Here is a 53,934-nt window from a genome sequence, read left to right as displayed (position 1 = left end):
CGAAGCTGCCTGGCTGCTGATTGCACACATCAGACTCCTGACCCGCAGACTTGCCGCTGCAGATAGGGGGCGATGATTTATGAGTCAGACTCTCAGGATGACGGCACTGACAGCGCGCCCCGCAGCGACGGTCACGCGGTCCTTCACTCGCGCCATCAAATCTCGCCGATCACCTCGCGGCGGCGCTGCTCGGATTCTTCGGCGTAGCGCCGCATTGCGTGCGCCTCGGTGAGCAGGCCGATCGGCCGCCGGTCGCCGTCGCCTTCGACCACCGCGAGCGATTCGGCTTCGGCCGCGTCGAACACCGCGATCGCCTCCTGGACGTTCATGCCGGGATGCAGCACCACGTCGGCGTAGCGCAGGATAGCCGCAAGGCCCTTGTCCTCCTCGAGGTCCGGCGCGTGGGCTTCGGCGACCAGCGCGAGCCCGGCATAGCGTCCCTCGCCGTCGACCGCGACCACCTGGGTCTTCGAGCCCGGCGGGAATTCCTCGCGGAACGCCTCGATCGGCATCGCCGCGTTCACGGTCGTCATGTCCTGCCGCATCATCTTGCCGACCGTGAGATCGCGGATCCAGCCGATATCGGCGGCGCTGCGGATGGTCTCGCCGCGCAGATGCAGCCGCCAGGTCGCGAACGAATAGCCGAACAGCTCGCGGGTGATCGTGGTCGAGATGATCACCGCGACCAGCACCGCGGTGGTGAGCCAGAGATTGCCGGTGGATTCCAGCGCGATGAACGACATCGTCAAGGGACCGCCGATCACCGAGGCGGACAGCGCGCTCATGCCGATCACCGCATAGGCGTTGGGATCGAGATCCAGCCCCGGCCACACGATGTCGACGCCGGCGGCGAACAGCCGGCCGCCGAGCGCGCCCATGAACAGCGTGGCGAAGAACAATCCGCCGCGGAAGCCGGATCCGAGCGACACGATCGAGGCGAGCGCCTTCAGTGCGAACACGGCGGCGATGAAGGTGAGCGGCATCGCCACGATGCCGGCGAAGCGCAGCGCGCCATGGCCCGACGACATCACCTGCGGCGTCAGCAGCGCCATCGCGCCGACCGCAAGCCCGCCGAGCGCCGGCCGCAGCGGCTGCCAGAGCCGGGTTTTGGTGAGCACCGCCTCGCACAGCGTCACCCCGCGCATGATCGCGATCCCGGTCAGCGCCGCGACCATGCCGAGCAGCGCGGCGATCGCAAGATCCCGCCCGAGCACGTCGCCGACGGTTCCGACGCCGACGCCGAGCGGCAGCGGCTCGAAGGCATGGGCGACGAAATAGCCGGTCACCGCCGCCACCCCGACCGGGGTCAGGCTCGCCGGCGTATAGCCGCCGATCACAAGTTCGAAAGCGTAGAAGGCGCCGGCGAGCGGCGCGCTGAAGGCCCCGGCGATCGCCGCCGCCGCGCCGCAGCCGACCATGATTCGCTGATCGTTGCGGCGGAGGTGGAAACCGCGGCCGAGCGAGGCGGCGAGGCCGCTGGACAGCTGGGTGTAGCCGGCCTCGAGCCCGACCGAGCCGCCGACGCCGCTCGACCAGATCGTCTGCAGCGCCACGATCACGCTGCCGCGGAACGACATCCGGCCGCCATAGAGCGCGTTGGCCTCGATCGGGTCGATCTCACGGGCCGGCCGGACCCGCAGCAGCAGCAGGAACGCTATGCCCAGCAGCAGGCCGCCAGCCGTGGGAACCAGCAGCGCACGCACCGGATCGATGCTGGGCTGGCTCGACAGCCGCTCGCCCAGCGGCAGATTGAACAGCACCGAATGCAGCACCGTGACGAGGCTGCTCATCACCGCCACCACGAGGCCGCCGATGGCGCCGATCAGCACCGCCAGCACCACAAGGCTCGTCTCGTGCGCACGCACGAATGCGCGCAACCGGCGCGGCGCCTCGAGATAGCTTGTGGTCGTGGTCATCGGCAGGGTCCGTCACTGGCCGAGGGGCTTGCGGCTCCCTTTACGGGCCTCGCGGGCAGGAGGCAATCGGGGCAGGAACATGGCAGGGGACGGCGGATAAGCTGCTCATTGCTCTTCACAATCCCGTCACGCTGCCTGTAGTATGTGAGTGCATGCTGCTTCGCAGCTAATGGGAGATCAGGAGCGTTATTTGAACGCACATGTCTCGCAAGGCGGTTGGCCGGTGCTGGTCTTGAATGCGGACTTCCGGCCGCTGAGTTATTACCCGCTGTCGCTCTGGTCCTGGCAGGACGCGATCAAGGCGGTGTTCCTCGATCGTGTCAACATCGTCGAATATTACGACCGGGCGGTACGAAGTCCTTCCTTCGAAATCCAGTTGCCCAGCGTCGTATCCCTGAAGTCCTTCGTCAAACCGACCACCCACCCCGCCTTCACCCGGTTCAATGTTTTCCTGCGCGACCGATTCAGCTGCCAATATTGCCTGTCGGGCGACGACCTCACCTTCGATCACATCATTCCGCGCAGCAAGGGTGGCCAGACCACCTGGGAGAACGTCGTTGCCGCCTGCTCGCCCTGCAATCTGCGCAAGGGCAATCTGACGCCGCAGCAGGCCAAGATGTTTCCGAAGCAGACACCCTACGCCCCGACGGTGCATCAGCTCCACCGCAACGGCCGGCTGTTCCCGCCGAACTATCTGCACGAGAGCTGGCTCGATTATCTCTACTGGGATACTGAGCTCGATCCGTAGGGCGCGATAGCGAGCGTCGTCCCCCGCACGGAATGCAAGCTGGTACTGCTGTTGTTTGGAGTCAGGCGGGTCGCTTCGTCAGGGCCGCCTCACCCTCTTCGCGTCCGGGCACGCTGACATGGACTTCATGTCCCAGCCTGATCGCCAGCGCCGCGGCGGCAGTTGCCGCCTCGAATGCAGCTTCCTTGGTGGCGTATCCGGCATTGAGATTGCCATCGTGCAGGACGCCCCATTCCTCGCCGGCCGCGATCACCGCGTATTGAGCCAAACCCATCATGTCCTCCTTGCGCAAGACGGTGCTGCGTCACGTGCCGTTGCGCCGATATGTCTTGCGGACGACCGGCCAACGGCCGGTTCGGAGCGAGGTTCCTACGCGCAACCGGCCCGGCTCCGGCACCGATTAGGAACGAAGCTGCGTCGGCGGCGTCGACTTGAGTGGTGATGAACAGGACGCCAATCATGGTCCGAGAAGGCCCGGCCGAACCAGCGCCAGCAAACACAATTGAGACGCCCCAGGAAAGGCAGGCACGTTTCTACGGCATGATGTTCACGGCGGCGATCATCGCGCTCGTGATCATCGTCGTCGCCTACATGCTGGTGCGATAGACGCGGACCGGCGCGAGCCGGACCGCAAGGGTGCCAGCCACGATCTCCGTTTCGAGAATCGTGCCGACGGTCGCCATGCGTATCGCGTCACTGCCGGTTGCGCAGAAATATCCATCCGCCACCGCTTCGTTCCGCGGTCCCGCGCGTTCATGGAACATGCCCGATCGCAAAGCGAAATCGTCCTCTGCGTCTGCACGCCTGTGGCCGCTGCTGGCCGTGAACTTCTTCATGGCAGACATGCAGTCCGGGATTGGACCGTTCGTCGGGGTCTTCCTTCAGTTGCATGGCTGGACCAGCGGCCTGATCGGGACTGCCCTAACGCTCGGCAATGTCGCCGGCATGTTGATCACGACGCCGATCGGCGGCTGCATCGATACGACGAACCACAAGCGGGCATGGGTGATCGTGCCAGGCGTCGCGGTCGTGGTGGCATCGGCCGTCATCCTGATGTCGCAAAGCTTCTGGGCCGTCGCGCTGTCCCAGGTTGCGACCTCGATCGCGGGCGCGGCGATCGTGCCGGCGGTCACCGGCATCACGCTCGGCATCGTCAGACAGCGCGGCTTCAACCGGCAGAACGGCCGCAACCAGGCATTCAACCACGCCGGCAACATGGTCGGCGCCGCGGCATCGGGCTATCTCGGCTGGCAATACGGCTATGTGGCGGTGTTCGTGCTCGCCGCCCTGTTCGGCGCGATTACGATTGCTTGCGTCCTGATGATCCCGCCCGGCAGCATCGATCACCACGCGGCACGCGGCAAGGAAGAAGACCCGGACAGCCAGCCCAGCGGCTTCTCCGTGCTGGTCAAGCACAAGCCGCTGCTGGTGCTCGCCGTCGCACTGGCCGCGTTCCACCTCGGCAACGCGTCGATCGTACCTCTCTACGGCCTTGCCGCCGTCGCAGGCAATCATGCCAACGGTCCGAGTTTCGTCGCGACCACGATCGTGGTGGCGCAGGCAGTGATGGTCCTCGCGTCGATCGCGGGGATGCGCGCAGCCGAGCGCCGCAACTACTGGTCGGTCCTGCTGCTGTCGTTCCTGGCGTTACCCGTGCGCGGCGTGCTGGCGTTCTTCCTCTCCGGCTGGTGGGGCGTCCTGCCGGTACAGATCCTCGACGGCATCGGCGCCGGCCTGCAAAGCGTGGCCGTGCCGGGAATGGTCGCGCGATCACTGAACGGAACCGGCCGCGTCAATCTTGGGCAAGGCGCGGTCATCACCGTCCAGGGCATCGGCGCCTCGCTCAGCCCCGCGCTCGGCGGCTGGATCGCACAATGGGTCGGCTATGGTCCGGTCTTCCTGGTGCTCGGCGGATTGGGGCTTGTGTCGATCGCACTCTGGATCGTCTTCCGGTCGACCGTGCAGGAATTCTGACGTCTTCCGTGATCGCATTAGCGTGATCATCCGCGGTGTTCGGAGGTATATTATTGCATCCTAATAGTTCGTATCCTATCTAATTCCCATGCCTCCGTCGCAATCCCATATCCACGCCGAGATCGGCCGCCTGATCACCAGGCTCGGGCGGATCTGGCGCCGCGAGTCGGATCAGGCGCTGTCCGATCACGGCCTGTCCTACGCGACGGCGATCCCGCTGCTGGTGCTGTCGCGGCAGGGGGAGAACGTCCGCCAGGGCGTGCTGGCCGACGAATTGGGGATCGAGGGGCCTTCGCTGGTTCGGCTGATCGATCTGCTCGAATCCGAAGGCCTGGTCGAGCGCCGCGAGGACCCGACCGACCGGCGCGCCAAGACGCTGCATCTCACCGTTTCAGGCGAAGCCAAGGTCGAAGAGACCAACCGGGTGCTACGCCGCGTGCGCGCAAGCCTGCTGAAGGATATCGGCAGCGAGGAACTTGCGGTAACCTTCGAGACGCTCCAGCGCATCGAGCAGCGCGCGAGCCGCCTGCAGCACGCCAAGAGTGTTCAAGGCAAGACTGCTGCAGACAAGACTGCTGCAGAGGCGAGATAGTCATGCGCGCGGAAGAGCCGTTCCTGGTCCGCCACGCGGACCTCATCTTCGCGTTGAAGACGTTCGCCGCGTCGATGCTGGCACTCGTCATCGCATTGGCGATCGATCTGCCGCGTCCCTATTGGGCGATGGCGACGGTCTATATCACGTCACAGCCGCTGGCCGGTGCGACCAGCTCGAAGGCGTTCTTCCGCGTGATCGGCACCCTGGTCGGCGCCAGCATGACGGTCGCCCTGGTGCCGAACCTGATCAACGCGCCGGAACTGCTGTGCCTTGCGATCGCGCTGTGGGTCGGCCTCTGCCTTTACCTGGCGCTGCTCGACGGCACGCCGCGCAGCTATATCTTCATGCTGGGGGGATACACCGTCGCGCTGATCGGCTTTCCATCGGTGGCCGATCCGGGCAGCATCTTCGATGTCGCGCTGGCGCGGGTCGAGGAGATCTCGCTCGGGATCATCTGTGCCAGCCTGGTGTCGACTGTGGTGTTTCCGCGCAGCGTCGCGCCGGCGGTCGGCGGCCGCGTCAGGAGCTGGCTGGCGGATGCGCGCCGCCTGTCCCGCGACGTGCTGCTTGATCGCGGCACCAGCGAGACGCGCCGGGCCCAACGCCTCCACCTTGCGACCGACATCGTCGAGATCGATACGCTGGCGACCCATCTCGCCTACGACCGGCTGGCCGACGCCGGCACCGTACGTGGCCTCGGTGAGGTCCGCCTGCGCATGCTGATGCTGCTGCCGATCGTCACGTCGATCGAAGACCGGCTGGCCGCGCTCGGCGAAGCGGCGCTGCAAAGGCAACCGGAGTTGCGGCGCCTGATCGGCGACCTCGCCGCATGGATCGTGGACGAGGATCGCTCGCGGCAATCCGGCGAGCAGATCCGCGCCGCGATCGCCGAGCGGCAATCGGCACTCGACGGCCTCGCGCCGCGGGAGCGCATCATCACCATCAGCCGGCTGCTGCGGCTGCGCGAGCTTGTCGACATCTCGGCCGACTGCCGCGCGGTGGGCGATGCGATTGCGGCGGGCCAGGATATCTCCACCGTCCCGCTGGCGTTCCACCCGGAGGCGGGCGCCGCGCCGGTCCGTCATCGCGACCACGGCATGGCGCTGTGGTCGGCCGCGGGGGCGGCGGTAGCGATCCTGATCTGCTGCGGCCTGTGGATTGCGACCGGCTGGCCCGACGGCGCCTCGGCGCCGATGATGGCGGCGGTCGCCTGCTCCTTCTTCGCGGCGCAGGACGAGCCGGCGCGCAGCATCCGGGCCTTCGGCCTGTTTTCGCTGGTCGCGATCGTCGTGGTCGCGATCTATCAGTTCGCGCTGGTGCCCGGCATCTCCCACATCGAGGTTCTGATCGCCGCGCTGGCGCCGACCTTCCTGTTGTACGGTTTCCTGATCGCGCGGCCGAAAACCGCGCCGATCGGCATGGCGCTCGCCGCCAACACCGCGACGCTGCTCGCGCTGCAATCGACCTACAACGCGGATTTCGCCAGCTTTGCCAACACGTCGGTCGCCTTCTTCCTCGGCGTCGTCATCGCCGAGATCGTGACGCGTGTCGCGCGCGGCGTCGGCGCCGAATGGATCGCCAAGCGGCTGATGATGTCGAGCTGGCAGACGCTGGCGGTCGCGGCCGAGCGGCGCGGCCGCGGCGATCGCGCGCAATTTGCCGGCCTGATGCTGCATCGGCTCGGACTGTTGGTGCAGCGCATCGCCTTCATCTCCGAGAGCGACCGCCGTGATGCCGACAGCCTGGTCCAGCTGCGCATCGGACTCAATATCATCGACCTCAGGCGGGCCCGCTACGGCCTTGCGGCGTCGACCGTGCGGGCCATCGACGACATGCTGGACGACCTCGCGGCGTCGTTTCGCGCTCATGCGGACCAGGCGATGCCGGCCGAACTGCTGTCACGCATCGACGCGACGGTGACCGCGGTGGTCAAGGACCCCGATGAGCGCGCGCGGGACGATGCATTGCTCGGCCTCGTCGGCATCCGCCGCGGCCTGTTTCCGGATGCGCCTGCGTATCGATCGCAGCCCGAGGAGAGTTTTGCTGCATGAGGTATGAGCTCGACATCTATGGTGTCCTGGTCCCGGCGCTGCTGCTGTGGCTCATCGTTGCCTACGCGCTGAGCGCGGTGGCGAGCCGGATCATGCAGCGCCTCGGGCTCTACCGGCTGGTCTGGCATCGCGCGCTGTTCAATTTCGCCCTGTACGTATGCCTGCTCGGCGTCGTCGTTTATTTCTCGGAGTTTCTGCCATGAAGGGGAATTTCGCCTGGCTCGGCCGGGTCGCGCTGACCGCGATCGCGCTCGTCGCTGCGCTGGCCGTCGGTCGCGCGCTCTGGGTCTACTATATGGAATCGCCGTGGACCCGCGACGGCAGGGTCCGCGCCGACGTGGTTCAGGTTGCTCCCGACGTATCCGGCTTCGTCACCGACGTGCTGGTCAAGGACAATCAGCAAGTGCATCGCGGCGACATCCTGTTCCGGATCGATCGCGCGCGCTTTGCCCTGGCGTTGCAACAGGCCGATGCTGCGGTCGCCGGCCATCGCGCCACGCTGGATCAGGCTGAATCGGATCTCAAACGCTACAGCTCGCTGACCACCGATGCGGTGTCGCAGCAGAAGCAGGAGCAGGTGCTGGCCACGCAGTTGCAGGCCAAGGCCGCTTACGACCAGGCGGTCGCCGATCGCGCCGTGGCGCAGCTCAATCTGGATCGCAGCGAGGTGCATGCATCTGTCAACGGCACCATCACCAATATGGACCTGCGGCCCGGCGCCTACGTTACCGCAGGCAAGGGCGTGATGGCGCTGGTCGATACCGATACGCTGCATGTCGAGGGCTATTTCGAGGAGACCAAGCTCGCGCGCATTCGCATCGGCGACAAGGCGCAGGTGCGGCTGATGGGCGAGCCGGTCCGGCTCACCGGACACGTCGAGAGCATTGCGGCCGGTATCGCGGACCGCGACCGCACCGACGGCGCGAACCTGCTCGCAAACGTCAATCCGACCTTCAGCTGGGTCCGGCTCGCACAGCGCGTCCCGGTGCGCATTGCGCTCGATCACCTGCCCGATCGCATCGCATTGGTCGCCGGCCGTTCGGCAACGGTCGAGATCATTGACTAGAGCAAGATGAAATTAGGTCGAACTACGACGCGCGACGGCTGTGCTCCCTCGCCCCGCTCTTCGCGGGGAGAGGGTTGGGGTGAGGGGCCATCTCCGCGTATTCGGTGATCACTGCGTTTGCGGAGGCTTCCCCTCACCCGGAACGCATCTAACGATGCGTTCCGACCTCTCTCCCCGCACGCGGGGCGAGGTGAAACGGAGCTCGTCCCTCGACTCGAAGCAAACTCATCATGCTCTAGCCGAGCCAGACGCGGGCAGCGGCATCAAGCCGGCCGCCCTTGTTGCGGACTGCGCCGGCAAGCGCGCCTATTGCACGCCGTAACGCTTGAAGTCGTCGCTGATGCTGCCTTGAATTGCCTTGGCCGCGGCGATGTCGGCATTGCCGGCGGCCTTGTCGCCCTGCTTCAGCTTCGCCAGCCCGCGTCCATAGAGTGCGCTTGCCAGCTTCGGATCGATGCGAAGCGCAGAGCTATAGTCGTCGATTGCCGCGCCAAGCTCGCCGGTCTTGAGATAGATCAGGCCGCGCGAGTCGTAGGTCGCGGCATTGGCCGGCCCCGATTGCAGCGCCTTGTTGCAGTCTTCCAGCGCCTCCTGCAGCTTGCCGAGGATGGCCCGGCTCCAGCAGCGTCCATTCCACACGCCGTCGAGGTTCGGCTCGAGGCGAATGGCCTGATCGTAGTCCTGCACCGCGCGGGCATAGTCGTTCTTCTTCAGATAGACGCCGGCGCGGTTGGCAAAGGCTTCGCCGTAGTTCGGGTTGAGCTTGATGGCCTGATCGAACGCATCGGTCGCGCGATCGTACTGGTGCTTCCTGAAATAGGCTACGCCGCGGTTGTTGAACGGCTTGGTGTAGGTTGGATTGAGCTCGATGGATCGATCAAAATCCCGGATCGCGCGGTCATAGTCTCCCTTGCCGGTGTAGGCATTGCCACGGTTGTTGTAGGCGATCGCAAGGCCGGCCGGCGTCATGTCCTGACCCGCATCGATCAGCGCCGAGCACGCACCGATGCGCGCGTCGGCCGCCGTGTGGTCGAGGCCGCTGCACAGCTCGATATTCCGCAGGTAGTTGTTCCTCTGCGTCGGGCTCTGCGCGCCAACCGACGGTGTGAGCAGCAGCAGGATGAAAAGCGCCGCCAGGCCGCCACTCCCACCGAAACCTGCGCGAGGATTCATGTCGGGCTCCGGTTTTGACGACGCCATCGTCGCCGATATCCGTGAGTAGCCGCTCAAGACTGACGCCCTGCTCGCCTAGCACCCTCGACAAATGTTCGGATTGAACCTGTGGTAGGTGTTCTGCTCGGGTTGCGGCGCCGCCCGTGTCGCGGGCTTCCTGAGCAGCTTGCTCTTGCCCTCTTCCACGAGCGTCGCAAACCTCACCGTACCGTCATCGGAAATTTCGATGCGCGGCGTGGTGCCTCGAATTCCCATCGTCGCGGCGGGAGTGTCGATCTTCATGTCGCCGGTCTTCGCGATGTTGCCGGCAACGAAGGTGAACGTTCCATTGGCCAGTTTGAACAAGGTCGAATTCGACTTGCCGTTCGGGTCGTACACGAACTCGGTCATCGCCATCTTGGCGTTGCTCGACAGATTGAACGAGGTGCCATCGGTGAAGTTGATTCCGACCCGCCCATCGGCCCCGGTCTGCACCACGTCGCCCAAATAGACGCGGTCGCCAACCTTCGCCTGCGGCGGTTGATCGGACAGGGCAGCCTGCACGACGACCGCACTCGGATGCTCGATCGTGACCGAGCCGGTGGCGGTCACCACTGTCCCGATGAAGCTCGCCGAGGAATTTTGAACCGCGGGTTGGGCCCGCTCGGTTTGCGCCAGCATCGGACCAGGCGCCAGGGTCGCGAGCGCCAAAACGAAGCTTGCAAGTAATTGAGCAATCAAATGGTTACGCACGATCCCCTCCGTTGAGAAGACCTTGTCGTGTCGCGGCGCGATGGTGATTTGGACCGCCGGGCCGGGACCGCAGGACCTCTACTGCCGACCGAGTTGCTGCAAAACAGGCCTAAGGGCCTGGTGTCGTTCGATTAAAAATTAATAAGTGGACAATTTACTTGGTAAATATACACTAAATTTAGTGGGGGTGCACTTGCGATAATTGGTAGCAGTTCTGCCGTTTCCGCGATGGCTCTCCGCTGCATTGGAAGCCGATTTTCACTACCGAATTTAGTTTCAATCAGGACGTTTCGGCGGGCGAGCCTATGGCTGCGGGTGCGGGGTCTTTTCACCTCGTAGAGACCGCAAGCCAGACCAAGAAAACGACGGCAGCACCTACCGCCTGAGCCGTTCAGCAGGCGAAAAGCCAATGTTAGTCGCGTCCGGCGTAGCGTTCGGGGGCGCGAGCTCGGCCGTATTAGGCCGGCTGCCCCGGGTGATTGGCGTTGTTGATACGGTGATCGGTTGCGGCACCATTGTGCGTGCGCGCGACGTCGCCCTCTCCGTCGTGGCCGGCGATCCGGTTTGCCAGGGTGACGTCATCGAGGTCGCAGCCGACGGGCGGGTCGAAATCCGCTTGATCGACGGTGCAATGCTCCACCTGCCGGCAGGCACCCGGCTGGCATTGGGCGATCTGACCGAGAACTCGGTCGGCGGCTTGCGGCCGGGACTGTTCGCGACAGCCAGAAGCATCTTCCGCCTCATCGGCAGGCGGCTGGCGGGGTCAGACGTGCTGACCGCGGACACGCCGGTTGGCACCGTCAGGGCCAGCGGCCTCGGCCTGCTGTCGTTCGCCGCGCTGACCTTCTCGCTGCTGAAGGACTCCCAGGACGCCCGGGCCGCGGAGCCCAACGTCACCATCCTGGACGACGACAACATCACCTACAAGGACATGCACCACGGCGTGTTCGAGCTGGTGACGAAAGAGGCGAACCCCCGGCATATCGTCGTCGACGACCCCGGCGTCACGGTCGTCCTGACCGCAAGAGGGTCGTCGGTCAGCGTAAGCCAGGTCTCGAACAGCCCTGCTCACATGGAGGATCTGCGGAACGCACAACAGGAGACGCTTGCCGGTTACGCGAAAGGAGTGTGGTCAAAAGGGTCCGGCATGCCGGCTTACGAAGGCTCGCCGCTGCTGCAGCCAATCAATTTTATCGAGCCTGACCCGTCATTAACGCCGAACCAGCTCGGACCGGTACCGATCACCCTTCCCGGGTACGTCATCACGTACACGCCGCCACCGGCGCCGCTCGTTCTGAGCTTCGGAGCGCCGTCGCCGCTGACGTTGAACGAGAGACATCTGACGGCGACGACGCTGGACGACAATATCGCCGGCTCGTCGCCGAACGAGGCCCTGACGACGACGACGGGCGACTTCGCGATAACCTTCGCCAACCCACAGGACGCGGTCGGCGCGACGGTCAACTACAGGCTGGTGATCACCGGCGGTGACGGCGCAGCGTCGGGGGTGATCGACTCGCACACTGGCCTCGCTGACGTGCTGGTTCTGAACGGCGACACCATTGAAGGCCGCGTCGGCAGCACCAGCGGGACGCTGGCGTTCACGATCGCGCTCGATCCGGCGACGGCGCACGTGACATTCACCGAGTACCGGGCGGCGGCCCAGCCGCCTGGCGCCAGCACCGGCGACAGCGACGTCATACCGCTGGCGAGCGGGGTCATCATCCTGGTTGCGACGGTGATGAAGGGCGACCAGTTCGGATATGTGACCCTCGATCTCGGCAGCAGGTTGGTGGTCGTCGAAGACGACCCGAGCATCAGCACGAGCGGAACAGCGCCCGCGCTGACGCTGAGCGAGGCGCATCTGACGGCAACGGTGCTGGACGACAACATCGCCGGCTCCGCGCCGAACGCGGCGCTGACGACGACGTCGGCCGACTTCTCGACGGCATTCAAGCCAGTTCAAGGCGCGGATGGAGCAACGGTCACCTATGCACTGGCGATCGCCGGCAGCGATGGCGCGGCCTCGAGCTTGATCGACTCGCACACGGGCCTCGCCGACGTGCTGGTCCTGGACGGCAACACGGTCGAAGGCCGTGTCGGCGCAACCGACGGCACCTTGGCATTCACCATCACGGTTGATCCGGCGACCGGGCTTGTCACCTTCACCGAGTATCGGCCGGTGAGGCAGCCGTTCGGAACCAGTCCGGACAACGGCGAAGCGGTGGCGCTGACCACTGGAATCGTCGGCTTGATTGCAACCATCACGGACAGGGATGGAGACTCCCAGAGCGCGGCTATCGATCTGGGCGGCAGGCTCAGCATCAGCGACGATGGCCCGACGATCAACGCCAATGGCACCGTGCCATCGCTGACGCTGAGCGAGAGCCACCTCACCGCAACAGCGCTCGACGACAACATCGCCGGCTCGGCACCCGATGCGGCGCTGACGACGACAGCAGCCTACTTCTCGACGGCATTCAGCTCCATCCAAGGCGCGGATGGTGCGACGATCATCTACGCGCTGGCGATCACGGGTGGCAACGGCGCCGCGTCGGGCCTGACCGACGCGCATACCGGCCTTGCCGACGTCTTGGTTCAAAATGGCAACACCATCGAAGGGCATGTCGGCTCGACCACCGGCACGCTGGCCTTCAGTATTGCGATTGATCCGCTCACAGGGCTGGTGACCTTCACCGAGTATCGCGCGGTGAAGCAACTGCCCGACACGAGCGCCGATGAAGGCATTACGTTGAGTTCCGGAGTTGTCCGCCTGTATGCCGAAATCGTGGATAGAGATGGAGACTACCAGATCGCCAGCCTCGATCTTGGCAGGCAGCTCACGATCACAGGCGACAGCCCGAGCATCAGGACCAACGGCACAACCCCCTCGCTCTCCCTGAGCGAGACGCACCTGACGGCCACCGTGTTCGACGATAACATTGCGGGCTCGATGCCGAACGCAGCGTTGACGACGACCTCGGCGGACTTCTCGACGGCGTTCAGCTCGGTTCAGGGCGCCAATGGCGCGACGATCGGCTATGCGCTGACGATCGCCGGCGGCAACGGCACGGCTTCGGGCCTGACCGACTCGCATACCGGCCTGGCCGACGTGCTGGTTCTGAACGGCAACACCGTCGAAGGACGCGTCGGGGGAATCGGCGGCACGTTGGCCTTCACGATCACGATCGATCCGGTTACTGGGCGCGTGACGTTCGCAGAGTTGCGCGCGGTGACGCAACCGCTCGCCACCAGCCCCGACAACGGCGAAGGCATCACGTTGAGTCCCGGACTCCTGAGCCTGGTCGCCACCATCACCGACAATGACGGCAACGTCCAGAGTGCGAGCCTGGACCTCGGCAAGCAACTGACCATCACCGACGACGGCCCGAGCATCAAGACAAGCGGCACCACGCCATCACTGTCGTTGAGCGAAACGCATCTGACCGCAACGGTGTTCGACGACAATATCGCAGGCTCGCAGCCGAACGCGGCACTGACGACGACGTCAGCCGACTTCTCGACCGCGTTCACCTCGGTTCAAGGTGCGGACGGCGCGACCATCGCCTACACGCTAACGATTGCCGGCGGCAACGGCACGGCGTCTGGCCTGATCGATTCGCATACCGGCCTCGCCGACCTGCTGGTTCTGAACGGCAATACGATCGAGGCCCATGTCGGCGCAACCGGCGGCACGCTGGCGTTCACCATCACGATCGATCCGGCCACGGGACTTTTGACCTTCACCGAGTATCGGGCCGTGAAGCAGCCGCTCGGCACCAGCCCGGACAGCGGCGAAGGCGTGGCGTTTGCAACCGGCATCATAGGCCTGACGGCAACGATCACGGACAGGGACGGCGACTTCCAGAGCGCGAGCCTCGACCTCGGCCGGCAATTGACCATCACGGATGACGGCCCGAGCATCAAGGCAAACGGGACCACGCCATCGCTGTCGCTGAGCGAGACGCATCTGACGGCAACGGTGTTCGACGACAACATCGCGGGTTCGGCCCCCGATGCGTCGCAGACGGTAAAGTCTGCCGATTTCTCGACGGCGTTCACCTCGGTTCAGGGCGCGGATGGTGCGACCATCGCCTACACGCTGACGATCGCCGGCGGCAATGGCACGGCGTCGGGCCTGGTCGATTCGCACAGCGGCCTTGCCGACCTGCTGGTTCTGAACGGCAACACGATCGAGGGCCATGTCGGCGCGACCAACGGCACCCTGGCATTCACCATCACGGTTGATCCGGCCACGGGGCTTATCACCTTCACCGAGTATCGGGCGGTGAAGCAGCCGCTTGGCACCAGCCCGGACAACGGCGAAGGCGTGACGCTCGGGGCTGGCCTAGTCAGTCTGGTCGCAACCATCACGGACAAGGACGGCGACGTCCAGAGCGCGAGCCTCGATCTCGGTAAGCAGCTCACGATCACCGACGACGGACCGAGCATCACCGCGAATGGCACGACGCCGTCGCTGTCGCTGAGCGAGACGCATCTGACGGCGACGGTGTTCGACGACAACATCGCCGGTTCGGCGCCGGATGCATCGCAGACGACGACATCGACCGACTTCTCGACGACATTCACGTCGGTTCAAGGCGCCGATGGCGCGACCATCAGCTACGCGCTGACGATCACCGGCGGCAACAATACCGCGTCGGGCCTGATCGATTCACATACCGGCCTCGCCGACGTGCTGGTTCTGAACGGCAACACCATCGAAGGCCATGTCGGCGCGAGCAATGGGACGCTGGCATTCACCATCGCCGTCGACCCGGCGACCGGGCTCGTGACCTTCACCGAATATCGCGCGGTGACGCAACCCCTCGGGACCAATCTCGATACCGGCGAAGGCGTTACGCTGGGCGCCGGCATCGTCAACCTGGTTGCAACCATCACCGACAAGGACGGCGACTTCCAGAGCGCGAGCCTTGACCTCGGCAAGCAATTGACGATCACCGATGACGGTCCGACGATTGGCGGGTTCCCGGAGACCTCGATCACCGGTCAGGACAATCAGATCGCGACCGGCACCTACCACATCAATTTCGGCGCGGATGGCGACGCCGGGATGCAGGTTGCGATCCACGACGGCGCGGTCGGCAGCACGGGATTCGACCTGGCCACGTCCAGCCTCGGCGGCGGCATCACCTCCGTGCATGTCACCGGAAATGGCGACGACTACACCTTCTTCTATTCGACCCACGCGGTGAGCGGCGGCGTCGAAATGGACGCCTATCTTGCGGATTCAGGCGGTACGCCGACCGATCCCTACTTCACGCTGCTGATCAATCCAGGCGGAACCTTTACCTTCGATCTCGAGAGCGTCGACGTGCTGAAGCAGGTCACCGTGACCGGCTCCACTTTCGGCGCCTCGGGCGGCGGCACGCCGTCCCTCACGGCTCCGGATGGAGAGCTCGTCATCACCGGATCCGACAACAGCGGCAATCCGATCGATGTCAAGGCGTCGAACAACGGCATCGCGGTTGGCGATACCGGGCTCAGCATGGATCCCAACGAGCAGTTGAACCTTAAGTTCTCCAACGAGCAGCCGCAGATCAGCTTCATGCTGACCCAGTGGCAGGGCAACGGCACGGCAGGCGTGATCTTCAAGGTTCTGGACGGCGGCACCGACGTGCACGACTTCAGCATCGACGTTGCAAAGCCACATACCGGCAATCCCACGGTGGTCGTGCAGCAAACATCGGATGCGTCGCTGATCAACACGTCCACTTTCGACAGCACGACGTCGACCTACACGCTCTACGTTGGCAAGGAGTTCAACCAGGTCGGGATCGATTACAATCAAGCGGCCAGCGGCAACGCCACCTTCACGGTCAACAACATCACCTATAACGAGAAGACGACCATCCCGAGCACCGATCTGCTATTCGACGTGCTTGCCGCCGACAAGGACGGCGATACGGCAACGACCAGCCTTCAGGTCGACATTCAGGGCGTTACAAACGGAGCGCCCGCGCCGATATTCGCGCCCAGTCCGGAAATTGCGGCAATGGCCGGCAGCGTCATTTCAGATCCTGTCACGCATGTGCAACATGATCTGATCCTGTAAGGGCCCTGAAGCCTGGTGAAAGTCCTGGCCCGCGTCAGATATTGGCGCGGGCCAGGATGATCTCTCGTATCAGTGCCAGCCTTCGCCGGCCTTCAACGCCGCCGAGAGGCTGCGCACCGGGCGCGTCACCAGCGGATCGAGGTCGAAGCGCTTCTCGAGCATCCTGAGGATCGACGTGGTGTCGAAGTCCTCATGCGCGACGCCCGACTTGTTGAAACGCTTGGCGATCAGCAGCGCCGGAATGCGGGTGCCCGGGCCCCACTGGTCCGCAGCACGGGCCTCGGCACCATGACGGTTGAACGGCGGCGGCGGAACGTGGTCCCACTGTCCACCGAACTCGTCATAGGTGATGACGATCAGCGTGTCCTTGCCATCGGGCCCTTCGACGATCGCCTTGACGAGATCGACGAGATGCTGGCTGCCTTCGGACTCGCTGGTATAGCCCGGATGCTCGTTCTCCTCGCCGATCGGCTTGATGAAGCTGACCTGCTTCAGCCGGCCGTTCTTGGCCGCCTGGATGAACTCCGCCTCGTCCTTCAGGTGATCCCGGCGGGCCTGCGTTCCCGGCGCGTAATTGGCGAAGTAGTTGAGCGCCTGATGGTGGAACTGGAAGTCCACATCGGGGCAGTTCGGGAACACTGCATTGGAGTTATGGTTCGGGTCGGTGCAGGTCGTGCCGTTGCCGTTGGTCCAGCCGGAAGCACCGACATCGCCATTGGCGTTCGACCAGCCGCCCGAATACCAGGCCCAGTCAACGTGCTTGGCCGACAGCCGGTCGCCGATGTTCGGCGTGTGCAGCGGCGGCAGGCGCTTGATGTCCGGGGTGCCCGGTGAATAGGGCTGATAGGTCGGCTGCGTGGTGTTGACCGCATAGTCGCCGCAGGCGAGGCCAGCCGGCAGGCCGGTCTGGTTGCACTTCGCCGTCAGCTGCGCGTCCTTCACCGTGGAGAGCGGCGTGTAGAGCGGCGTGCTGGTCGGCATGCCGTTCGCATCGACGATCGAGTGGAAGTCATTGGCGCTGCCGTCGTTCAAGGCACCGACGAACTGCGGCGCCGCGGCAGCGATAAAGAACTGGTGGTTGAGGAACGATCCACCGAACGCGCCCTGGAAGAAGCTGTCGGCGACGACGTAGTTCGGGGCACCGTGGCTATGCAGATAGGCGTAGATCGGCAGCTTCTTGGTGTCGTAGTAGCCCATCACCAGGCCCGACGCGTCACTGCCGGTCACGTAGCGGTTCTGCCGGCCGCCGTTGAGCTGGTACTGCTCGCTGTAGAAGCGATGCACGATGTCCTCGGTGCAGCCGCCGGGCGCGCCGGTGCCGTTGAGGAAGCCGTGTGGCGCGAAGGCGCCGACCGGCTTCGGACAGGTGGTCGCCGAGGTCGGGATGAAGTCGTTGATCTCGAACGGCTTGTTCTTGAAGGCGCTCAGGATCGCGACCGAGCCGGTATTGTCGGTGCAGGTGGTCGGCTGCGGCGACGGCGAAGTCAGGTTGACGTCGTTCTGCAACAGGCAGGCATAGACGGTCTGGTTGTCCTGGCGAACCTGCAGCGTATGGGCCTGATCGGCATCCGAGGTGCCGTTGATCCGGTCACGGCCGACATCGCCCCAATGCCCGTAGAGGTTATCGAAGCTGTGGTTTTCCTGATAGATGACGACGATGTGCTTGTACTGATGCACGCCTTCATGGCCGCGATCGCGCAGCTCACGCAGCTCGTCCCGCACCTCGTGCTTGAACTCATCAACGATGTTTTCGACCAAATTCTCGGCGTTTGCCACCGGTGAGATGGCAACGGCGCCAGCAACAACTGCGAGCGCCGGAATGGCTCCCCAAAGCCGCATAGTGCTCTCCTGATTTCAGAAAGAAATAGAAATGGAGTTACACGCTATGCAAAACACATTTCGCTGGGATGACTGTTTTTCGACGCGCGCACAAACGCGTGAAAAGACCGGCACACGCCGACAATTTTTTCTTTCTGTCACATGCAGCCCGATTTGCGGCTCGTTGATCGATCGTCATCAAACCGCAATCAACAGTCGTCTATCCAAACAGATGGTCATTGATCCTGCCGACAGGAAACTGTCACCTCCGTGACATCTTCCGACCTGCGGCGGCGCATCTGCATTGTGACAAGGGGCGTTTTCTCGCAATGGCTTGGGATATTCTGGCGTCCGGCTCGGAAAAATGTCATGCGGCATCTGCCGTTCGCGGCGGCGTCACACCGGCGCGGACCGCGCTGCTGGCGCTCGTGGTTGCCTTCCTGCCGTTGCGCGCGCTGGCGTTTCCGCTCGGCGGTGACCAGACCGTGCTGCCGGCCGGCACGGAATTATCCGAGGACGCGCTGGCGCGGCCGCGCGAACTCTTCCATTCCGAGGCGATGGGCGGGCGAAAGTCCTATCTGGTCAATCTCGGCGATCTCGCGTTCAACTCACCTTCCATCTTCGGCGGCAAGGCCCGTCAGGCCGAGATGAGCTGCGGCACCTGCCACGTCAACGGCGCATCGAACCCGAAATTGTTCGTCCCGGGCCTATCGTCCCGCCCCGGCACCTTCGACACGACGAGCCTCGTCTTCAACGCGAAGACGTTCAACAGCATCCTCGATCCGGTCAGGATTCCGAGCCTGCGGGGCGCCCGCTTCCTCGCCCCCTACGGCCATGACGGACGCATCACTTCGCTGCGCGAGTTCGTCTATAATGTCATCGTCAACGAGTTTTCCGGGCCGCGGCCAAGCGACGAGGTTCTGGACGGCCTCGTCGCGTATATCAACGACATCGACTTCCTCCCCAATCCGAAGATTGCGCCCGGCGGCAGGCTTGGCGCGCAGGCGAGCGTGGCCGAGCGTCGTGGCGAGGCGCTGTTCTTCAAGCCATTCCCGAAGCAGGCCGAGCTGAGCTGTGCCGGCTGTCATCTTCCGGCTGGAACCTTCAACGACCAGGTGCGTCACGACGTCGGATCGGGCGGACTGGTGAAGACCCCGACGCTGCTGAACGCCAATTTCAATGCACCGTATTTCCACGACGGCCGCTACGACACGTATGAGCAGGTGGTCGAGCATTTCGACCGCGTGTTCGACCTCGAACTGTCGACCCAGGACGTGCAGGACCTCGTGGCCTATCTGAATGCGGTCGGCGACGGCGAACGTCCGTTCGACAAGGACGGCGTCGTGCTCCGGATGAAAGAGGTGCTGGAATTGTCGAGCGTGCTCGAGGCCGCGATCCCGGCCGCCGATACCGCGGTGGTGTCGCTGGCCGTGACCGGGGTCGGCGCCGAGCTGCGCGAGTTGACCGAGCACATCCCCGACATCAGGAACACCTCGATCGGCGGCAAGGACGAGCGGCTGGCGGCGCGCGCGATCCTGAAGGACCTCGTCCTCACGCTGCGCCGCATCGACCTCGAAGTCGCGGCCGGTCATATCGACGAAGCGATGACGGAGTATCGCAAATTCGCCCAGCTGGTGAATTTCGACGTTCCCGTTGCGCTAAAGAAGGCCGAGCCGTGGTCGCTGTTCAACAGCAACGTGCATCAAGCCCACTACACGGCGCTCGGCCGGATGCTGCCGGTGGCGAGCGGGCAATCGCAGTAGCGCGCGGCCCATCACTGCGAGGTCGGCGGCTCGACCCATACGTCGCTCTGCTGGATCCGGCGGATCAGCGCTTGCGGATCGAACTTGCGCAGACCTGCGGGGATTTCGAAGCTTTGCGCCGGCTGCGGCTCGTCCCGGATGTGATCGGCTGATATCACCGTCCCGTCCACGGTCTTGATCTGCACCGGAAAGCTGCGCGCGCGTTCGATCCAGCCGGTAAAGCTCAAACCGGACGGTCCGGCGATTCGATAGATTTCGGTGCTGCGTCCCGCGATTGCTTCCTGTCCATCATGCTGGCAGTGCCAGGTCGAAAGATCGACCGGCGCGGATAGCTGCGCCATCGCCTGCCATTGCCGGCACGGATCGTCGGGATCGACGGGCACGAACAGCTGCGTGAGCGGGCTCGATTGCATCGCATTCATGTAGACGTGTGCAGCCGGCCGGACGAAATAGGCGGCGGGTCTGGCCGCATCGAGCAGGAAGAAGCCGTCGGGCAGCGCGGTGGTCTCGATGCGCGCTTTTCCGCCCGAGACCCGCAGCGTTCCCATGACCGTTGCCGTATCGTCCTTCCGCGCGACGAGGTCGGCGGAGAATTGCTGCGCCGTGGCCTCTATCGGCGCTGCGGCCAGGATGGCGACGGCGAACAGGCAGGCCGCCCCGCGCCTGCGTCCCTTGCACGTCTTCTCGTCGCGCGTCATCGCATATCCCCGGGTCGTTCACTGATCGGCAGGCAGAACATGACGGCGCCGACCGAACCAAAGGTTCGATCGGCGCCGGCCTTGGATGGATTCTTGGATGGATTCAAGACCTCGTCCTGGACGAGAGCTCGATCACTCGGTGTAGGACAAATTGACCGGCTTGCTGAAGTCGAACGCGTCGAACAGGTCAGACAGCGCCGGGCTGTTGGTCGGGACGTACTCGTTGTTCTTCGAGTAGCTCGGGTTCGGCAGGTTGTCGCGGCTGCGGTTCGTCAGCGGCTGGAGGCCCCAGTTGCGCTCGATGAACTTCAGCAGCGAAACGTGGTCGGCGTAGTTATGGTTGACCTTGCCGCCCGTCGAATAGGGCGAGAGGATCAGGGTCGGAATGCGCGGTCCGTCGCCGAAGAAGTCGATCGACTGCTGGTAACCGGAGTCCCAGTAGCCGCCGGCCTCGTCCCAGGTGATGAAGACCGCGGTGTCAGCCTTCAGCTCCGGATTGTTCTCCAGCGCATTGAGCACGTTCAGGACATAGGCCTCGAACAGGTCAACCTTCGAGCTCTGCGGGTGACCGTCGAGCAGACCGTCCGGCTTGCCGAACGACACCGCAGGCAGCGTGTTGTTCTGGATCGCCGTGATCAGATCGGCAGTGTCCTTCATGTGAGCCTGACGCACGGCCGGGTTGGCCATGATCGAGGTCGCATACTGGAACGGATTGCAGATCTGGCAGTAGGCAACGCCGAGAGCGTGCGCCGGATCGGCGAGCGCAGCCGCGCTGAGGCTGGGGTTCGACGGATTGGCGGCAACCGCGGCATTGGCGAGCGCCACGGCGTCGTTGAACGCGCCACCATAGAACGCCCAGGAGATGTTCTTCTCCATCAGCGCATCGCCGATCGTGCGAACCGACGACGGCGGAACGTTGTTGCCGCCCGACAGCGCGCCGTTCGGCAGATAGCCCGGATTGACGTTGTTGAGCATGTAGTAGTGGTTGGGCTTGCAGTTCGGCTCCGCCGCGTACGGCAGATTGTTGAGATAGGTGACGATCGGCTTCACGCCGGGCTGGAACACGTCCGAGCAGTTGCTCCAGTTGCCGTCGACGGTGTAGCGGTTGACCGAACCCGTGGCCGGGTTCGGGTTGGCGATCAGGTTCGCCGGCGGCGTCACCGGGTTACCCTTGCCGTCGCTCCAGAACGCCGCGTCGCCGGTGCCGAGCATGAAATGGTTCGCGCCCGTGCCGCCGTGGAACGACTGGTGGAAATTGTCGCTCAGGGTGAAGCGATCGGCGAGCATCTTCAGGACCGGGGCCTGACCCTGCTGGGCGTTGTAGAAGCCCATCGAGTTGGCCATGCTCTTGTTCGACGACGAATAGGTCGCCATCACGAACGGGAACAGGTCGTTCAGGCAGCCCGAATTGTTCTTCTTGGTGGCGTTGGCGGCGCTGCAGTCTTCCTGCTGCCAATCCTGATAGAAGCGATGGGTCGAGTCGCCGGTGTAATCGTCGTCGCTGATCTGCTCGCCCTGCAGCGGGAACGGTCCGTTCAGACCGCCGGCGCCGGGAACGCGGGTATCCAGCACACCGGTGGGCAGGCCGCTGAAGCCGGTGGTGAGGATGTCGAGATCGGCCGGATCCATGTCCGTCTCGACGTTGGCCTCAGTGATCGTCTTGAACGGGGGCGCGGTGTCGCTCTGCGCGGTCGGCGTGCCGTTGGTGTTCGGCTGCGGCATCAGATTGGTCGCGTTGTAGGGCGACTTCGAGATCGCAGGCGCACCGATATAGTACAACGGCTGGCCAGCGACCGAAGCCTGCTGCGCCTGCGCGAAGTTCGGTCCCGGCGTCCCGTCCTCGTTGACGATGCCCTTCGACAACAGGTTGGAGATGGTCTGCCCCTTGCCCTTCGGCTTGTAGATACCGAAGGTGTGGTCGAGACCGCGGTTCTCGCCGATCAGAATGATGACGTGCTTGATCGGCGACGCCGTCTTGCCCTTGTCGTGATCCTTGTCACCATGATCATGCTTCGCACGATCGCCCTCTTCGTGCGCCTGGTGATTGTGATGCGAACGCTTGTCCCAATCACTGCGACCGCCCGGATAGTGAGCGGCATATGCGGCTGTTGCGACGAGCACCGATGACGCGATGCAGAGCGCGGTGCTGGTTCGCCAGTGCTTTTTGTAATTCAAACTCATTGTCGACCTCAGGGTGTTTGCGGTTAGCAACGCGCCCTGCTTAGTGCGACAGTATGACGCATGCTTTTCGCTTACGTGAAAGCGCGCGAGAAATTTCGAAACGTTCAAAGATTTTCTGTGAAGACATCTGCCGTCGCGCGATGCGTCTCCACGATTCGACTCTTCAACTGAAGATCGAAAATTGACGAAGCAATCCACGCAACGGCGCGTTGCGCGACTACACGACAATACAAGTCAATCAATGCGAAACGTGCCTGGATCGCATCACCTCGCGAAGTGCGGCGTAATGCCGGTCATGCACGCCTTGATTGAACAGCGACCACGGCTCGGCGCTGGCCAATAGCGCAGGCACGGCAGCAGCCATCAGGTTGCGATAATTCCTGAACTCGGTTGCAGCGTCCGCATTGCGCCCCGCTGCAACGGCGATCTCGATCCGCCGCAGCGTCAGCACGAGCTCCTTGAGCCCATTGCGCGCAAGCACGCGCTGCTGCTCGCCGCCCGACACGCTGGTGTTCTTGCGATCGGGATATTGCTCGGTCAATTCGCGCAGCTCGCGGCCGATCGTATCGACCGCGAGCGCGACAATGTCCTTGTCGCCGGCAGGAATCGCGGTCGCAAGCACCGTCGAAAAATCGTTGATCTCCTTCAGCGTCGCACCGGCGCCGTCGCGTTCATAAGGCTGCACGCCATCGCCGACGGCCGTGAGGTAGGCGACGAGGTCGCCCTTGTCCTGCGCCGAGAGCTCGAGCTGAAAGGTCCGGTCGAAATAGTCGACCACCTGGTTGTAATTATCGAACCGGCCATCGTGGAAGTACGGCGCGTTGAAGTCGGCATTGCGCAGCGTCGGCGTCTTGAACAATCCGCCCGAACCGACATCGTGCTGCTGGTGATCGACAAAGCCGGACGACGGAACGTGGCACCCCGCGCAGCTCAGCGCAGGGTCGTGCGGGAACGGTTTTGCGAACAGCGCTTCGCCGCGGCGCTCCGCGTCGGTGATCTTGCCGGCCAGCCGCCCGGCGGGACCGAGGCTCGGATTTGGCAGGAAGTCGATGTCGTGAAGATAGGCAACGATCGCATCGAGCGTTGCCGGCGGCGGCTCCGGTCCTGCGAACTCATTGGTGATGACGTTGTGGACGAAGTCGCGCAGCGAGGCAAACCGGCCGTCGGCGCCGTAGGGCGCAAGGTAGCGCGCGCCGCGCAGGCTCGGAATTCGCACCGGATCGAACGCCAGATTGTTGGCCTTCGGATTGAACAGCGGACCGGTGGTGTCGAACGTGCCGGGCCGGCTCGACATCTTCGGCATGAAGAATTTTGCGTTGTTGGCGCCGTTGACGTGGCAGGTGCCGCAGCTCACGCCGGCCTGCCGCGCCACCTCGCCGAGCAGCCCCGGCGAATTGAAGGCGAGATCGCCGAGATTGACCAGATACGACTTGGCTCCGGTCCGCTCCGACTGGAACACCTCGCGCGGCTTGTCGAGCGCATCCTCGTTCAGCTCGGTCGCGACCGGCAGCACGGTCTTGTCGCCATCGACCGGAAACGCCACCGCATGCCCGTACGGCGCAACGGTGATCACACCGGCGAGCAGCGCGGCCAGACGAAGGCGAAGCGAGGTCATCGCGCCTGCGCCTCCAGGGTCGGGCGCTGCAGCCCGAGCTTTGCCGAGGCGCTCTGCAACGCGACGACCAGCTCTTCGCTGGTCCGGCGCAGGTCGGCGATATTGACGTGAGGCAGGTCGGGCGTGGCGACGATCGCCTGCAGCTGCTCGATGCGGTTCGTCACCATCTCGTCGAGCTTGCCGTCCACCGTGTTGAGCGCGGCGGAGAAAATCGTGTGATAAGCGAAGTCGATGCCGGCGATATTGTTGCGCATGTCGTCCAGCGAGGTGCCGCTGATGCGCGACTCGCCGCCATCGGCCTTGCTCTCGCCGACTTCGTAGGCGAGCCGCACCGTGCCATCCAGCAGCCCCTGCGGCGTCAGCTTGATGTCCTTGAGCTTGCCGTGAAGATCATTCAGATGCTCGACGAGGCCGGTCGCATCGGCGGCAACATCGGTGCTGGCAGCGCCGAACAATTTTGCCTCGATGGCATGAAAGCCGCTGTCCGCGTTCGGCCAGGCGTCGATCTGCGCATCGAGCTCGGGTACGAAGCCCGCGGTAAACACTTCCGAGCGCTCCCAGCCGGCGCGCGCCGACAACCAGGCTTTCTTCGCACCGGGCAAATCCGCGGCAGCGGCGCGTTCACGCAACGCACGCGCGCCCGCCAGCGCGCTGCCAACGCCCTCGATCAGGTAGGGCCGATAACGCTCGGCACCGTCCTCGAGAGCGCCCGCATTCGCGGCGCGCACGCCTGCCGACGCCGCCAGCAAAGCCAGGCACGCCGCCACTCGCATCTTGTACATAGTCAACCCACTCATCTGCCGCGAAGGGCTCGCGGCACGTAGCGGAGCGAACTATTGTCGGTATCCTATGCGGATTTGTGACAGCGCAGACTTTTTGTCGCATCTTTTCTGTTTCGTCATCGGCGATGACGATCACAATCCCGCAAACACATCATACGGCTTGCCGATCGATGAAAATGCACTGTTCAACGCGCGCGAGTTGTTGCAACACACTGTGTTCTCGCGTCACACTTGTCCCGTCACCATGCAGATCGATCACGAAGCTCTTTATTTCGTTGCATCTTACGGCGCGCTTTGCGTGCTCTGCTGCAGCGTTGCGGTGATCGACCTTCGCCACGGCATCATTCCAAACTGGTTGAATCTTGCGATCGCAGCGCTCGGGCTTGCAAACGTCGTCGTCACTGAGAGTGCAACAGCCGCCTTCAGTGCGATGGCGATCGCCGCCCTCGTCGGCATCGTGTTTTGGCTGTTGCAGCGCCTTTACTATGCGCTACGGCACGTGGACGGGTTGGGACTTGGCGACGTCAAGTTTCTTGCAGCAGCGGCGATCTGGGTCGGCGCGTCGGGGATTCCGACCCTGCTGCTGATCGCGGCGCTCGCGGCACTTGGTGTGGCCGGCGGCCTGCAACTCGCGGGACGTGAGATGAAGCGGCAAACGTCGATTCCGTTCGGCCCGTTTCTTGCGCTCGGGCTTCTCCTGACGCCGGCACTTCAGAACTGGCTTGCGCTGAACTAGAGCATGATCCGGAAAAGTGTGAAGCGGTTTTCCGAAAAGATCATGCGAAAACAAGAATCTAAAGCGCGATGACGATTCAAGCTCATCTCATCGCGCTTTAGCGCGGCGTTCGCGGACCCGGCCATTCGGGCCGCGCCGCGATGTCGATCACCGACATTCCCGCGCCGTCGGTGGCGCGAAGGCGGAACGCGCCGACGTCGAAATTCTCGAGGCAGAATACGTTGACGCCGAAATGGTCGGGCGCGGCGCGCTTGCGATGAAACGTATAGACGCCGCAGCGTGAGCAGAAGAAGTGCTTCGCGCGACCGGTGTTCCAGACATACGCCGATAGCAGATCCTCGCCGCTGAGAATCGTGAGCTCGTCTTCATGGACCTTGGTCATGAGCGCATTCTTGCGCCGGCAAAGCGAGCAGTCGCACGTCGTCAGCTCATCGATCGCAGCATCGATCCGGAACGTCACCGCGCCGCAATGACAGGACCCCTGATAGCAGGCCATGTTGCTGTTCCCTTCGCTTGCCGTGCGAGCATTGTGCGGGCCGGGCGGCGCGTCGCAACGATCGCATTGCACGCGGGGCAATATTTTTCGCGGGATCTGCCTCCCAACGCGCAACGGTTCGACGTTGCTTCCGCGCGTGAGTCTCAAACGGCTGTTCCTCGGCACGCGTTGCGATCAACAGTCCTTGAACGATTTGTGATTATTCGGCCACGATTGGCCGTCATCGTCTACGACGAAAGTTCATGGGCCGTTCATTTCGATTTCCGTACCCATTCCACCCAAGAAGCTCGGCAACAAACCTGCCCCAACAAGGAGACTTCCATGCGTGAGATCGTCCGTCCCGTAACTGCTGCGCTCGGCGTCGCATGTCTTGCGATCGCCATGACCGCGGCGTCGAACAGCGGCGCGTTCGCGCAGGCCAAGCAGCAGATGGCGCCGGCACCCGCGCAGGCCGCAGCTCCAGCGCAGGATCAGGCCCCGCCGATCAAGCAGATCGCGTTGACCGACAAGCAGGTCGACGGCGCGATCGCCGCGGCGAAGGAAATGGACCCGATCACCGCAAAGCTTTCCCAGGATGCCAAGCCGGATCCGAAGATCGTTGCCCAGCTCGAGGGCATCGCCAAGAAGAACGGCTTCGCCAGCTATGACGAGTACAACAGCGTGGTCGACAACATTTCGCTGGTGCTCGGCGGCTTCGATCCGCAGACCAAGAAATATGTCGGCCCCGAGGCGGTGCTGAAGGCGCAGATCGCCCAGGTCCAGGCCGACAAGAAGATGTCGGCCAAGGACAAGAAGGACGCGCTTGCCGATCTCAACGAAGCCCTGAAATCGCCGCCGCCCGCGGTCGAGAACAAGGGCAACATCGATCTCGTCACCAAAAGCTACGACAAGCTGATGGAAGAGTTCGGCGGCAGCGACGACAACTGAGCCGCCAGCCGAATCAGACCTGGATCAAAATGAGCCCCGGAGAAAATTCTCCGGGGCTCTTTTGCGTCAGGCCTCGACTTCGTTTGCGGCTCCTGGCTGTGAACCTATCGGCTGCCCGTCATTGCGAGCGAAGCGAAGCAATCCATCGCGCGGCAAGTACCGAGATGGATTGCTTCGTCGCTATCGCTCCTCGCAATGACGAGGTGGCAGACCGACGGTATCTCAGGTGCGCGTGCGCATCCGCATCATGAAGCTGTCGAACGACAGCTCGGCGACCTGCATCCAGGCCAGCGATTCGTTGCGATAGCCGGACAGGCTCGCATACATCTTGCCGAAATGCGGATTGCTCTTGGCGAGATCGGCGTAGATCTCGTTGGCCGCGTTGTAGCAGGCTTCCAGCACTTCCTGCGGGAACGGCCGCAGCTGCGCGCCGGCCACGATCAGGCGTTTCAGCGCCGGTGGATTGACCGCATCATATTTGCCGGTGACCCAGGTGAAGGTGTCTTCGGACGCGGCCTGGATCGCGGCCTGATAATGCTTCGGCAGCGCGTTCCACTTGTCCTTGTTCATCACATTGTGGCCCTGGCCGGTTCCTTCCCACCAGCCGGGGTAATAGTAGAACTTCGCGACCTTGACGAAGCCGAGCTTCTCGTCGTCATACGGCCCGACCCATTCGGCAGCGTCGATGGTGCCTTTCTCCAGCGCGGGATAGATGTCGCCGCCGGCGATCTGCTGCGGCACGCCGCCGACCTTGGCGATGATGGTGCCGGCGAAGCCGCCGACGCGGAATTTCAGTCCCTGCAAATCCGCCATCGATTTGATCTCCTTCCGGAACCAGCCGCCCATCTGGGCGCCGGTCGAGCCGGTCGGAATGCCGACGCAGTTGTATTCCCCAAGCAAATTGTTGATCAGCTCGCTGCCGCCGCCCCATTGCAGCCAGGAAATATGCTGGCGCGTGTTGAGGCCGAATGGCAGCGACGTGCCGAAGGTGAAGGCGGGATTCTTGCCCCAGTAATAATACAGCGCGGTGTTGCCCATCTCGACCGTGCCGTTGGAGACGGCGTCGAGCACCTGCAGGCCGGGCACGATCTCGCCGGCAGCGAACGACTGGATCTGGAATCGGTTGTCGGTGATTTCGGCGACGCGCTTGCAGAAGAATTCGCAGCCGCCATAGAGCGTATCGAGTGCCTTCGGCCAGCTTGCCGCGAGCCGCCACCTGACCTCGGGCATCGATTGCGCGACCGCGGGTGCAGTGACCGCCGTCGTGGCGAGCCCAACGCCGCCTGCCTTCAAGAAATCACGACGCTTCATGCGTAGCCCTCCTGTGTGCCGATGCGTCGACAAGGGGAACGATCTTGATGCCGTCTTTCTTCGCCGATCGATCGACGTTGCTGTGATGAGTGTGTTCGATGGCCCTCGACGGGCTCTTGTGCGGGAAATCCGGGCTTCCGGTTCCGGCGGTCAGGATGATGGTTTGCCCGAGGAAATCAAGCGCCGGCCTTGGTTGCAGCTGCGAAGGAAGATCGTCGCTGTGGGTCTCATCCGATACCCGCGCGACGGGCTGCGGGGCCTGCCGCGATCTGCTACGCAGGCAGCGAGTCGATGGGAGTTCAAGGACATGGCCAACAAGAAAGTCGTGGTTGCCGGCGCGACCGGCCTCGTCGGCAACGCCGCCTTGCGACACTTCGGCGCATCCGACGATTGCGAGCGGATTGCACTGTCGCGCCGCAGGCCGCGCGATCTCTACGGCGCGCAGCATGTGCGAATCGACCTGACCAGTGCCGAGGATTGCCGCCGCGCTGCGGCCGAGCTCGGCGGTGCAACCCATCGGATCTATGCCGCGCTCTATGAGGCGCCGAGCCTGGTCGATGGCTGGCGCGATCCCGGCCAGATCGAAACCAACGACCGGATGCTGCGCAATTTGATGGGCGTGCTCGAACCGATCGCGCCGGGCCTCAAGCATGTCGCGCTGCTGCAGGGCACCAAGGCCTATGGCGTGCATGTCCGGCCGCTCACGGTGCCGGCGCGCGAAGGCCGCTCGGAAATGTACGAGCAGCCGAACTTCTATTGGGCGCAGGAGAACTTCCTGCGCGAGTTGCAGCGCGGCAAGAGCTGGCACTGGAGCATCCTGCGTCCGGTGCTGATCATCGGTGAAGCCATGGGCGGGGCGATGGATTTGATTCCGCCGCTCGGCGTCTATGCGGCGGTGCTGCGCGCGCAGGGCCGGCCGCTGGATTATCCCGGCGGCGCGCCGCGCGTCGCGCAGGCGGTCGACGTCGATCTGTTGGCGCGCGCGATCGCCTGGTCGGGCGATGCCAAAAGCGCGCGCAACGAAGCCTTCAACGTCACCAATGGCGACGTCTTCACCTGGGAGAATGTCTGGCCGGCGGTCGCAGACGCACTCGAGATGGCGCCGGGCAAGCACGTGCCGTTGTCGCTGGCGCAGGAGTATCCGAAATGGATTCCGCTATGGGACGAGCTGCGCAGGAAGCACGATCTGATCGCGCCGGGTCTGGAAGAGTTCGTCGGCCTGTCGTTCCAGTATGCCGACTACAGCATGCGCTACGGACAGACTGAATCCGGTCCGCCGTCGATCGTGTCGACGGTGAAGATCAACCAGGCTGGATTCACCGAGATGATGGATACCGAGGTGATGTTCCGGAAGTGGTTCAAGCTGGCGAAAGCGAGCCGGTTGCTGCCGTGACTGACTGGGCGGCGCTCTCTCAACTCCCTCGCCCCGCTCTTGCGGGGAGAGGGTTGGGGTGAGGGGCCTCCATCCGGCCAGCACTTTGCTGCTTGTCGAGCAACGTGCCTCGCCCCTCACCCGGATCGCATCTGCGATGCGACATAGCCGAAGCTGAGCTTCGGCGTTCTTGAGAACCGCCGCCAAAGGCGGCCTTCGCCTCTCCCCGCAAAAGAGAGCGGGGAGAGGTGAAGAGCATTCTCCTTCGGCGAGCGAATGGCAGGAAACGCTATCGCGAAAACGCCTGCTCCATCGCCTTGCGCGTCTTGATCGTGTCGTTCGCTTCGTCGACCTCGACGTCGCTCCAGCGCACGACCGCGCCATGGGCGACGTCGTTCTTCAGCTTGACCCGATGCGCGAGCCCGATCGGCAGCGCACCGGCGGCGAGGCTGGCGGAGGCTGGCATCAGCTTGCCCCACACCGTGTAGCCGCCTTCGCCGTCGAGCATCTCGCCGGCGCGCAGATTGCGCTTCGCCACCGCCGCGACGTCGCCGCGGAAGCCGCGCGGCTGTCCGGTCGGCTCGTTGCGCAGCGCCGCTGACAGTACCGAGATGTTCAGCTCCAGCCCGATCAGATGATACGGCTTGTACATCGCCGCATAGCGGCCGGATGCGTCGGTCTTGAGCCCGTATTGCCTGAAGCAATCGGCGGCATAATCGTTCGGCGCCTCCAGCACCACATAGACGCCCCAGCGCAAATCGCGAAACACCGGACGGCCGTCGCGCTCGAGCGACGACACCACTTCGACGATGCCGGATTTCTCCAGCACGCCGCCCGCCTCGCGCGGCCGCATCACATGCGGCAAATCGTCGACGCCGCAGGGCGGAAACAGCAGGCCTTCCGACGGCACGTCGAGCGTGCAGGCGTTGGCGATCGCCGCCATCTCGATCGCGGATTTGGTGCCGTCGAGGAAGGAGTTGAACATCTGCGGATTCATGCCGGCGGATTGCGCCTCGCCCGCGGTGAGCCCGTAATGTTGCCACACGCCTTCGGGCGTCACATCGTGATAGGCCGGCAGGTATTTCGTGCCCTTGCCGGCGGCGACGACGCGAAAGCCCGTGGCGCGCGCCCAATCGACCAATTCAGCGGTCAGCGCCGGCTGATCGCCATAGGCGAGCGAATAGACCACGCCGGCCTTGCGCGCCTCCTCGGCGAGCAGCGGGCCCGCCAGCACGTCGGCCTCGACATTGACCATCACGATATGCTTGCCGGCTGATATCGCCGCGCGGGCATGGCGGATGCCGACCGCGGGATTGCCGGTCGCTTCCACCACGACATCGAACGCGCCGCCGGCGATCGCCCGCGCGCCGTCATCGGTGAAGGTGGTCGCGCCGATCCGCGCGTCATCCCAGCCGACCGTGCGGCATGCCTCGCGCGCGCGGTCGCGGTCGAGATCGACGATTACGGGCACCTCGAGCCCCGGCGTGTGGGGCACCTGCGACAGGAACATCGAGCCGAATTTGCCGGCGCCGATCAGGACGACGCGCACCGGCTTGCCGGCGGCGGCGCGGGTTTTGAGGAGGTGATGCAGGTTCATGAATTTTTCCAATCAAACAGGGTCGTTCCGGGGCGCGCGAAGCGCGAACCACAGATGCGCAGCTGCGCATCGGGGAACCTCGAGATTCCGGGTTCGATGCTTCGCATCGCCCCGGAATGACGGCTCGAAAGCTACTCCGCCGCTTGCCGCGGCGCACGGGCGAGGCGCAGCAGCGCGTCGTCGGCCACGGTCTGAATCGGCGTGAAGTCGCGGTGCGCGATGTAGTCGGGCCGCGTCGGGGTACGGATGTAGTTCGAGACCGCGTTCAGCGTCAGATAGACGATCTTGCGCGGATAGGGCGTGATGTTGCCGCTTGATCCGTGCACCAGGTTGCCGTGGAACATCAGCATGCCGCCGGGCTTGCCGGTCGGCGCGACGATGCCGCCTTGCTTGACGAGCCGGGTCACCGTCTCTTCGTCCAGCGTCCACAGCGGGTACGACGTGGTTTCGAGATCGTGCGACGCCTTCAAATCGCCCGCGGTCTGGCTCTGCGGCACCAGCATCAAGGGGCCGTTGATCGGCATCACCTCGTCGAGGAAGATCGCGATGTTCATCGCGCGCGGCTCCGGCATGCCGTCGTCGCGCTTCCAGGTGCCGTAATCCTGGTGCCACTGCCAGACGTCGCCGGTGAAGGCCGCCTTCGCGTTGATCTTGAACTGGTGCATGTAGACCTTCTCACCGAACAGCTGTTCGATCGGGTCGATCATGCGCGGATGCGCGCCGAGGATACCGAACGCCTCGTTATAGAGATGCGCGGCGAATGCGGTGCGCGGCGCACCGCTCTTCTCGCGCCACACCTCGGGGCGGTTGGCGTCATAGATCGAGACGGCTTCGCGCGCGAGGAAGTCGACCTCTTCCTGGCTGAACAGCTCGGGCAGGAACAGCCAGCCTTCGCGATGGAAAAATTCGACCTGCTCTTGGGTCAGTTTCATGGTGCTTTCCTCCTGTTGTTTGTTGTTGTCATTCCGGGGCGATGCGCCAGCATCGAACCCGGAATCTCGAGGTTCTCCGTCGCTCACGCCGCCACGTCGATTGCCCTCAGCTTCTCTTCCGTCATCCGTCCTGCCGTCTGCGCATGCGCGAGCGCTGCAGCTTCGGCAGCATCCGCATTGCCGGAGAAAATATGCGCACCTATGGTCTCGTGCTCGATCCAGGCGCTGTCGCGATAATCGAGTTCGGCGAGTACGGTCGCCATTGAGCGGCGCATATGCGGCCATTGCGGCGCGATCATTTCCTCGATCGCGGAATTGCCGGCGAGCCGGTAGATCGCGCTGTGGAAGTCGACGTCGAGCGCGATCAGGCGCGCCAGCGGCGCGTTGTCGTCGATCGCGCGTCCGGCGTCGAGCGCGCATTCGAGCTGCGTGCGCGCCGCGGCATCCTGTTTCACGCGCGTCGCGGCAAGCCGCGCCGCCAGCGCGTCGATGGCGCCGCGCACTTCATAGAGCTCGCGGATGCGCTGCGGATCGAGCTGCGTCACCTCGAAGCCGCGCTTGCCGCTTTCCGCGACGAGGCCCTGACGATGCAACAGATGCAGCGCGTGCGAGATCGGCTGGCGCGAGACGCCGAGCTTTTCCGCAAGTTCGTTCTGGGTGATGCGCTGGCCGGGCAGCAGCGTGCGGTCGATGATCGCCTCGAGCAGGCGCCCGTAGACCTGGTCGATGAGGTTCGGAAGCGGGTCCAACGGGATCATGCCGACTGTCCAATTTGGAATACGGAATTCTGTATTCGAAAGAGAAGCTACTGCCGGTTGTAGGAGCGGTCAAGCCTCCATTTCGTGATGGAGCTAAGCAATTGATAGGTAGTCGTTTTTCTGAAAGCTGAACAGGTCCACCGTCCGCATCGGTTCCGGCGATCAGCCAGCCACAACCGCTCAGCGAAGCGTCAAGTAGCCTGGTTAACGCCGGCCACCGGCTCCTTTGCATGGGGTTGTTTTCGATATTTTGGCAACGGGCCTCCCCGCACGGTCCGCGGAGAGGGGGCCCGGGTGCCGGCGCGAAAGACCTGGCGCTGCTGTGTCGACGCGATGCCGTTGCGCGCTTTCGCGCCGCTACTTCGCCTTGCCCAACTCCATCAGTAGCCGCGTCATCAGATAAAGCCGCGGCACGATCGAGTTGGTGTCGATGTATTCGTCGCGGGCGTGATAGCCCCAGCCGGCGAGGCCGAAGCTCTCGACCACGATGGCCTTGCCGCTGCGCGCGGCGTAGCCGGCGTCGGTGGCGCCGCCGGTCATCTCCGCAATATCCAGCGTGCGATCGAGCTCGGCATAGATCGCCTGTCCCTGCTTGGCGAGCGCGCGGCCGCGATCGTCAGCGACGAAGGGCGGGCGGCCTGCGACGACCTTCACGCTCACTTCGGTGTCCGGGATCAGTCTGTCCTTCACCTTCTCGTCGAGCGCAGCCTGCAGCTTTTGCACACCGTCCGGAATGGTGAGGCGGATGTCGGCGCCGGCAGAGGCGTGATCGGGGATTTGGTTGCGCACGGTGCCGGCCTTTGCGGTGGTCCAGTTCAGCTGCGTGCCCGGAATCGATTTCGCGACGTCCTGGGTCTGCAGCAATTGATGCGCGAGCTCGATCAGCGCGTTGCGGCCGAGCTGCGGCGCGGCGCCGGCATGCGAAGCCTTGCCCTTCACGTCCAGCGTGCCGGTCGCGGTGCCGCTGGCGCCGAGCAGCAGGCTCTCGTTCTTGGCGACCGGCGGCGCAACCGTCGGCTCGCAGGACAGCACCACGTCGTGCTGATCGGCGAGCTCGGCGATGGTCTCGCCGGAGCCGATCGAGCCGACCTCTTCATCCGGATTGAACGATACGGTGAGCTTGGCGTAGTCGCGCCAGCCCGCGTCGTTCAGGATTTTCAGGGAATGCAGGATGACGGCGATGCCGCCTTTGTCGTCGGCGATGCCGGGTCCATAGATCCTGTTGCCATCGACCTTGTAGGGCTGGCTGTCGAGGATGCCGTGCTCATAGACGGTGTCCATATGCGCGATCAGCATCAGCTTCTTGCTGCCGGTGCCGTCAAAGGTGCCGATCACCATGTCGGCGCCGGCGCCCTTCGTGGTCTTGCGCCGCTCGGTCTTGGCGCCGAGCGCCTTCAACCGCGCTTCGGTGTAGTCGGCCATCTTCTTCAGGCCCTCGATATCGCTGGAGCCCGACTCGATCAGCACCATGTCGTGCAGGCTCTCGATCACGGCAGGCTGGGCTTGCTCGGCGGCCGCGCGCAGCTTTTCATCCGCGGCGGCAAGGGCGGAGGACGAGGCGAGGGCGAGCGAGAGCACGCCGGCCGACGCGAGCAATTTGACGGATCGTTTCATGATTGTCCTCCCTGCATGAGCGCAGGAAGGACCCTAGCATCGCGACCTGGCCGCGTCAGGTGTGATCGAGCACCTCGACATCGAAGGTCTCGATCTCTGCGGCATCGGCGGTCGCATCGATCGCCGCGATCCTGTTGCCTGAAATCGTGACCCGCAGCACGATCCGCAGCTTGCCACCGAAGATGACGGCGACGCCGATCTCGCCGTCCACCAGCGCCGGCCTTGCCGCCTGCGCGCGTCCCTTGAAGCTCTCGGCAACCGCTGCGGCGCCGCGGATCACCGGCAGCGAGCCGAGCCGCTGCGCCGCCTGATCGGCGCGGACCACGACATCGGGCGCGAGCACGGCGAGCAACCCTTCGAAATCGCCGTTGCGGGATGCCGCGAGGAAGGCCTCGACGATGCCGCGCTGCCGGCTGAGATCGGGATCCGGTGCGGGCGGCGTGCCCTGCACGCGGCGTCTGGCGCGGCTGGCGAGTTGCCGCGCGGCGGCCGGTGTGCGCCCGACGATCGGCGCGATCTCCTCGAACGGCACCGCGAACATGTCGTGCAATACGAACGCCAGCCGCTCGGCCGGCGCCAGCGTCTCCAGCACCACCAGCAGCGCCGCGCCGACGGAGTCAGCCATCTCGGTCTCGCGCTCGGACGGATTGTCCGCGATCGGCTCCGGCACGTGCGGACCGATCGGCTCCTCGCGGCGCGATTTGCGCGAGCGCAGCATGTCGAGGCAGATCCGCGCGATCACCGTGGTCAGCCAGCCGCCGAGATTGTCGACTGCAGCGGCATCGGTGCGGCCAAGCCGCAGCCAGGCCTCCTGCACGGCGTCGTCGACCTCTGCGGTCGAGCCCAGCATGCGGTAGGCCACCGCCCGCAGGCGCGGCCGGTTGGCCTCGAACTGCTCGGCCAGAAATTTCTTCTCGTCCATCGGTCACATTCCCTTGGTCCGCTCCGTCATGGCCATGACGAACGAAACTAGGCCGATGTGACAGCAGATCGGCACAGCGGCGTCAAAAGGCAAATCAGGAGAGTAATATGATGAAAGCCCGCATGAACCACCCGGTGATGGTTGTTCCCGATGCCATGAAGGCGCTGCAGGCGCTCAGCGAGAGCACCAAGCCGGCCCTGCCGGAAAAGCTGCTCGAACTGGTCCATCTGCGCGCCAGCCAGATCAACGGCTGCAGCGTCTGCGTCGACATGCACCCGAAGCTCGCCCGGCGCGCCGGCGAGACCGATGAGCGGTTGTTTGCGGTCGGTGCCTGGCGCGACACGCCCTATTTCACCGACGCCGAACGGGCCGCGCTGGCGCTGACGGAAGCGGTGACCCGGCTCAGCGACCGCGAGGACCCGGTGACGGACGCGGTGTGGGACGAGGCAGCGAAGCATTTCGACGAGCAGCAGCTGGCGTCGCTGGTGCTTGGCATCGCGGCGATCAATGTCTGGAATCGGCTGAATGTCGCCGTGCGCCAGCCGGTCGGTGCGTGGAAGGTGTGAGGCCTTCCGCTCGCGCCGCTCGCTCACTGCACCTCTCCCCTTGCGGGAGAGGTCGGATCGCATCGACAGATGCGATCCGGGTGAGGGGTCTGTCGCCGCGGAGAGAAACCCCTCACCCGGCACGATGCCGCTGCGCGCCATCATGCCACCCTCTCCCACAAGGGGAGAGGGGGCACCGCCTCAGCTTGCCAAAAACTCCAGCACGATCTCGCAGTAGCGCTGCGGGGCCTGCTCGAACATCGGATGCGTGGTGCCCGGGATCATCTCGGTGCGCGAACCCCTTACATTGGCGGCGAGGGCGTGCAGCACCTTCGGCAGCACGCCCTTGGTGTTCGCACCACCAATGAACAGCGTCGGCGTCTTGATCGCCTCCGCATCGGCCTTCGAGAAGGGCGGCCGCTGGTCGCGGGTCTGGCCGATCAGCGTGGTCGCATTGTCGCGCAACAGCTGCTTGGAGGTCGCAGGAATCCGCTTCCAGGCGCCGGGTCCCTCGAGCGCGTCCATGAAGATCTGCAAACCGCCGTCGATATCGCCCTTGGCGATTTCCGCCGCACATGCCGCGAAGCGTGCCGCCAGCGGCGAGGGGCCGGGCGTGAAATCCGGATCAAGGCTCTCGTCGAGTTCACCGCCGGGCTCGGCGAGGATCAGCTTGCGTAGCAGGTCCGGCCGCCGCTGCGCGGCGCGGAAGCAGATGTGGCCGCCGCGGGAATGCCCCATCAGGTCGACCGGTTTGGTATCGAACGCCTCGATGAAGGCGATGACGTCGTCGACATGCTGCGCGATCGAGTAGGTGTCGCCAACGCCGTCCCAATGCGCCGGAAAGAAATGCCGCAGGCTGACCGCGATCACGCGATGGTCGCGCGTCAGCGGGCCGAGCACCGCCGACCAGATCCGAAAATCGCACAGCGAGCCATGCACGCAGACCAGCGGCGGGCCCTCTCCGATATCGAGATAGGGCATGTCGAAACCGTTGACGTGGAGGCTGTGCATTTGAGGGCTCGCGGAGGGGAGGAGATGTTGTTGATTTGGCCGAAGTTCCCACGGAATTCGGGTGGATAGCAACATTCTCCAAGCCTAGATTTCAGATCAACAGCAGGCTCAAAATATGAGCCGAGTGAATATACGAAGGAACATCTGGAGCGAGCCATGACCGGCCAGCATTTTGCGATTTTCGAGACCATGATCGGCGCCTGCGGCGTCGTCTGGGGCGAGCACGGCGTCACCGGTGTGCAGCTGCCGATGGGCACCGAGGAGAAGACCCGCAAGCGGATCTTTCAGCGCAACGGCGACGTCACCGAGGCGGCCCCGCCCGCTGAGGTGCAGCACGCGATCGACGGCATGATCGAGCTGCTCGCCGGCAAGCCGAACGACCTCGCCGACATCGTGCTCGATCTCGACGGCGTGCCGGAGTTCAACCGCGGCGTCTACGACATCGCGCGCAAGATTCCGCCCGGCAAGACCATGACCTATGGCGACATCGCCAAGCAGCTCGGCGGCGTCGAACTGTCGCGCGACGTCGGCCAGGCCCTGGGCCGCAACCCGTGCCCGATCGTGGTGCCCTGTCACCGGGTGCTTGCGGCCGGCAACAAGCCGGGCGGCTTCTCGGCCAATGGCGGCGTGGTCACCAAGCTGAAGATGCTGCAGATCGAAGGCGCGGTGGTGAACCACACGCCGAGTTTGTTCGATTGAGGAAGCTCACTCTTCTTATCCTCCCCTGGAGGGGGAGGATCAGTTCGCATGACATGCGAACCGAGGTGGGGTGAAGGTCTCTCGTATCGGGCGCTGCCCGTGTTGAGAGATCACCCCACCCCGCCTCACATCTCACTTCGTTCGCTGTGAGCCAACCCTCCCCCTCCAGGGGAGGGTGGCAGCGAGCTCGCCGCGAATTCAGCTCGCCTCACACCGTCTCGCACACAAACCCATTCCCCTTCCGCCTGATCTTGCCGACCGACGGCGAGGGGAAGTGCGCGGGGCAGCACAGCGTGTCGGTGTCGCAATAGCGCTCCAGGAAGCCGCGGCGCGTCTTCGCGGCCTGCGCCGGGTCGACGTCGAACTTCGGCGACAGTTCCGGATAGAGCGTCTGGATCGGCGAGTGCATCAAATCGCCGGCGAACACCGCATCATCCTTGCCGCGGCCGAAGGTGAAGGCGAGATGGCCCGGCGTGTGGCCGGGCGTCGGCAGGATGCGCATGTGATCGCCGATCGCGAAATCATTGCCGACGAGCTCCGCCCGCTTGGCCTCCACCACGGGCAGCACGCTGTCGACGAATGGCGGGACTTCTGCCTTCGCATTGGTCTCGGTCCAGTAGTCGAACTCGGTCTTGTCGAATACGTAGCGCGCGTTCGGGAAGGTCGGCACCCAGCGGCCGTTCTCGAGCCGCGTATTCCAGCCGACATGGTCGACATGCAGATGCGTGCACATCACATAGTCGATGTCACCGACCGAGAAGCCGGCTGACGCGAGGCCGCGCAGATAGCTGTCGTCGGTCTTCATGTTCCAGCTCGGCCGCCCCGGCCGCGGCTTGTGATTGCCGATGCAGCTGTCGATCAGGATGGTGTGGTGCGGCGTCTTCACGATGTAGGACTGGAACGCCAGGATCAGCGTGTCGCTGTCGTCGAGCGCCCCGGCCGCCTTCATCCAGGCGCGGTTCTCCGCAAGCAGCTCCGGTGTCAGCCCGGGCAGCATGTCGTTCGCGGGCAGGAACTTGCCTTCCTCCTCCACGATACGATGAATGGTGAGATCGCCGGCGGCAAATTTCAGGCTCATGATGATTCCTTGGATAAGATCAGTGCGCGTCGCGCACGGCGCGAATGATGATGTTGGCGAGGATATCCATCGCCGCAAGGGTTTCGTTCGGCCGGCCGTACCGGGCTGCCGTCGTCATCATCACAAGGTCGAGAACGGCAATCGTCGGCGCGAGCGCAAGGCTCGCGCCGAGAAGTGAGAGGCGGGGGAGGCGCTCGCACATCGGCATTCTCCCCGCGCTTGCCTTGCTACGCCGCAGGCGGCGCCGAGACCTTCACCGACGGCCGTTCCTGCATTTTCTGGTAGAAGGCGTCGAGCTTGGGATAGGCCTTGCGCCAGCCGCAATCGGCGAAGCGGAAGTCGGCATAGCCAAGCACACAGACGAGGCCGATCTGGGCGATGTCGAACGACGAGCCGTCCAGCACGTCGGGCCGGTTCTCGAACCGCGCCATGCCGGCCCAGGCCCTGTTCCAGTGATCGTCGTACCAGGCCTGCCACAGCGAGCCTTGCGGCCGCACCATCTTCTCGTAGCGGCACAGCAGCATGGAATCGAGCATGCCGTTGAGCAGCGAGTGATCGGTCTTCAGCTTCCAGCGCCGCGGGCCGTAGCCCGGGATCAGCCGGCCGCCGCCGATCTCGTTGAGATATTCGACGATGACGTAGGAATCGAGAATGACGTCGCCATGATCGAGGATCAGCACCGGCAGCTTCTTCAGCGGCGTGATCTTGGAATATTCGTCGTTGACCGTGCCCGGCGCGACGGTCGCCGGCACGAACTCGATCTTATCGATCAGGCCGAGCTCGATCGCCGCGATGCGCACCTTGCGGGCGAACGGGGAGGCGGGAGAGAAGGTGAGTTTCATTGGAGGCTCCTCGGTAGAGCTATCGCATTGGAGCGTCATTGCGAGGAGCGAAGCGACGAAGCAATCCATTCATCCGCTTGGTTGGATAGATGGATTGCTTCGCTTCGCTCGCAATGACGTGGTCGCACCGGTGTTCGGCACCGAACCTCAAGCCGCGACGATTTCCTGGCGCTGCTCGCCGAGGCCCTCGATGCCGAGCGTCACGACGTCGCCGACATTGAGGAAGGTCGGCGGCTTCATGCCAAGGCCGACGCCGGGCGGGGTGCCTGTGGTGATGATGTCGCCGGGCAGCAGCGTCATGAACTGCGAGACGTAGGAAATGCACTTCGCCATCGTGAAGATCATGGTCTTGGTCGAGCCGGTCTGGCGGCGCTGGCCGTTGACGTCGAGCCACATCGACAGGTTCTGCACGTCGGCGATCTCGTCCTTGGTGGCGAGCCACGGACCGACCGGACCGAACGTGTCGTGTGACTTGCCCTTGGTCCATTGTCCGAGGCGCTCGGTCTGGAAGTTGCGCTCGGAGACGTCGTTGCAGACGCAATAGCCGGCGACGTAATTGAGCGCATCGGCTTCCGAGACGTACTTGGCGCGGGTGCCGACGATCGCGGCGATCTCGACTTCCCAGTCCAGCTTGGTCGAGCCGCGCGGCTTCTCGACCGCATCATTCGGGCCGGACAGCGAGGTGTTCGCCTTCATGAAGATGATCGGTTCGGTCGGGATCGCCGCCCCGGTTTCCTTGGCGTGGTCGGAATAGTTGAGGCCGATCGCGACGAACTTCGAAATGCCGGTGACGGGGGCGCCGAAGCGCGGCTTGCCTGAGACGGCGGGCAGGGAGGCGGGATCGAGGGCAGAAAGCTTCTTCAGGGATTCCGGCGCGTAGGCTTCGCCGGTCAGGTCCTTCAGATGGGCCGAGAGGTCGCGGAGCTGGCCGGATTTATCGATCAGACCGGGCTTTTCCGCACCCTTTTCGCCATAACGAACAAGCTTCATGTTGATCACTCCCTACGGTGTCTTGAGGATTGTTACTGGTATACCTCGACACGCTTCATGGAACAGCGCGGGCGGAAATTCAACCGCCATGAGCGCGCTGCATTGCAGCCAAGCCTTATTTCAAGGCCACTTCGGGCCGGTCATCCCAGTGCGACGAACCTGAAGGCGTCGCCATCGCGCTTGATGTGGCCGGCGTTGAAATGCCCGCCGATCACCAGCGTCGGCGTGTCGGCAAAGCGCGAGAACAGCTCGCGCCGCGTCACCGCCGATTGCTTCTGGTCGGAATCCGCGGTCGACGACCAGTCGAGGTGGTACATCTGGCAGGGATGATGGGCGACGTCGCCGGTCAATAGCCCTTCCTCGCCGGCCGACTTGATGTGGATGCTCATGTGGCCGGGGCTGTGACCTGGCGTCGGGATCAGCGTGATCTCCTCGGTCAGGCGGTGATCGCTCGGCACCAACTCGGCCTTGCCGGCATCCGCGATCGGCTTCACTGAATCGGCGAAAACGGCGGCATGCGCCGGATCGTCGCTGTGGTCGCGCCAATGCTCGTATTCGGTCTTGCCGAACACGTAACGCGCATTGGCGAAAGTCGGCACCCATTTGCCGCTGGCGAGTTTCGTGTTCCAGCCGACATGGTCGACATGCAGATGCGTGCACAGCACGATGTCGATGCTGTCAGGGGTAAAGCCGGCCGCGGTCAGCTTCTCAAGGAACGGATCGCTGCGGTTGTTCCAGGTCGGCACATTGCGGCCTTGCTTGTCGTTGCCGAGCCCGGTGTCGACGATGATGCGGTGCTCCGGCGTCTCTACCAGCAGCGAATGGATCGACATCTTCAGCCGGCCGTCCTCGTTGGCGAAATGCGGGATCAGCCAGGGCAGACTCTGGATCTCTTCCCGGCCGGCGAGCGGCAGGATGAAGCGCGTGCTGCCGACGGTCTCGAGTTCGACGACTTTTGTGATCCTGACCTTGCCTACGGTCCAATGCATGCGGCGTGCCCTCTGTTTTTTTGTTTCTCTCACCGGACCATGCGGGTTTCCGCGCGGCGGCGCAATGGATCAAGTCGGCGCCTCCTGCGTTACCGCCTCGTTGGACGAAGGAGTGCGCGCATGCCGGAACTCACAATCTCCCCCGAAAAAGTTGGCTTCTTGATCGAGAAGGCGCGGGAATTCGACGTCAAGGAGGGGATCGTCGATCCGGACTCCGGCTCGAACGGCGCCGACGACGAGATGATCGACGTGCTGGAGGATGACGGCAGCGATCCGGTGGCGCGCGAGATCACAGGCTTCATCGACGCGCTGAGCGAGGACGAGCAGGTCGACCTCGTCGCCTTGATGCGGCTCGGCCGCGGCGACGGCACGATCGAGGAATGGGCCGATCTTCGTCGCGAAGCTGCGCGCGGCCGCAACGGCCGCACCGCGAGCTATCTATTGGGCGAGCCGATGCTCGGCGATTTCCTTGCCGAAGGGCTCGACGAGTTCGGCCTCGCGCCCGCCGACGAGCGCATCACGCCGATCCAGTAGGAGCAGAAGCGCGCTGTTCTCCTTACCTCGCCCCGCTTGCGGGGAGAGGTCGGATCGCATCGCAGATGCGATCCGGGTGAGGGGGAGTCTCCGCGAGTCGTCTCTCGCGGCAATCGTGGAGTGCGTAGCCCGGATGGAGCCAACGGGTCGCGCGAACGCGCGCCCGATGACAGGCTCCGCGCAATCCGGGACGGACCTGGCCACGAAACACCCCGGATTGCGCTGCGCTCCATCCGGGCTACGTTTGCGGCGACATTGTCGTGGATCGACAAAACGCGCTATGCGTTGGGCATGCCGCAGCCGCTTGTCCGCATCGTCGATCAGTTGAAGCGCGAGCCGTCCCGCACCGGCTCGATCATCATCACCGTGTTCGGCGATTCCATCGTGCCGCGCGGCGGCGCGGTGTGGCTCGGCACGCTGCTCGAATTCTTCAAGTCGCTCGACATCGACGGCAATGTGGTGCGCACCGCGATGTCGCGGCTCGCGGCCGACGGCTGGCTCGAGCGCAGCAAGGTCGGCCGCAACAGTTTCTATCGGCTGAACGCCAGGGGCCGGCAGACCTTCGACACTGCGACCAGGCACATCTACGATCCGCCGCCGTCGGACTGGACCGGCCGCTTCGAGCTGCTCTTGATCGGCAATGCCGAGGACCGCGACGCCGCGCGCGAGGCATTGAAGAATGCCGGCTTCGGCAGCCCGCTGCCGGGCGTGTGGGTCGCGCCGTCAGGCGTGCCGATCCCCGACGAAGCATCGCGCGCGATCCGCCTTGAAGTCTCCGCAGAAGACGGCAGCGGGCGCCGGCTGCTCAGCGAGAGCTGGCCGCTCGATCGCACCGCGGACGCTTATCTGAAGTTCATGAAGACGTTCGAGCCGCTGCATGGCTGGATCATGAGAGGCGAGACGCTGAGCGACGCCGACGCCTTCACCGCGCGCATCCTGCTGATCCACCATTACCGCCGGGTCGTGCTGCGCGATCCGCTGCTGCCCTATCAGCTGTTGCCGAAGGATTGGCCGGGCAGGGCCGCGCGCAAACTCTGCGGCGAGATCTATCGCGGGCTGCTTTCGCCGTCGGAACAATGGCTTGACGACCACGCAACCAACGAGGACGGGCCGCTGCCGAAGCCCAATGGGGCAGTGGTCCGCCGTTTCGAGGGCATCTGAACATATTACAAAAACATCTTGCATTTAGAGAATTGTGTTATATATTTCCACCCAACAACACAGGGAGGTCGGCCATGTATACGCAGGCGCTCAACTCATCCGACGGCGACGATCGCGGCGTCGAGGATGTTGCCCGTGCCAGTCAGTTCCAGGCCCGCATCGATGCCGACGAACGTATCGAGCCGAACGACTGGATGCCTGCCGCCTACCGCAAGACGCTGACCCGGCAGATTTCCCAGCACGCCCATTCCGAAATCGTCGGCATGCTGCCCGAAGGCAATTGGATCACCCGCGCACCGTCGCTGCGCCGAAAGGCCGCGCTGCTCGCCAAGGTGCAGGACGAATGCGGCCACGGGCTCTATCTCTATGCCGCCGCCGAGACGCTCGGCACCTCGCGCGAGGAGCTGGTCGACGCGATGCTCTCGGGCAAGGCGAAATACTCCTCGATCTTCAATTACCCGACCCTGACCTGGGCCGACATCGGCACCATCGGTTGGCTGGTCGACGGCGCGGCGATCATGAACCAGATCCCGCTGTGCCGCTGCTCCTATGGCCCGTATGCGCGCGCGATGATCCGCGTCTGCAAGGAAGAGTCGTTCCACCAGCGCCAGGGCTTTGAGATCATGGTGACGCTGTGCCGCGGCACCGCCGAGCAGAAGGCGATGGCGCAGAACGCGCTCGATCGCTGGTGGTGGCCGGTGCTGATGATGTTCGGCCCGCCGGACCAGGTCAGCCAGCACAGCGACACCTCGACCAAATGGAAGATCAAGCGCTTCTCCAACGACGAGCTGCGCCAGAAATTCATCGACGCCACCGTGCCGCAGGCCGAGTTCCTCGGGCTCACCATTCCCGATCCCGGCATGAAGCAGAACGAGAACGGCAATTGGGTGCACAGCCCGATCGACTGGGACGAGTTCAAGCAGGTGCTGGCCGGCAACGGTCCCTGCAACCGCGATCGCCTCGCCGCGCGCCGCAAGGCGCATGAGGAAGGCGCCTGGGTGCGCGAGGCCGCGATGGCCTATGCCGAGAAGCGCAAGAGCCGCCAGCTCGCGCAAGCGGCAGAATAAGGGAGCGCTAGAGATGGCCACGCCGAACGTTCCGCTCTGGGAAGTCTTCATCCGCAGCCGCAACGGCCTTGCCCACAAGCATGTCGGCTCGCTGCACGCGGCGGACTCGACGCTGGCGCTGCAGGCCGCGCGCGACATCTACACCCGCCGCGGCGAGGGGCTGTCGATCTGGGTCGTGCCCTCGAACGCGATCACCGCATCCGACCCGTCCGAGAAGGGCATGATGTTCGAGCCGGCGGAATCCAAGATCTACCGCCACCCGACCTTCTACGACGTCCCGGACGAAGTCGGGCATATGTGACCGCGCCTCCGCTCGTCATTGCGAGCGCAGCGAAGCAATCCATCGGACCGCGAAGCAAGTGTGGATTGCTTCGTCGCTCCGCTCCTCGCAATGACGAAACACCAGCGAGTTGATCAAATGGCAGTTGCCAACATCGAGGTCTCCGAAACGCCGCTGGTGCTCTATGCACTGCGCCGCGCCGACGATGCGCTGATCCTCGGCCATCGGCTGTCCGAATGGTGCGGCCATGCGCCGGCGATGGAAGAGGACATGGCGCTCGCCAATATGGGGCTCGACCTGCTCGGTCAGGCGCGCGAGCTCTATACCTATGCCGCGAAGGTCGAAGGCCGCGGCAACGACGAAGACAAGTTCGCCTATCTGCGCGATGTCCGGCAGTATCGCAATCTCCTGCTGGTCGAGCAGCCGAACGGCGACTTTGCCCGCACCATGGTGCGGCAGTTCTTCTACGCGGCATTCGCCGATCTGTACTGGCGCGCGATGATGGCATCCTCCGATCCGACATTTGCTGCGATCGCGGCGAAGTCGGAAAAGGAGAGCGCCTATCATCTGCGGCATTCGTCGGAATGGATCGTCCGTCTCGGCGACGGCACCGAGGAGAGCCATCGCCGTGCGCAGAATGCGATCGACGACCTCTGGGCTTATACCGGCGAGATGTTCGCGGTCGACGACGGTGAGCGCGGCCTGATCGACGCCGGCATTGCGATCGACCCGGCGACGCTAAAGTCGCGCTGGTTGAAGACCGTGACCGGCATCGTCAACGAGGCGACGCTGGCGTTGCCGAAGAGCGATTGGATGCAGCAGGGCGGCCGCGTCGGTAGCCATAGCGAGCATCTCGGCCATCTCCTCAGCGAATTGCAGTCCCTGCAGCGGACCTTTCCGGGGGCGACATGGTGACCGCAGCGCTCAGCGATGCCGATCTGCGCCGGCGCGCCTGGAGCGCGGCCGCGCAGGTGGTCGATCCTGAAATCCCCGTGCTGACCATCGCCGATCTCGGCGTGCTGCGCGATGTCGCGGTCCACGACGGCCGTGTCGAGGTCGCGATCACCCCGACCTATTCCGGCTGTCCGGCGATGAACATGATCGCCCTCGAGATCGAGCTCGCGCTGGAGCGCGAAGGCATTCATGCGCCGAAGGTCCGTACCGTGCTGTCGCCGGCCTGGACCACCGACTGGATGAGCGAGGATGGCCGCCGCAAGCTCAGGGAATACGGCATCGCGCCGCCGCTGCCGGGCTCCTCGCGCCGCGCGCTGTTCGGCGAGCAGCAGGTCACGTGCCCGCAATGCGGGTCAGGCGATACCGAACTGCTGTCCGAATTCGGCTCGACCTCCTGCAAGGCGCTGTGGCGTTGCAAGAGCTGCCGTGAACCCTTCGATTACTTCAAGTGTCATTGACCATGTTCGACGCTGTCAATAAGCACTCCGTCATTGCGAGCGAAGCGAAGCAATCCATGCTTCCTCACTCGCGGAGCGATGGATTGCTTCGTCGCTTCGCTCCTCGCAATGACGGCGGAGATAGATGATGTCCCTTACCCCGCGCTTTCACCGTCTGTCCGTCAGCGATCTGCGCCGTGAGGCGTCGGACGCCATCTCGATGACCTTTGCGATCCCCGACGATCTGCAGGGCGACTACCGCTTCACGCCCGGCCAGTATCTGACGCTGCGCACCACGATGGACGGCGAGGAAGTCCGCCGCTCTTACTCGATCTGTTCCGGCCCCGACGACGGCGAGCTGCGCATTGCGGTGAAGAAGGTCGACGGCGGCGCGTTCTCGAACTGGGCCGCCGACGAATTGAAGGCCGGCGACGAGCTCGACGTGATGACGCCGACCGGACGCTTTGGCGTCGCGCACGCGCCTGGCGAGGCGCGGACCTATGTCGGCTTCGCCGCCGGCAGCGGCATCACGCCGATCCTTTCGATCATCAAGGGCGTGCTGGCGCGCGAGCCGGACAGCCGGTTCTTCCTGTTCTACGGCAACCGCTCGACCGAAGGCGTCATGTTCCGCGAGGCGCTGGAGGAGCTGAAGGACCGCTTCATGCAGCGGCTCTCGGTCTTCCATGTGATCTCCGGCGAGGAGCAGGACATCCCGATCCTGCACGGCCGGCTCGACGGCGAGAAGGTGCGGGTGCTGCTGCGCTCGCTGGTGCCGGCCTCAACCGTCGATCATGTTTTCGTCTGCGGCCCGGCCGCGATGAGCGAGACCATCGAGGCGACCTGCCGCGAGGTCGGCATCGCCGACGAGCGCATTCATGTCGAACGCTTCGTCTCGGAATTCGGCGGCAAGCCGCGTCCGAAGGTCGTCGTTCCCGCCGGCGCGCCGCCGAAGGCGATTGCCGGACTGATCATCGACGGCAAGCGCCGCGAGGTGCCGGTGGCCGACGGCGAGTCGATCCTCGACGCCGCGTTGCGCGCCGGCATGGACCTGCCGTTCGCCTGCAAGGGCGGCATGTGCTCGACCTGCCGCGCCAAGCTGGTCGAAGGCGAGGCGCCGATGGATCTGAACTACTCGCTGGAGCCGTGGGAGCTGAAGGCGGGGTTCATCCTCACCTGCCAGGCCAAGCCGTGCTCGGAAAAGGTCGTGGTCGATTACGACCACGTCTAATTCTGCTCGCGCATTGACACCCAAGGTGTCGCGCCCAACACTAATGTGACACCAAGAGGTCCGTCGCAACGGGCCCGCGCACAGGGAGTTCGATGTGAACGTGAAGGCCACGCTATCGCCGGAGGATGTCGCCCGCGCCTGCGCGGATGCGATGTGGAAGGAAGACGACGCCAGCAAGGGTCTCGGCATGGAGCTTGTCGAGATCAAGCCGGGGCACGCGACGATGGCGATGACCGTGCAGCCGCACATGGTCAACGGCCAGCGCATCTGCCACGGCGGCTACATCTTTACGCTCGCGGATTCAGCCTTCGCCTTTGCCTGCAACAGCCATAACGATCGCGCGGTCGCGGCGCAGGGCAACGTCACCTTTATCCGGCCCGGAAAGCTTGGCGACCGGCTGGTCGCGACCGCGCGCGAGATCTCACGCAGCGGCCGCTCGGGAATCTACGACGTGCGCGTCACCGTCGGCGACAGCGTGATCGCTGAGTTCCGCGGACATTCGCGCGTGATACCGGGCACCTGGCTGCCCGAGCTGGACATCAAGGCATAAGGCTCAGAGGAAACGTCGATGGCAACGGCAAAGCTCAAGGTTAGTGACAGCGGCTACCGCGCCGAGCTGGATGCGGCTGAACGCGCCTCGCGCGACGAGATCATGGCGTTGCAGACCAAGCGGCTCGCCTGGTCGCTCAAGCACGCCTATGACAACGTCGCGCACTACAAGAAGAGCTTCGACGCCGCGGGCGTGCACCCCACAGACTTCAAGCAGCTTTCCGATCTCGCCAAATTTCCCTTCGCGGTGAAGACCGATCTGCGCGACAACTATCCTTTCAACATGTTCGCGGTGCCGCGCGAGCAGCTGGTGCGGGTCCATGCCTCCTCGGGCACAACCGGCAAACCGATTGTGGTCGGCTACACCAAAGCCGACATCGACACCTGGGCCGATGTGATGGCGCGCTCGATCCGCGCCGCCGGCGGCCGCAAGGGCATGCTGATGCACAACGCCTACGGCTATGGCCTGTTCACCGGCGGCCTCGGCGCGCATTACGGCGCCGAGCGGCTCGGCTGCACGGTCATCCCGATCTCCGGCGGCATGACCGAACGACAGGTGCAGATCATCAACGACTTCCGGCCCGACATCATCACGGTGACGCCGAGCTACATGCTGGCGATCCTCGACGAGTTCAAGCGGCAGGGCCTCGACCCGCGCAAATCGTCGCTCAAGTTCGGCATCTTCGGCGCCGAGCCCTGGACCAACGCGATGCGCGTCGAGATCGAGCAGGCCTTCGACATGGACGCGACCGACATCTACGGCCTGTCGGAGGTGATCGGCCCCGGCGTCGCGCAGGAATGCGTGGAGACCAAGGACGGCCTGCACATCTGGGAGGATCATTTCTATCCCGAGGTGATCGATCCCCTGACCGGCAAGGTGCTCGGTGACGGCGAGAAGGGTGAGTTGGTATTCACCTCGCTCACCAAGGAAGCCTTCCCGATCATCCGCTACCGCACCCGCGACCTGACGCGGCTGTTGCCCGGCACGGCCCGGCCCGGCATGCGGCGGATGGAGAAGGTGACCGGCCGCTCCGACGACATGATCATCCTGCGCGGCGTCAACGTGTTTCCGACCCAGATCGAGGAAGCGCTGCTGGCGACCGACTGGTGCGGCGGCCATTTCGTGATCGAGCTGACCCGCGAGGGCCGCATGGACGAGATGACGGTGCTCGCCGAAGCCCGGCCCGAGAGCTGGGACGGCGCAGGGCTCACGGCGCATGCCGAGAAGGTATCCGCGTTCATCAAGAACACGATCGGCATCTCCACCCGCGTCCGTGTCGTCGCGCCCGAGACGCTGGAACGTTCGCTCGGCAAGGCGAAACGGGTTTACGACAAGCGGCCGAAAGAATAGCCTCTCGCCCGCAATCCAAGGGGGCGCGGGGTTTCCATGGCCGATACCAACGAAGCAACCGCTGCGGAAATCGCCGCCGATATCCGCGACAGGAAAGTCACGGCAGTCAGCGTCGTCGAGGCGGCGCTCGATCGTGCCGAGCGGCTCAAGCACCTCAATGCCTTCATCGTGCTGAACCGCGACGGTGCGCTGGCCGCGGCGCGCGAGGTCGATGCCGGGAAACGGACCGGCGCGCTGGCCGGTCTCCCCATCGTCGTCAAGGATAACATCAACACATCAGATATGCCGACATCGGGCGGCACGCCGGCACTGCAGCACGCCCGGCCTGTGCGCAATGCGCCGTCGCTGCAAAAGCTGCTCGATGCCGGCGCTGTCGTCATCGGCAAGACCAACCTGCACGAGCTCGCTTTCGGCATCACCAGCACCAATCTCGCACCCTTCGCGGGACCGGTGCGGAATCCCTACGACACCAGCCGCATTCCGGGCGGGTCGTCGGGCGGAACGTCGGCGGCGATCGCCGCGCGGATCGCCACTTGTGGGCTCGGATCTGATACTGGCGGCTCAACCCGCGTGCCGGCGGCGCTAACGGGGACCGTGGGGCTGCGGCCTTCGGTCGGTAATGGCGGCGCCGAGCGGCGCTACCACGACGACAACCAGGTGGTTCCGATCAGCCATACCCGCGACACCGTCGGCCCGATGGGACGCACGGTCGCCGATGTCGCGCTTCTCGACGCCGTGATATCAGGCACGCCGCAGGCCGCAGCCATTCCGCTACGCGGCGTGCGTCTCGGCATTCCCGCCTGTTTCTGGGGCGGCCTCGATCGCGATGTCGAGACCGTTGCCCGCGCGGCCTGTGCCCGGCTCACGGCGGCCGGCGCCGCGCTGGTCGATGTCGATATGCCGGACCTGTTCGAGCAGAACGGCAAGGTGTCGTTCGTGGTCGCGCTGCATGAGCCGATCGCCGACATCCCGGCCTGGCTCGCCGCCTCCGGGATCGAAGGGATCACGCTGTCCGATATCGCGGCCGGTGTCGCCAGTCCCGACGTCGTCGGCGCTTTCGGCGCCATCACCGCGGACGCCTTCGGTGCCGCCTATGACGATGCGATCAAGGTGCAGCGGCCGGCGCTGCAGGCGATCTATGCCGCCTATCTCAGCCACAACGAACTGGACGCCATCCTGTTTCCGACCACGGTCGCGCCGGCGCCACTCATCGACGAGAAGATCGGGTCCGGCGAGATGTCGGTCAACGGCGGCGAGCCGGTGCCGACCTTCGGCACCATGATCCGCAACACCGATCCCGGCAGCAATGCCGGCTTGCCCGGGCTGTCGCTTTATGCCGGCATGACGCCTGATGGCCTGCCGGTTGGGCTCGAGCTCGATGGTCCCGTGGGCAGCGATGCCAGGCTGCTCGGGCTTGGCCTGTCGATCGAGGCGATCCTGGGCACGGCCCCGCCGCCGAAGCTCTGACACGACCGGCGGCAACAAGCCCCTTGAATTGATCGGTCAGTCGATTAGTCATGGCCTGAGGCCATCAGGCCACCCCATGACCGGGACTGGAATGCTGATGCCGTCGGCCCCGCAAGCAAATCGTCAACCCGTCGACGCCCGCTGCGTCCGCCTGCTGACGAAGGCGGAGAATGCTGCCGCGGTGGCGCCGGTGGTCGAGACGCATGTGCTGTCGCGCGGCGACAACGATGTCCTGATCTCGGTGAGGGCGGCGGCGGTCAATCCGTCCGATGTCAAGGCCGCGACCGGGCTGATGCCCTATGCTGTGTTCCCGCGCACGTCTGGCCGCGACTATGCGGGCGTCGTAATCGACGGGCCTTCAGGCCTGATCGGCCGTGAGGTGTTCGGCTCGTCCGGCGACCTCGGCATCCGGCGCGATGGCACCCACGCTACTCATCTGGTGGTCGAAGCCGATGCCGTGGTGGAAAAGCCCGCCGGCATTTCCTGGGACGAAGCCGCCGGGATCGGTGTGCCCTTCGTCACCGCGATGGAAGGCCTGCGCCGCGCCGGTCTGCCGAAGCCGGGCGAGACCGTTCTCGTGATGGGTGTCAACGGCAAGGTCGGCCAGGCCGCGGTGCAGATCGCGAGCTGGCACGGCGCGCGCGCGATCGGCGTGGTGCGCAAGAGCGAGCCCTATGAGGGTCACAGCAATGCGCCGGTCGAGGTGATCGATGCCTCTGCCACCGATGTCGCGGCGCGGGTGCGCGAGCTGACCGGCGGCAAGGGTGCCGACATCGTCTACAACACGGTCGGCGATCCCTATTTCCAGGCCGCGCACAAGTCGCTGGCGCTGCGCGGCCGCCAGATCCTGATCGCGGCGGTCGACCGCATCGTGCAGTTCAACATTCTCGAATTCTATCGGGGCCAGCACACCTATGTCGGGATCGACACGCTCGCGTTCTCGTCGGTTGCGACCGGTGAGGTGTTGCGCGAGCTCGCGCCGGGCTTTGCCAGCGGGCATCTGAAGCCGTTTCCGATCAAGCAGAGTGCGATCTATCCGCTGGAACAGGCCAAGGCGGCGTTCGTTGCCGTCGCAGGCTCGTCGCGCGACCGCGTGATTTTGCGGCCATAGTTCACCGTCATTGCGAGGAGCGGAGCGACGAAGCAATCCATTCTCTCCCCGTGTGATAGTATGGATTGCTTCGCTTCGCTCGCAATGACGAAGGCAATTGAAGGCTTGTCATGGACCCCGCCACGATCGTCATCCTCGCCGCCCTGATCATCGGCGTGATCTATGGTTCGGTCGGGCTCGTCAGCGGCTTCTGCATGATGAGCGGGCTGCGCGGCTGGTGGGCCGAGGGCGATGGCCGCCTCGTGCGCACCTACGCGCTGGCGATGGGCGTTGCGATCGCGGCCTCGCAACTGCTGGCGGCGGCCGGTCTCGTCGATCTCGGCAAGTCGATCTATCTGCAACCGTCGTTCTCGGCGCCGGTGATGTTCCTCGGCGGGCTGCTGTTCGGGTACGGCATGGTGCTGTCGAACGGCTGCGGCTCGCGGGCGCTGGTGCTGCTCGGGCGCGGCAACTTGCGCTCCTTCGTGGTCGTGATCGTGCTCGGCATCTTCGCTGAGATGACGCTGAAGGGCCTGATCGCCCCGGCCCGGATCGCGATGGTGCAGGCCTCGCAGGCCACGGTATCAGCCAATTCGGTGCCGGCCCTGCTGACGGCCAGCGGCCTTGGCGCAATACCGGCGCGGATGGTGGCGGCTTCGGTGCTATCAGCCGCCCTGATCATTTTTGCCTTTGCCCATGCCCCGTTCCGCAAGTCGCCGGGTCAGATCGCAGCCGGCTTGATCGTCGGCCTGCTGGTCGCAGGCGGCTGGTACGCGACCGGCTATCTCGGCGCCGATGATTTCAATCCGGTGCCGGTGACGTCGCTGACCTTCATCGCCCCGATCGCCGACGCGCTGCAATACGTCATGCTGTCGACCGGCTCGACGCTCAATTTCGGCATTGTCACCGTGTTCGGCGTGTTCGCCGGCAGCCTGCTCACGGCGATTGCCACCGGACGCTTCGAACTCGAAGGCTATCGGTCGCCGCAGCACATGCTGCGCTCGGCCAGCGGCGCCGCCCTGATGGGCGCGGGCGGCGTGATGGCGTTCGGCTGCTCGGTCGGGCAGGGGCTGACCGGATTGTCGACGCTGTCGCTGTCGTCCTTCATCGCCATCGCCGGCATCATGCTCGGCACCGGCGCCGGCCTGCGCGGCGCGCTTCGGGTCAGGCCTCTCGCGACGGCATGAAGCGATAAATCTGAATCGGGTACCCGCGTGCGGGGATTGCGAGATTCCGGATTGCCGTCAAAAGCTGACATTGAATATGCCTGAGTGAACGTCCGCTAAGGGCCAACAACGGAAGTCCAAAATCATGCGCGTGCGAAATCTTTGGCAGAGCCGATTACTTGATCGGTAAGAGCTGAACAGATCACGGCAGGAATGGCACCAACGAGGCCCCACTTAGGATCATACACCAACAGAGGAACGAGTATGTTCACGTAGGCAACAACATAGCCAAAGCTTCCCGCAAGCAACCACTTTGAGATGCCCTTCACTCTGCGATCTAAATAGCCATCGAAGGCGGCAGTTATCAAAGCCGGAACGAGGCCGTTCAGATAGACAACCAAAAGCAAGATTACAAAGGTGTCTGAAGTTACGTCTTTCGCGTTACCGCGACCGAAGATTAAAGAGACGAGCAGACCGAGACTTGGTCCGAATACTGTCGCGATGCTGTTCAAATGTCCGCTTCGGGTGTGCGCCGTGAGAAGGCGGCGCTTTCCAGTGGGTGCAAACCCCACCCGGCAAACGCTCCAGCCGGAAGCAATCGGAGCAGTCATGGAGGTAACGAAGTGGCTGAAGCCTTCGATTA

General features: G+C 64.3%; 51 protein-coding genes. 27 read left to right on the top strand and 24 right to left on the bottom strand.

The window, feature by feature from the left end; all coding sequences use genetic code 11:
- Positions 1 to 155 precede the first annotated feature (155 nt).
- Complete coding sequence (locus AC628_RS18475) at positions 156 to 1,916, bottom strand: chloride channel protein (protein ID WP_074128190.1); 1,761 nt, start codon at positions 1,914 to 1,916, stop codon at positions 156 to 158.
- 190 nt (positions 1,917 to 2,106) lie between these two features.
- On the opposite strand from AC628_RS18475, the gene AC628_RS18470 reads away from it, so the two are divergent.
- Positions 2,107 to 2,664, top strand: coding sequence for an HNH endonuclease (locus tag AC628_RS18470; RefSeq protein WP_016845270.1), 558 nt, complete (start codon positions 2,107 to 2,109; stop codon positions 2,662 to 2,664).
- A gap of 61 nt (positions 2,665 to 2,725) precedes the next feature.
- Here the strand turns inward: AC628_RS18470 and AC628_RS18465 are convergent, their stop codons facing one another.
- Positions 2,726 to 2,938: a hypothetical protein gene (locus tag AC628_RS18465; RefSeq protein WP_074128197.1), complete on the bottom strand. Its 213-nt coding sequence runs from the start codon at positions 2,936 to 2,938 to the stop codon at positions 2,726 to 2,728.
- 185 nt (positions 2,939 to 3,123) lie between these two features.
- Between AC628_RS18465 and AC628_RS44060 the strand changes: the two genes are divergently transcribed.
- On the top strand, positions 3,124 to 3,270 hold the full coding sequence (locus tag AC628_RS44060) for a hypothetical protein (protein ID WP_168193401.1): 147 nt from the start codon (positions 3,124 to 3,126) through the stop codon (positions 3,268 to 3,270).
- Here the strand turns inward: AC628_RS44060 and AC628_RS44055 are convergent.
- Positions 3,252 to 3,500 (bottom strand): hypothetical protein, encoded by a 249-nt coding sequence (locus AC628_RS44055; RefSeq protein WP_168193398.1) that lies wholly within the window; start codon positions 3,498 to 3,500, stop codon positions 3,252 to 3,254. The two genes, AC628_RS44060 and AC628_RS44055, sit on opposite strands and share 19 nt — an antisense overlap.
- Between AC628_RS44055 and AC628_RS18460 the strand changes: the two genes are divergently transcribed.
- The 5 genes from AC628_RS18460 (at position 3,499) to AC628_RS18440 (ending at position 8,350) form a co-directional block, all read left to right on the top strand.
- Complete coding sequence (locus tag AC628_RS18460) at positions 3,499 to 4,638, top strand: MFS transporter (RefSeq protein ID WP_245321221.1); 1,140 nt, start codon at positions 3,499 to 3,501, stop codon at positions 4,636 to 4,638. The two genes, AC628_RS44055 and AC628_RS18460, sit on opposite strands and share 2 nt — an antisense overlap.
- Before the next feature lie 88 nt (positions 4,639 to 4,726).
- The gene (locus tag AC628_RS18455; RefSeq protein WP_074128189.1) at positions 4,727 to 5,230 is read left to right on the top strand and encodes a MarR family winged helix-turn-helix transcriptional regulator; all 504 of its coding nucleotides are present in this window, start codon (positions 4,727 to 4,729) and stop codon (positions 5,228 to 5,230) included.
- Between the two features lie 2 nt (positions 5,231 to 5,232).
- Entirely contained in the window at positions 5,233 to 7,284 is a 2,052-nt protein-coding gene (locus AC628_RS18450; RefSeq protein ID WP_074128188.1) for an FUSC family protein, read from the top strand.
- Entirely contained in the window at positions 7,281 to 7,487 is a 207-nt protein-coding gene (locus AC628_RS18445; protein ID WP_074128187.1) for a DUF1656 domain-containing protein, read from the top strand. Before AC628_RS18450 ends, AC628_RS18445 begins: the two co-directional genes overlap by 4 nt.
- Positions 7,484 to 8,350, top strand: coding sequence for an efflux RND transporter periplasmic adaptor subunit (locus AC628_RS18440; RefSeq protein ID WP_074128186.1), 867 nt, complete (start codon positions 7,484 to 7,486; stop codon positions 8,348 to 8,350). Before AC628_RS18445 ends, AC628_RS18440 begins: the two co-directional genes overlap by 4 nt.
- Positions 8,351 to 8,656: 306 nt before the next feature.
- Here AC628_RS18440 and AC628_RS18435 read toward each other — a convergent pair whose 3' ends face one another.
- Entirely contained in the window at positions 8,657 to 9,523 is an 867-nt protein-coding gene (locus AC628_RS18435; protein ID WP_074128185.1) for a tetratricopeptide repeat protein, read from the bottom strand.
- 75 nt (positions 9,524 to 9,598) lie between these two features.
- Entirely contained in the window at positions 9,599 to 10,255 is a 657-nt protein-coding gene (locus tag AC628_RS18430; protein WP_168193400.1) for a FecR family protein, read from the bottom strand.
- A gap of 475 nt (positions 10,256 to 10,730) precedes the next feature.
- Between AC628_RS18430 and AC628_RS18425 the strand changes: the two genes are divergently transcribed.
- On the top strand, positions 10,731 to 16,331 hold the full coding sequence (locus AC628_RS18425; protein WP_143201671.1) for a DUF5801 repeats-in-toxin domain-containing protein: 5,601 nt from the start codon (positions 10,731 to 10,733) through the stop codon (positions 16,329 to 16,331).
- A 69-nt stretch (positions 16,332 to 16,400) separates the two neighbouring features.
- On the opposite strand, the gene AC628_RS18420 is transcribed toward AC628_RS18425, so the two are convergent.
- Positions 16,401 to 18,170: an alkaline phosphatase family protein gene (locus AC628_RS18420; protein WP_074128182.1), complete on the bottom strand. Its 1,770-nt coding sequence runs from the start codon at positions 18,168 to 18,170 to the stop codon at positions 16,401 to 16,403.
- A 308-nt stretch (positions 18,171 to 18,478) separates the two neighbouring features.
- Here AC628_RS18420 and AC628_RS18415 point away from each other — a divergent pair, with 308 nt between their 5' ends.
- Complete coding sequence (locus AC628_RS18415; protein WP_074128181.1) at positions 18,479 to 19,912, top strand: cytochrome c peroxidase; 1,434 nt, start codon at positions 18,479 to 18,481, stop codon at positions 19,910 to 19,912.
- 11 nt (positions 19,913 to 19,923) lie between these two features.
- Here AC628_RS18415 and AC628_RS18410 read toward each other — a convergent pair whose 3' ends face one another.
- From AC628_RS18410 to AC628_RS18395, 4 genes are all read right to left on the bottom strand, one after another.
- Positions 19,924 to 20,610, bottom strand: coding sequence for a hypothetical protein (locus AC628_RS18410; RefSeq protein WP_245321220.1), 687 nt, complete (start codon positions 20,608 to 20,610; stop codon positions 19,924 to 19,926).
- 132 nt (positions 20,611 to 20,742) lie between these two features.
- Positions 20,743 to 22,791 (bottom strand): phospholipase C, encoded by a 2,049-nt coding sequence (locus AC628_RS18405; RefSeq protein WP_245321219.1) that lies wholly within the window; start codon positions 22,789 to 22,791, stop codon positions 20,743 to 20,745.
- A 238-nt stretch (positions 22,792 to 23,029) separates the two neighbouring features.
- Positions 23,030 to 24,406, bottom strand: a complete 1,377-nt coding sequence (locus tag AC628_RS18400) for a cytochrome c peroxidase (protein WP_074128179.1) — start codon at positions 24,404 to 24,406, stop codon at positions 23,030 to 23,032.
- On the bottom strand, positions 24,403 to 25,188 hold the full coding sequence (locus tag AC628_RS18395; RefSeq protein ID WP_074128178.1) for an EfeM/EfeO family lipoprotein: 786 nt from the start codon (positions 25,186 to 25,188) through the stop codon (positions 24,403 to 24,405). Before AC628_RS18395 ends, AC628_RS18400 begins: the two co-directional genes overlap by 4 nt.
- 67 nt (positions 25,189 to 25,255) lie before the next feature.
- Between AC628_RS18395 and AC628_RS18390 the strand changes: the two genes are divergently transcribed.
- Complete coding sequence (locus AC628_RS18390; protein ID WP_245321218.1) at positions 25,256 to 25,924, top strand: prepilin peptidase; 669 nt, start codon at positions 25,256 to 25,258, stop codon at positions 25,922 to 25,924.
- Between the two features lie 97 nt (positions 25,925 to 26,021).
- Here AC628_RS18390 and AC628_RS18385 read toward each other — a convergent pair whose 3' ends face one another.
- Positions 26,022 to 26,420 carry a GFA family protein gene (locus AC628_RS18385; RefSeq protein WP_074128177.1) on the bottom strand — a complete coding sequence of 133 codons (399 nt, stop codon included), beginning with the start codon at positions 26,418 to 26,420 and terminating at the stop codon, positions 26,022 to 26,024.
- Between the two features lie 321 nt (positions 26,421 to 26,741).
- Here AC628_RS18385 and AC628_RS18380 point away from each other — a divergent pair, with 321 nt between their 5' ends.
- Positions 26,742 to 27,347 (top strand): hypothetical protein, encoded by a 606-nt coding sequence (locus tag AC628_RS18380; protein ID WP_074128176.1) that lies wholly within the window; start codon positions 26,742 to 26,744, stop codon positions 27,345 to 27,347.
- A 222-nt stretch (positions 27,348 to 27,569) separates the two neighbouring features.
- On the opposite strand, the gene AC628_RS18375 is transcribed toward AC628_RS18380, so the two are convergent.
- On the bottom strand, positions 27,570 to 28,658 hold the full coding sequence (locus AC628_RS18375) for a TRAP transporter substrate-binding protein (protein WP_074128175.1): 1,089 nt from the start codon (positions 28,656 to 28,658) through the stop codon (positions 27,570 to 27,572).
- Between the two features lie 307 nt (positions 28,659 to 28,965).
- On the opposite strand from AC628_RS18375, the gene AC628_RS18370 reads away from it, so the two are divergent.
- Positions 28,966 to 30,051: an NAD-dependent epimerase/dehydratase family protein gene (locus AC628_RS18370; RefSeq protein ID WP_074128174.1), complete on the top strand. Its 1,086-nt coding sequence runs from the start codon at positions 28,966 to 28,968 to the stop codon at positions 30,049 to 30,051.
- Between the two features lie 268 nt (positions 30,052 to 30,319).
- On the opposite strand, the gene AC628_RS18365 is transcribed toward AC628_RS18370, so the two are convergent.
- The 5 genes from AC628_RS18365 to AC628_RS18345 all read right to left on the bottom strand — a co-directional run bounded on the left by AC628_RS18365 (position 30,320) and on the right by AC628_RS18345 (position 35,853).
- Positions 30,320 to 31,627, bottom strand: a complete 1,308-nt coding sequence (locus AC628_RS18365; protein WP_074128173.1) for an NAD(P)H-dependent oxidoreductase — start codon at positions 31,625 to 31,627, stop codon at positions 30,320 to 30,322.
- A 131-nt stretch (positions 31,628 to 31,758) separates the two neighbouring features.
- A complete protein-coding gene (locus AC628_RS18360) occupies positions 31,759 to 32,559 on the bottom strand; it encodes a phytanoyl-CoA dioxygenase family protein (RefSeq protein WP_074128172.1) in 801 nt (266 codons plus the stop codon).
- 83 nt (positions 32,560 to 32,642) lie between these two features.
- Entirely contained in the window at positions 32,643 to 33,317 is a 675-nt protein-coding gene (locus AC628_RS18355; RefSeq protein WP_074128171.1) for a GntR family transcriptional regulator, read from the bottom strand.
- A 357-nt stretch (positions 33,318 to 33,674) separates the two neighbouring features.
- Positions 33,675 to 34,931 (bottom strand): M20/M25/M40 family metallo-hydrolase, encoded by a 1,257-nt coding sequence (locus AC628_RS18350; protein WP_074128170.1) that lies wholly within the window; start codon positions 34,929 to 34,931, stop codon positions 33,675 to 33,677.
- 55 nt (positions 34,932 to 34,986) lie between these two features.
- The gene (locus AC628_RS18345) at positions 34,987 to 35,853 is read right to left on the bottom strand and encodes a sigma-70 family RNA polymerase sigma factor (protein WP_074128169.1); all 867 of its coding nucleotides are present in this window, start codon (positions 35,851 to 35,853) and stop codon (positions 34,987 to 34,989) included.
- A gap of 110 nt (positions 35,854 to 35,963) precedes the next feature.
- On the opposite strand from AC628_RS18345, the gene AC628_RS18340 reads away from it, so the two are divergent.
- A complete protein-coding gene (locus tag AC628_RS18340) occupies positions 35,964 to 36,419 on the top strand; it encodes a carboxymuconolactone decarboxylase family protein (RefSeq protein WP_050425634.1) in 456 nt (151 codons plus the stop codon).
- 180 nt (positions 36,420 to 36,599) lie between these two features.
- On the opposite strand, the gene AC628_RS18335 is transcribed toward AC628_RS18340, so the two are convergent.
- A complete protein-coding gene (locus AC628_RS18335; protein WP_074128168.1) occupies positions 36,600 to 37,409 on the bottom strand; it encodes an alpha/beta fold hydrolase in 810 nt (269 codons plus the stop codon).
- 156 nt (positions 37,410 to 37,565) lie between these two features.
- On the opposite strand from AC628_RS18335, the gene AC628_RS18330 reads away from it, so the two are divergent.
- The gene (locus AC628_RS18330) at positions 37,566 to 38,108 is read left to right on the top strand and encodes a methylated-DNA--[protein]-cysteine S-methyltransferase (protein ID WP_074128167.1); all 543 of its coding nucleotides are present in this window, start codon (positions 37,566 to 37,568) and stop codon (positions 38,106 to 38,108) included.
- A gap of 208 nt (positions 38,109 to 38,316) precedes the next feature.
- Here AC628_RS18330 and AC628_RS18325 read toward each other — a convergent pair whose 3' ends face one another.
- The 5 genes from AC628_RS18325 to AC628_RS18305 form a co-directional block, all read right to left on the bottom strand.
- Positions 38,317 to 39,186, bottom strand: a complete 870-nt coding sequence (locus tag AC628_RS18325; protein WP_074128166.1) for an MBL fold metallo-hydrolase — start codon at positions 39,184 to 39,186, stop codon at positions 38,317 to 38,319.
- Between the two features lie 19 nt (positions 39,187 to 39,205).
- A complete protein-coding gene (locus AC628_RS18320; protein ID WP_074128165.1) occupies positions 39,206 to 39,388 on the bottom strand; it encodes a hypothetical protein in 183 nt (60 codons plus the stop codon).
- A gap of 25 nt (positions 39,389 to 39,413) precedes the next feature.
- Entirely contained in the window at positions 39,414 to 40,028 is a 615-nt protein-coding gene (locus AC628_RS18315; RefSeq protein ID WP_074128164.1) for a glutathione S-transferase family protein, read from the bottom strand.
- A gap of 147 nt (positions 40,029 to 40,175) precedes the next feature.
- Positions 40,176 to 41,018, bottom strand: coding sequence for a fumarylacetoacetate hydrolase family protein (locus AC628_RS18310; RefSeq protein ID WP_074128194.1), 843 nt, complete (start codon positions 41,016 to 41,018; stop codon positions 40,176 to 40,178).
- A gap of 140 nt (positions 41,019 to 41,158) precedes the next feature.
- Positions 41,159 to 42,007 (bottom strand): MBL fold metallo-hydrolase, encoded by an 849-nt coding sequence (locus tag AC628_RS18305; protein WP_074128163.1) that lies wholly within the window; start codon positions 42,005 to 42,007, stop codon positions 41,159 to 41,161.
- A 120-nt stretch (positions 42,008 to 42,127) separates the two neighbouring features.
- Between AC628_RS18305 and AC628_RS18300 the strand changes: the two genes are divergently transcribed.
- The 13 genes from AC628_RS18300 to AC628_RS18245 all read left to right on the top strand — a co-directional run bounded on the left by AC628_RS18300 (position 42,128) and on the right by AC628_RS18245 (position 53,312).
- Positions 42,128 to 42,541 carry a DUF3775 domain-containing protein gene (locus AC628_RS18300; protein ID WP_074128162.1) on the top strand — a complete coding sequence of 138 codons (414 nt, stop codon included), beginning with the start codon at positions 42,128 to 42,130 and terminating at the stop codon, positions 42,539 to 42,541.
- 291 nt (positions 42,542 to 42,832) lie between these two features.
- Positions 42,833 to 43,702: a phenylacetic acid degradation operon negative regulatory protein PaaX gene (gene paaX / locus AC628_RS18295; protein WP_074128193.1), complete on the top strand. Its 870-nt coding sequence runs from the start codon at positions 42,833 to 42,835 to the stop codon at positions 43,700 to 43,702.
- A gap of 74 nt (positions 43,703 to 43,776) precedes the next feature.
- Positions 43,777 to 44,769 (top strand): 1,2-phenylacetyl-CoA epoxidase subunit PaaA, encoded by a 993-nt coding sequence (paaA, locus tag AC628_RS18290; RefSeq protein ID WP_050626131.1) that lies wholly within the window; start codon positions 43,777 to 43,779, stop codon positions 44,767 to 44,769.
- A 13-nt stretch (positions 44,770 to 44,782) separates the two neighbouring features.
- On the top strand, positions 44,783 to 45,070 hold the full coding sequence (paaB, locus tag AC628_RS18285) for a 1,2-phenylacetyl-CoA epoxidase subunit PaaB (protein ID WP_024579339.1): 288 nt from the start codon (positions 44,783 to 44,785) through the stop codon (positions 45,068 to 45,070).
- A gap of 109 nt (positions 45,071 to 45,179) precedes the next feature.
- A complete protein-coding gene (locus tag AC628_RS46155; RefSeq protein WP_502689749.1) occupies positions 45,180 to 45,263 on the top strand; it encodes a CGNR zinc finger domain-containing protein in 84 nt (27 codons plus the stop codon).
- Positions 45,227 to 45,964, top strand: a complete 738-nt coding sequence (gene paaC / locus AC628_RS18280; RefSeq protein WP_502689748.1) for a 1,2-phenylacetyl-CoA epoxidase subunit PaaC — start codon at positions 45,227 to 45,229, stop codon at positions 45,962 to 45,964. The genes AC628_RS46155 and paaC overlap by 37 nt, the downstream gene beginning before the upstream one ends.
- Positions 45,958 to 46,461, top strand: coding sequence for a 1,2-phenylacetyl-CoA epoxidase subunit PaaD (gene paaD / locus AC628_RS18275; protein WP_074128160.1), 504 nt, complete (start codon positions 45,958 to 45,960; stop codon positions 46,459 to 46,461). Before paaC ends, paaD begins: the two co-directional genes overlap by 7 nt.
- Positions 46,462 to 46,585: 124 nt before the next feature.
- Positions 46,586 to 47,668 carry a 1,2-phenylacetyl-CoA epoxidase subunit PaaE gene (gene paaE, locus AC628_RS18270; RefSeq protein ID WP_210190221.1) on the top strand — a complete coding sequence of 361 codons (1,083 nt, stop codon included), beginning with the start codon at positions 46,586 to 46,588 and terminating at the stop codon, positions 47,666 to 47,668.
- 94 nt (positions 47,669 to 47,762) lie between these two features.
- The gene (gene paaI / locus AC628_RS18265; protein WP_074128159.1) at positions 47,763 to 48,218 is read left to right on the top strand and encodes a hydroxyphenylacetyl-CoA thioesterase PaaI; all 456 of its coding nucleotides are present in this window, start codon (positions 47,763 to 47,765) and stop codon (positions 48,216 to 48,218) included.
- An 18-nt stretch (positions 48,219 to 48,236) separates the two neighbouring features.
- A complete protein-coding gene (gene paaK, locus AC628_RS18260; RefSeq protein ID WP_074128158.1) occupies positions 48,237 to 49,568 on the top strand; it encodes a phenylacetate--CoA ligase PaaK in 1,332 nt (443 codons plus the stop codon).
- A 36-nt stretch (positions 49,569 to 49,604) separates the two neighbouring features.
- Complete coding sequence (gene iaaH / locus AC628_RS18255) at positions 49,605 to 51,035, top strand: indoleacetamide hydrolase (protein WP_074128157.1); 1,431 nt, start codon at positions 49,605 to 49,607, stop codon at positions 51,033 to 51,035.
- Between the two features lie 76 nt (positions 51,036 to 51,111).
- Positions 51,112 to 52,146 carry a quinone oxidoreductase family protein gene (locus AC628_RS18250; RefSeq protein ID WP_245321217.1) on the top strand — a complete coding sequence of 345 codons (1,035 nt, stop codon included), beginning with the start codon at positions 51,112 to 51,114 and terminating at the stop codon, positions 52,144 to 52,146.
- Positions 52,147 to 52,256: 110 nt separating this feature from the next.
- Positions 52,257 to 53,312 (top strand): YeeE/YedE family protein, encoded by a 1,056-nt coding sequence (locus AC628_RS18245; RefSeq protein ID WP_074128156.1) that lies wholly within the window; start codon positions 52,257 to 52,259, stop codon positions 53,310 to 53,312.
- A 122-nt stretch (positions 53,313 to 53,434) separates the two neighbouring features.
- Here AC628_RS18245 and AC628_RS44050 read toward each other — a convergent pair.
- Positions 53,435 to 53,934, bottom strand: a 500-nt coding sequence (locus tag AC628_RS44050; protein ID WP_168193399.1) for a DUF5413 family protein, incomplete at its 5' end; no start/stop codon positions are given.

The organism is Bradyrhizobium sp. NAS96.2, assembly GCF_001908235.1.
Classification (GTDB): domain Bacteria; phylum Pseudomonadota; class Alphaproteobacteria; order Rhizobiales; family Xanthobacteraceae; genus Bradyrhizobium.
Note: the sequence above shows the minus strand (reverse complement) of the source record. Positions and strands in the feature narration are given on the sequence as shown.

What these genes read in the sequence shown, in the direction of transcription:
- AC628_RS18475 (WP_074128190.1), bottom strand. Translation starts at nt 1,916, where the DNA reads ATGACCACGACCACAAGCTATCTCGAGGCGCCGCGCCGGTTGCGCGCA.
- AC628_RS18465 (WP_074128197.1), bottom strand. Translation starts at nt 2,938, where the DNA reads ATGGGTTTGGCTCAATACGCGGTGATCGCGGCCGGCGAGGAATGGGGC.
- AC628_RS44060 (WP_168193401.1), top strand. Translation starts at nt 3,124, where the DNA reads ATGGTCCGAGAAGGCCCGGCCGAACCAGCGCCAGCAAACACAATTGAG.
- AC628_RS18460 (WP_245321221.1), top strand. Translation starts at nt 3,499, where the DNA reads ATGGCAGACATGCAGTCCGGGATTGGACCGTTCGTCGGGGTCTTCCTT.
- AC628_RS44055 (WP_168193398.1), bottom strand. Translation starts at nt 3,500, where the DNA reads ATGAAGAAGTTCACGGCCAGCAGCGGCCACAGGCGTGCAGACGCAGAG.
- AC628_RS18455 (WP_074128189.1), top strand. Translation starts at nt 4,727, where the DNA reads ATGCCTCCGTCGCAATCCCATATCCACGCCGAGATCGGCCGCCTGATC.
- AC628_RS18450 (WP_074128188.1), top strand. Translation starts at nt 5,233, where the DNA reads ATGCGCGCGGAAGAGCCGTTCCTGGTCCGCCACGCGGACCTCATCTTC.
- AC628_RS18445 (WP_074128187.1), top strand. Translation starts at nt 7,281, where the DNA reads ATGAGGTATGAGCTCGACATCTATGGTGTCCTGGTCCCGGCGCTGCTG.
- AC628_RS18440 (WP_074128186.1), top strand. Translation starts at nt 7,484, where the DNA reads ATGAAGGGGAATTTCGCCTGGCTCGGCCGGGTCGCGCTGACCGCGATC.
- AC628_RS18435 (WP_074128185.1), bottom strand. Translation starts at nt 9,523, where the DNA reads ATGAATCCTCGCGCAGGTTTCGGTGGGAGTGGCGGCCTGGCGGCGCTT.
- AC628_RS18420 (WP_074128182.1), bottom strand. Translation starts at nt 18,170, where the DNA reads ATGCGGCTTTGGGGAGCCATTCCGGCGCTCGCAGTTGTTGCTGGCGCC.
- AC628_RS18415 (WP_074128181.1), top strand. Translation starts at nt 18,479, where the DNA reads ATGGCTTGGGATATTCTGGCGTCCGGCTCGGAAAAATGTCATGCGGCA.
- AC628_RS18410 (WP_245321220.1), bottom strand. Translation starts at nt 20,610, where the DNA reads ATGACGCGCGACGAGAAGACGTGCAAGGGACGCAGGCGCGGGGCGGCC.
- AC628_RS18405 (WP_245321219.1), bottom strand. Translation starts at nt 22,791, where the DNA reads ATGAGTTTGAATTACAAAAAGCACTGGCGAACCAGCACCGCGCTCTGC.
- AC628_RS18400 (WP_074128179.1), bottom strand. Translation starts at nt 24,406, where the DNA reads ATGACCTCGCTTCGCCTTCGTCTGGCCGCGCTGCTCGCCGGTGTGATC.
- AC628_RS18395 (WP_074128178.1), bottom strand. Translation starts at nt 25,188, where the DNA reads ATGTACAAGATGCGAGTGGCGGCGTGCCTGGCTTTGCTGGCGGCGTCG.
- AC628_RS18390 (WP_245321218.1), top strand. Translation starts at nt 25,256, where the DNA reads ATGCGGATTTGTGACAGCGCAGACTTTTTGTCGCATCTTTTCTGTTTC.
- AC628_RS18385 (WP_074128177.1), bottom strand. Translation starts at nt 26,420, where the DNA reads ATGGCCTGCTATCAGGGGTCCTGTCATTGCGGCGCGGTGACGTTCCGG.
- AC628_RS18380 (WP_074128176.1), top strand. Translation starts at nt 26,742, where the DNA reads ATGCGTGAGATCGTCCGTCCCGTAACTGCTGCGCTCGGCGTCGCATGT.
- AC628_RS18375 (WP_074128175.1), bottom strand. Translation starts at nt 28,658, where the DNA reads ATGAAGCGTCGTGATTTCTTGAAGGCAGGCGGCGTTGGGCTCGCCACG.
- AC628_RS18370 (WP_074128174.1), top strand. Translation starts at nt 28,966, where the DNA reads ATGGCCAACAAGAAAGTCGTGGTTGCCGGCGCGACCGGCCTCGTCGGC.
- AC628_RS18365 (WP_074128173.1), bottom strand. Translation starts at nt 31,627, where the DNA reads ATGAACCTGCATCACCTCCTCAAAACCCGCGCCGCCGCCGGCAAGCCG.
- AC628_RS18360 (WP_074128172.1), bottom strand. Translation starts at nt 32,559, where the DNA reads ATGAAACTGACCCAAGAGCAGGTCGAATTTTTCCATCGCGAAGGCTGG.
- AC628_RS18355 (WP_074128171.1), bottom strand. Translation starts at nt 33,317, where the DNA reads ATGATCCCGTTGGACCCGCTTCCGAACCTCATCGACCAGGTCTACGGG.
- AC628_RS18350 (WP_074128170.1), bottom strand. Translation starts at nt 34,931, where the DNA reads ATGAAACGATCCGTCAAATTGCTCGCGTCGGCCGGCGTGCTCTCGCTC.
- AC628_RS18345 (WP_074128169.1), bottom strand. Translation starts at nt 35,853, where the DNA reads ATGGACGAGAAGAAATTTCTGGCCGAGCAGTTCGAGGCCAACCGGCCG.
- AC628_RS18340 (WP_050425634.1), top strand. Translation starts at nt 35,964, where the DNA reads ATGAAAGCCCGCATGAACCACCCGGTGATGGTTGTTCCCGATGCCATG.
- AC628_RS18335 (WP_074128168.1), bottom strand. Translation starts at nt 37,409, where the DNA reads ATGCACAGCCTCCACGTCAACGGTTTCGACATGCCCTATCTCGATATC.
- AC628_RS18330 (WP_074128167.1), top strand. Translation starts at nt 37,566, where the DNA reads ATGACCGGCCAGCATTTTGCGATTTTCGAGACCATGATCGGCGCCTGC.
- AC628_RS18325 (WP_074128166.1), bottom strand. Translation starts at nt 39,186, where the DNA reads ATGAGCCTGAAATTTGCCGCCGGCGATCTCACCATTCATCGTATCGTG.
- AC628_RS18320 (WP_074128165.1), bottom strand. Translation starts at nt 39,388, where the DNA reads ATGTGCGAGCGCCTCCCCCGCCTCTCACTTCTCGGCGCGAGCCTTGCG.
- AC628_RS18315 (WP_074128164.1), bottom strand. Translation starts at nt 40,028, where the DNA reads ATGAAACTCACCTTCTCTCCCGCCTCCCCGTTCGCCCGCAAGGTGCGC.
- AC628_RS18310 (WP_074128194.1), bottom strand. Translation starts at nt 41,018, where the DNA reads ATGAAGCTTGTTCGTTATGGCGAAAAGGGTGCGGAAAAGCCCGGTCTG.
- AC628_RS18305 (WP_074128163.1), bottom strand. Translation starts at nt 42,007, where the DNA reads ATGCATTGGACCGTAGGCAAGGTCAGGATCACAAAAGTCGTCGAACTC.
- AC628_RS18300 (WP_074128162.1), top strand. Translation starts at nt 42,128, where the DNA reads ATGCCGGAACTCACAATCTCCCCCGAAAAAGTTGGCTTCTTGATCGAG.
- paaX (WP_074128193.1), top strand. Translation starts at nt 42,833, where the DNA reads ATGCCGCAGCCGCTTGTCCGCATCGTCGATCAGTTGAAGCGCGAGCCG.
- paaA (WP_050626131.1), top strand. Translation starts at nt 43,777, where the DNA reads ATGTATACGCAGGCGCTCAACTCATCCGACGGCGACGATCGCGGCGTC.
- paaB (WP_024579339.1), top strand. Translation starts at nt 44,783, where the DNA reads ATGGCCACGCCGAACGTTCCGCTCTGGGAAGTCTTCATCCGCAGCCGC.
- paaD (WP_074128160.1), top strand. Translation starts at nt 45,958, where the DNA reads ATGGTGACCGCAGCGCTCAGCGATGCCGATCTGCGCCGGCGCGCCTGG.
- paaE (WP_210190221.1), top strand. Translation starts at nt 46,586, where the DNA reads ATGATGTCCCTTACCCCGCGCTTTCACCGTCTGTCCGTCAGCGATCTG.
- paaK (WP_074128158.1), top strand. Translation starts at nt 48,237, where the DNA reads ATGGCAACGGCAAAGCTCAAGGTTAGTGACAGCGGCTACCGCGCCGAG.
- iaaH (WP_074128157.1), top strand. Translation starts at nt 49,605, where the DNA reads ATGGCCGATACCAACGAAGCAACCGCTGCGGAAATCGCCGCCGATATC.
- AC628_RS18250 (WP_245321217.1), top strand. Translation starts at nt 51,112, where the DNA reads ATGACCGGGACTGGAATGCTGATGCCGTCGGCCCCGCAAGCAAATCGT.
- AC628_RS18245 (WP_074128156.1), top strand. Translation starts at nt 52,257, where the DNA reads ATGGACCCCGCCACGATCGTCATCCTCGCCGCCCTGATCATCGGCGTG.